The 54,533-nt window shown below is 71.5% G+C and carries 57 protein-coding genes and 2 tRNA genes (1 of these 59 only partly in view); 26 read left to right on the top strand and 33 right to left on the bottom strand.

Going from position 1 to position 54,533, the window contains the following annotated elements; genetic code table 11:
- The 3 genes from EFL26_RS12130 to EFL26_RS12120 form a co-directional block, all read right to left on the bottom strand.
- A protein-coding gene (locus tag EFL26_RS12130; protein ID WP_123223130.1) for a sensor histidine kinase crosses the window boundary here: on the bottom strand, positions 1–593 show its beginning. It extends 910 nt beyond the left edge of the window; 593 of the gene's 1,503 nt are visible here — the first part of the coding sequence; its start codon is at positions 591–593; its stop codon lies beyond the left edge, outside the window.
- 88 nt (positions 594–681) lie between these two features.
- Positions 682–1,662 (bottom strand): pirin family protein, encoded by a 981-nt coding sequence (locus EFL26_RS12125; protein WP_123223785.1) that lies wholly within the window; start codon positions 1,660–1,662, stop codon positions 682–684.
- Between the two features lie 70 nt (positions 1,663–1,732).
- A complete protein-coding gene (locus EFL26_RS12120; RefSeq protein ID WP_148046695.1) occupies positions 1,733–2,110 on the bottom strand; it encodes a hypothetical protein in 378 nt (125 codons plus the stop codon).
- Positions 2,111–2,435: 325 nt separating this feature from the next.
- Between EFL26_RS12120 and EFL26_RS12115 the strand changes: the two genes are divergently transcribed.
- Positions 2,436–4,007: a phytoene desaturase family protein gene (locus EFL26_RS12115; RefSeq protein WP_123223128.1), complete on the top strand. Its 1,572-nt coding sequence runs from the start codon at positions 2,436–2,438 to the stop codon at positions 4,005–4,007.
- Between the two features lie 72 nt (positions 4,008–4,079).
- Positions 4,080–4,152 (top strand) — tRNA-Lys (locus EFL26_RS12110).
- 60 nt (positions 4,153–4,212) lie between these two features.
- On the opposite strand, the gene vanX is transcribed toward EFL26_RS12110, so the two are convergent.
- Positions 4,213–4,830, bottom strand: coding sequence for a D-Ala-D-Ala dipeptidase VanX (gene vanX / locus EFL26_RS12105; RefSeq protein ID WP_123223127.1), 618 nt, complete (start codon positions 4,828–4,830; stop codon positions 4,213–4,215).
- A gap of 147 nt (positions 4,831–4,977) precedes the next feature.
- Between vanX and EFL26_RS12100 the strand changes: the two genes are divergently transcribed.
- Together EFL26_RS12100 and vanA are read left to right on the top strand one after the other, a co-directional pair.
- Positions 4,978–6,012 (top strand): NAD(P)-dependent oxidoreductase, encoded by a 1,035-nt coding sequence (locus EFL26_RS12100; RefSeq protein ID WP_123223126.1) that lies wholly within the window; start codon positions 4,978–4,980, stop codon positions 6,010–6,012.
- A complete protein-coding gene (gene vanA / locus EFL26_RS12095) occupies positions 6,005–7,045 on the top strand; it encodes a D-alanine--(R)-lactate ligase (protein WP_123223125.1) in 1,041 nt (346 codons plus the stop codon). The genes EFL26_RS12100 and vanA overlap by 8 nt, the downstream gene beginning before the upstream one ends.
- Positions 7,046–7,068: 23 nt before the next feature.
- Here the strand turns inward: vanA and EFL26_RS12090 are convergent, their stop codons facing one another.
- Positions 7,069–7,719, bottom strand: a complete 651-nt coding sequence (locus EFL26_RS12090; RefSeq protein WP_123223124.1) for a M15 family metallopeptidase — start codon at positions 7,717–7,719, stop codon at positions 7,069–7,071.
- Positions 7,720–7,808: 89 nt separating this feature from the next.
- Here EFL26_RS12090 and EFL26_RS12085 point away from each other — a divergent pair, with 89 nt between their 5' ends.
- Both EFL26_RS12085 and EFL26_RS12080 read left to right on the top strand, forming a co-directional pair.
- On the top strand, positions 7,809–8,513 hold the full coding sequence (locus tag EFL26_RS12085; protein ID WP_123223123.1) for a response regulator transcription factor: 705 nt from the start codon (positions 7,809–7,811) through the stop codon (positions 8,511–8,513).
- Between the two features lie 10 nt (positions 8,514–8,523).
- Complete coding sequence (locus EFL26_RS12080; protein ID WP_281273732.1) at positions 8,524–9,618, top strand: sensor histidine kinase; 1,095 nt, start codon at positions 8,524–8,526, stop codon at positions 9,616–9,618.
- Between the two features lie 47 nt (positions 9,619–9,665).
- Here EFL26_RS12080 and EFL26_RS12075 read toward each other — a convergent pair whose 3' ends face one another.
- From EFL26_RS12075 to EFL26_RS12060, 4 genes are all read right to left on the bottom strand, one after another.
- Positions 9,666–11,345: an alpha-amylase family protein gene (locus tag EFL26_RS12075; protein ID WP_123223122.1), complete on the bottom strand. Its 1,680-nt coding sequence runs from the start codon at positions 11,343–11,345 to the stop codon at positions 9,666–9,668.
- Positions 11,346–11,368: 23 nt separating this feature from the next.
- Positions 11,369–11,626: a DUF6458 family protein gene (locus tag EFL26_RS12070; protein WP_123223121.1), complete on the bottom strand. Its 258-nt coding sequence runs from the start codon at positions 11,624–11,626 to the stop codon at positions 11,369–11,371.
- Between the two features lie 90 nt (positions 11,627–11,716).
- Positions 11,717–12,247 (bottom strand): P-loop nucleotide/nucleoside kinase family protein, encoded by a 531-nt coding sequence (locus tag EFL26_RS12065; protein WP_221176937.1) that lies wholly within the window; start codon positions 12,245–12,247, stop codon positions 11,717–11,719.
- Between the two features lie 61 nt (positions 12,248–12,308).
- Positions 12,309–13,589, bottom strand: a complete 1,281-nt coding sequence (locus EFL26_RS12060; protein ID WP_123223120.1) for an exonuclease/endonuclease/phosphatase family protein — start codon at positions 13,587–13,589, stop codon at positions 12,309–12,311.
- A gap of 349 nt (positions 13,590–13,938) precedes the next feature.
- On the opposite strand from EFL26_RS12060, the gene EFL26_RS12055 reads away from it, so the two are divergent.
- The gene (locus tag EFL26_RS12055) at positions 13,939–15,231 is read left to right on the top strand and encodes a hypothetical protein (protein WP_123223119.1); all 1,293 of its coding nucleotides are present in this window, start codon (positions 13,939–13,941) and stop codon (positions 15,229–15,231) included.
- A 94-nt stretch (positions 15,232–15,325) separates the two neighbouring features.
- Positions 15,326–17,386: a sensor histidine kinase gene (locus EFL26_RS12050; RefSeq protein ID WP_123223118.1), complete on the top strand. Its 2,061-nt coding sequence runs from the start codon at positions 15,326–15,328 to the stop codon at positions 17,384–17,386.
- Between the two features lie 17 nt (positions 17,387–17,403).
- Here the strand turns inward: EFL26_RS12050 and EFL26_RS12045 are convergent, their stop codons facing one another.
- Both EFL26_RS12045 and EFL26_RS12040 read right to left on the bottom strand, forming a co-directional pair.
- Positions 17,404–17,703 carry a GroES family chaperonin gene (locus tag EFL26_RS12045; protein ID WP_123223117.1) on the bottom strand — a complete coding sequence of 100 codons (300 nt, stop codon included), beginning with the start codon at positions 17,701–17,703 and terminating at the stop codon, positions 17,404–17,406.
- A gap of 70 nt (positions 17,704–17,773) precedes the next feature.
- A complete protein-coding gene (locus tag EFL26_RS12040) occupies positions 17,774–18,022 on the bottom strand; it encodes a DUF3618 domain-containing protein (protein WP_246000164.1) in 249 nt (82 codons plus the stop codon).
- 129 nt (positions 18,023–18,151) lie between these two features.
- Here EFL26_RS12040 and bcp point away from each other — a divergent pair, with 129 nt between their 5' ends.
- Entirely contained in the window at positions 18,152–18,625 is a 474-nt protein-coding gene (bcp, locus tag EFL26_RS12035) for a thioredoxin-dependent thiol peroxidase (protein WP_123223115.1), read from the top strand.
- Between the two features lie 12 nt (positions 18,626–18,637).
- Positions 18,638–18,710 (top strand) — tRNA-Leu (locus EFL26_RS12030).
- A gap of 67 nt (positions 18,711–18,777) precedes the next feature.
- Here the strand turns inward: EFL26_RS12030 and EFL26_RS12025 are convergent.
- Entirely contained in the window at positions 18,778–19,416 is a 639-nt protein-coding gene (locus EFL26_RS12025) for a non-canonical purine NTP pyrophosphatase (protein ID WP_281273731.1), read from the bottom strand.
- Positions 19,409–20,131, bottom strand: coding sequence for a ribonuclease PH (gene rph, locus EFL26_RS12020; protein ID WP_123223114.1), 723 nt, complete (start codon positions 20,129–20,131; stop codon positions 19,409–19,411). The genes EFL26_RS12025 and rph overlap by 8 nt, the downstream gene beginning before the upstream one ends.
- A gap of 128 nt (positions 20,132–20,259) precedes the next feature.
- On the opposite strand from rph, the gene EFL26_RS12015 reads away from it, so the two are divergent.
- Positions 20,260–21,261 carry a DUF5995 family protein gene (locus EFL26_RS12015; protein WP_123223113.1) on the top strand — a complete coding sequence of 334 codons (1,002 nt, stop codon included), beginning with the start codon at positions 20,260–20,262 and terminating at the stop codon, positions 21,259–21,261.
- Positions 21,262–21,342: 81 nt separating this feature from the next.
- On the opposite strand, the gene EFL26_RS12010 is transcribed toward EFL26_RS12015, so the two are convergent.
- Entirely contained in the window at positions 21,343–22,149 is an 807-nt protein-coding gene (locus tag EFL26_RS12010) for an ABC transporter permease (protein ID WP_123223112.1), read from the bottom strand.
- Positions 22,146–23,054: an ABC transporter ATP-binding protein gene (locus EFL26_RS12005; protein ID WP_123223111.1), complete on the bottom strand. Its 909-nt coding sequence runs from the start codon at positions 23,052–23,054 to the stop codon at positions 22,146–22,148. The genes EFL26_RS12010 and EFL26_RS12005 overlap by 4 nt, the downstream gene beginning before the upstream one ends.
- Positions 23,055–23,183: 129 nt before the next feature.
- On the opposite strand from EFL26_RS12005, the gene EFL26_RS12000 reads away from it, so the two are divergent.
- Both EFL26_RS12000 and EFL26_RS11995 read left to right on the top strand, forming a co-directional pair.
- Complete coding sequence (locus tag EFL26_RS12000) at positions 23,184–24,350, top strand: sensor histidine kinase (RefSeq protein ID WP_123223110.1); 1,167 nt, start codon at positions 23,184–23,186, stop codon at positions 24,348–24,350.
- Positions 24,347–24,997: a response regulator gene (locus EFL26_RS11995; RefSeq protein ID WP_123223781.1), complete on the top strand. Its 651-nt coding sequence runs from the start codon at positions 24,347–24,349 to the stop codon at positions 24,995–24,997. Before EFL26_RS12000 ends, EFL26_RS11995 begins: the two co-directional genes overlap by 4 nt.
- Positions 24,998–25,148: 151 nt before the next feature.
- Here EFL26_RS11995 and EFL26_RS11990 read toward each other — a convergent pair whose 3' ends face one another.
- The 10 genes from EFL26_RS11990 to clpS all read right to left on the bottom strand — a co-directional run bounded on the left by EFL26_RS11990 (position 25,149) and on the right by clpS (position 31,738).
- On the bottom strand, positions 25,149–25,907 hold the full coding sequence (locus EFL26_RS11990) for an MBL fold metallo-hydrolase (protein WP_123223109.1): 759 nt from the start codon (positions 25,905–25,907) through the stop codon (positions 25,149–25,151).
- Positions 25,904–26,719 carry a glutamate racemase gene (gene murI, locus EFL26_RS11985; RefSeq protein ID WP_123223108.1) on the bottom strand — a complete coding sequence of 272 codons (816 nt, stop codon included), beginning with the start codon at positions 26,717–26,719 and terminating at the stop codon, positions 25,904–25,906. Before murI ends, EFL26_RS11990 begins: the two co-directional genes overlap by 4 nt.
- 50 nt (positions 26,720–26,769) lie before the next feature.
- Positions 26,770–28,023 (bottom strand): MFS transporter, encoded by a 1,254-nt coding sequence (locus tag EFL26_RS11980; RefSeq protein WP_246000163.1) that lies wholly within the window; start codon positions 28,021–28,023, stop codon positions 26,770–26,772.
- Between the two features lie 193 nt (positions 28,024–28,216).
- A complete protein-coding gene (locus tag EFL26_RS11975; RefSeq protein ID WP_123223106.1) occupies positions 28,217–28,624 on the bottom strand; it encodes a hypothetical protein in 408 nt (135 codons plus the stop codon).
- Positions 28,617–28,976, bottom strand: coding sequence for a hypothetical protein (locus EFL26_RS11970; RefSeq protein WP_123223105.1), 360 nt, complete (start codon positions 28,974–28,976; stop codon positions 28,617–28,619). Before EFL26_RS11970 ends, EFL26_RS11975 begins: the two co-directional genes overlap by 8 nt.
- A gap of 1 nt (position 28,977) precedes the next feature.
- Positions 28,978–29,925 (bottom strand): PLP-dependent cysteine synthase family protein, encoded by a 948-nt coding sequence (locus tag EFL26_RS11965; protein ID WP_123223104.1) that lies wholly within the window; start codon positions 29,923–29,925, stop codon positions 28,978–28,980.
- Between the two features lie 4 nt (positions 29,926–29,929).
- Positions 29,930–30,232, bottom strand: coding sequence for a MoaD family protein (locus EFL26_RS11960; protein WP_123223103.1), 303 nt, complete (start codon positions 30,230–30,232; stop codon positions 29,930–29,932).
- Positions 30,233–30,239: 7 nt separating this feature from the next.
- A complete protein-coding gene (locus EFL26_RS11955; RefSeq protein ID WP_123223780.1) occupies positions 30,240–30,683 on the bottom strand; it encodes a M67 family metallopeptidase in 444 nt (147 codons plus the stop codon).
- Between the two features lie 94 nt (positions 30,684–30,777).
- A complete protein-coding gene (locus EFL26_RS11950) occupies positions 30,778–31,359 on the bottom strand; it encodes a DUF2017 domain-containing protein (protein ID WP_123223102.1) in 582 nt (193 codons plus the stop codon).
- Between the two features lie 79 nt (positions 31,360–31,438).
- Positions 31,439–31,738 (bottom strand): ATP-dependent Clp protease adapter ClpS, encoded by a 300-nt coding sequence (gene clpS / locus EFL26_RS11945; RefSeq protein WP_123223101.1) that lies wholly within the window; start codon positions 31,736–31,738, stop codon positions 31,439–31,441.
- Between the two features lie 44 nt (positions 31,739–31,782).
- Here clpS and EFL26_RS11940 point away from each other — a divergent pair, with 44 nt between their 5' ends.
- On the top strand, positions 31,783–33,069 hold the full coding sequence (locus EFL26_RS11940; protein WP_281273730.1) for a nicotinate phosphoribosyltransferase: 1,287 nt from the start codon (positions 31,783–31,785) through the stop codon (positions 33,067–33,069).
- Positions 33,070–33,146: 77 nt separating this feature from the next.
- Here the strand turns inward: EFL26_RS11940 and EFL26_RS11935 are convergent, their stop codons facing one another.
- The gene (locus EFL26_RS11935) at positions 33,147–33,509 is read right to left on the bottom strand and encodes a nuclear transport factor 2 family protein (RefSeq protein WP_123223100.1); all 363 of its coding nucleotides are present in this window, start codon (positions 33,507–33,509) and stop codon (positions 33,147–33,149) included.
- A 44-nt stretch (positions 33,510–33,553) separates the two neighbouring features.
- Here EFL26_RS11935 and EFL26_RS11930 point away from each other — a divergent pair, with 44 nt between their 5' ends.
- Positions 33,554–34,129, top strand: a complete 576-nt coding sequence (locus tag EFL26_RS11930) for an isochorismatase family protein (RefSeq protein ID WP_123223099.1) — start codon at positions 33,554–33,556, stop codon at positions 34,127–34,129.
- Between the two features lie 121 nt (positions 34,130–34,250).
- On the opposite strand, the gene EFL26_RS11925 is transcribed toward EFL26_RS11930, so the two are convergent.
- Positions 34,251–35,039 (bottom strand): enoyl-CoA hydratase-related protein, encoded by a 789-nt coding sequence (locus tag EFL26_RS11925; RefSeq protein ID WP_123223098.1) that lies wholly within the window; start codon positions 35,037–35,039, stop codon positions 34,251–34,253.
- A gap of 67 nt (positions 35,040–35,106) precedes the next feature.
- On the opposite strand from EFL26_RS11925, the gene EFL26_RS11920 reads away from it, so the two are divergent.
- From EFL26_RS11920 to EFL26_RS11900, 5 genes are all read left to right on the top strand, one after another.
- Positions 35,107–35,643 carry a DUF1697 domain-containing protein gene (locus EFL26_RS11920; protein ID WP_123223097.1) on the top strand — a complete coding sequence of 179 codons (537 nt, stop codon included), beginning with the start codon at positions 35,107–35,109 and terminating at the stop codon, positions 35,641–35,643.
- A gap of 260 nt (positions 35,644–35,903) precedes the next feature.
- Positions 35,904–36,623, top strand: coding sequence for an SCO2322 family protein (locus EFL26_RS11915; protein ID WP_123223096.1), 720 nt, complete (start codon positions 35,904–35,906; stop codon positions 36,621–36,623).
- Between the two features lie 22 nt (positions 36,624–36,645).
- On the top strand, positions 36,646–37,794 hold the full coding sequence (locus tag EFL26_RS11910) for an energy-coupling factor transporter transmembrane component T (RefSeq protein WP_221176936.1): 1,149 nt from the start codon (positions 36,646–36,648) through the stop codon (positions 37,792–37,794).
- Positions 37,791–39,428, top strand: coding sequence for an ABC transporter ATP-binding protein (locus EFL26_RS11905; protein WP_123223095.1), 1,638 nt, complete (start codon positions 37,791–37,793; stop codon positions 39,426–39,428). The genes EFL26_RS11910 and EFL26_RS11905 overlap by 4 nt, the downstream gene beginning before the upstream one ends.
- Complete coding sequence (locus EFL26_RS11900) at positions 39,407–40,228, top strand: ECF transporter S component (protein ID WP_123223094.1); 822 nt, start codon at positions 39,407–39,409, stop codon at positions 40,226–40,228. Before EFL26_RS11905 ends, EFL26_RS11900 begins: the two co-directional genes overlap by 22 nt.
- 6 nt (positions 40,229–40,234) lie before the next feature.
- On the opposite strand, the gene EFL26_RS11895 is transcribed toward EFL26_RS11900, so the two are convergent.
- Positions 40,235–41,506, bottom strand: a complete 1,272-nt coding sequence (locus EFL26_RS11895) for a homogentisate 1,2-dioxygenase (RefSeq protein WP_123223093.1) — start codon at positions 41,504–41,506, stop codon at positions 40,235–40,237.
- 38 nt (positions 41,507–41,544) lie between these two features.
- On the opposite strand from EFL26_RS11895, the gene EFL26_RS11890 reads away from it, so the two are divergent.
- Positions 41,545–42,438: a hypothetical protein gene (locus EFL26_RS11890; RefSeq protein WP_123223777.1), complete on the top strand. Its 894-nt coding sequence runs from the start codon at positions 41,545–41,547 to the stop codon at positions 42,436–42,438.
- Positions 42,435–43,661 (top strand): fumarylacetoacetase, encoded by a 1,227-nt coding sequence (gene fahA / locus EFL26_RS11885; RefSeq protein WP_123223092.1) that lies wholly within the window; start codon positions 42,435–42,437, stop codon positions 43,659–43,661. Before EFL26_RS11890 ends, fahA begins: the two co-directional genes overlap by 4 nt.
- Before the next feature lie 199 nt (positions 43,662–43,860).
- Here the strand turns inward: fahA and EFL26_RS11880 are convergent, their stop codons facing one another.
- From EFL26_RS11880 to EFL26_RS11865, 4 genes are all read right to left on the bottom strand, one after another.
- On the bottom strand, positions 43,861–44,682 hold the full coding sequence (locus tag EFL26_RS11880; RefSeq protein WP_123223091.1) for an amino acid ABC transporter ATP-binding protein: 822 nt from the start codon (positions 44,680–44,682) through the stop codon (positions 43,861–43,863).
- The gene (locus EFL26_RS11875) at positions 44,679–45,674 is read right to left on the bottom strand and encodes an amino acid ABC transporter permease (protein WP_123223090.1); all 996 of its coding nucleotides are present in this window, start codon (positions 45,672–45,674) and stop codon (positions 44,679–44,681) included. Before EFL26_RS11875 ends, EFL26_RS11880 begins: the two co-directional genes overlap by 4 nt.
- A gap of 14 nt (positions 45,675–45,688) precedes the next feature.
- Complete coding sequence (locus tag EFL26_RS11870) at positions 45,689–46,588, bottom strand: ABC transporter substrate-binding protein (protein ID WP_123223089.1); 900 nt, start codon at positions 46,586–46,588, stop codon at positions 45,689–45,691.
- 159 nt (positions 46,589–46,747) lie between these two features.
- Positions 46,748–47,641 (bottom strand): AurF N-oxygenase family protein, encoded by an 894-nt coding sequence (locus tag EFL26_RS11865; RefSeq protein WP_123223088.1) that lies wholly within the window; start codon positions 47,639–47,641, stop codon positions 46,748–46,750.
- 66 nt (positions 47,642–47,707) lie between these two features.
- On the opposite strand from EFL26_RS11865, the gene EFL26_RS11860 reads away from it, so the two are divergent.
- Both EFL26_RS11860 and EFL26_RS11855 read left to right on the top strand, forming a co-directional pair.
- Positions 47,708–48,424 carry a TetR/AcrR family transcriptional regulator gene (locus EFL26_RS11860; RefSeq protein WP_123223087.1) on the top strand — a complete coding sequence of 239 codons (717 nt, stop codon included), beginning with the start codon at positions 47,708–47,710 and terminating at the stop codon, positions 48,422–48,424.
- Positions 48,424–48,795: a DUF4873 domain-containing protein gene (locus EFL26_RS11855; protein WP_123223086.1), complete on the top strand. Its 372-nt coding sequence runs from the start codon at positions 48,424–48,426 to the stop codon at positions 48,793–48,795. The genes EFL26_RS11860 and EFL26_RS11855 overlap by 1 nt, the downstream gene beginning before the upstream one ends.
- Here the strand turns inward: EFL26_RS11855 and EFL26_RS11850 are convergent.
- Complete coding sequence (locus EFL26_RS11850; protein ID WP_183408162.1) at positions 48,767–49,438, bottom strand: helix-turn-helix transcriptional regulator; 672 nt, start codon at positions 49,436–49,438, stop codon at positions 48,767–48,769. The genes EFL26_RS11855 and EFL26_RS11850 overlap by 29 nt on opposite strands.
- A gap of 99 nt (positions 49,439–49,537) precedes the next feature.
- Here EFL26_RS11850 and EFL26_RS11845 point away from each other — a divergent pair, with 99 nt between their 5' ends.
- Both EFL26_RS11845 and EFL26_RS11840 read left to right on the top strand, forming a co-directional pair.
- The gene (locus tag EFL26_RS11845) at positions 49,538–50,767 is read left to right on the top strand and encodes an MFS transporter (RefSeq protein ID WP_221176935.1); all 1,230 of its coding nucleotides are present in this window, start codon (positions 49,538–49,540) and stop codon (positions 50,765–50,767) included.
- A 73-nt stretch (positions 50,768–50,840) separates the two neighbouring features.
- Positions 50,841–54,527 (top strand): nitrate reductase subunit alpha, encoded by a 3,687-nt coding sequence (locus EFL26_RS11840; protein ID WP_123223775.1) that lies wholly within the window; start codon positions 50,841–50,843, stop codon positions 54,525–54,527.
- Positions 54,528–54,533 lie beyond the last annotated feature (6 nt).

Here is a 54,533-nt window from a genome sequence, read left to right as displayed (position 1 = left end):
TTCATCCGCGCGGCGTCCTCGGGGTGCACGCGCGCCATCAACGCCTCGATGGTGGGCACGAACGTCGCCGGGTCCACGCCGAAGATGCGGTAGAGCTCGCGCGACCAGGTCACCTCACCGCTCTGCACCCCCCAGGACCAGCTCCCCAGCTTGGCGAGGCTCTGGGCCTCGTCCATCGCTCGTTGCGCCTCCACGCGCGGGGTCACGTCGGTGACGAGCACGAAGAAGCCGCGGACCTCGCCGCCGACGATGTCGGGCACGTAGGAGGCCTGCGTGTGTCGTGTCCTCCCGAACGTGTCGACCAGGGTGCGGTCGAACAGCTGCTCCTCGCCGGCCAGCGCCCCGAGGATGTAGGGCAGGTTCTTGGCGTAGACCTCCTCGCCGAGCACCTTGCGGATGTGGACGCCACGCATCTGCCGGGGAGTGAAGCCGAACCACTCGATGTAGGCGTGGTTGGCGACGACGTTGCACTGGTCGGCGTCCCAGTAGGCGATCATCGCCGGCAGCCGGTCGAAGACGACGTGGAGCAACCGGGCCTCGGCCTCCCGGGCCGACTCATCGTTTCCCCCGAGCGGCCGTCGCGCCACGTCCACGGATCCACGGTAGGCCGCGCCGTCAACCCCGGGTCAGGGGCTTTGGGCCTGCGGCGCCGTTCCTTGCTCCGGAACGGCGCCGGCCCGGTCAGCCCTCCTGGAGCGTGGTCGGAGCGCCGTGCACGTTGGGGATGGTGCCGAGGCGACCCTTCTGGAAGTCCTCGTAGGCCTGCATGACCTCGGCCTTCGTGTTCATCACGAACGGGCCCGCCCAGGCCACGGGCTCGCGGATCGGGCGGCCGCCGAGGACGAGCACGTCGAAGTCCGGCGTACGGCTGTCGTGGCGCGTCGCGCCCTCGACCGTGACGAAGTCACCCGCACCGAGCACCGCGAGGTTGCCCATCCGCAGGGCCTTCTGCTCGGTGCCCACGGTGCCGTGGCCGGAGAGGACGTAGACCAGCGCGTTGTACGCCGGGTCCCACGGCAGGTCGAGCCGGGCTCCGGCCGACACGGTGGCGTGCACCATCGTCATCGGTGTGTACGTCGTCCCGGGCCCCTGCGTCTCCCCGACGCTGCCCGCGATCACGCGCACGAGCGCTCCGGCATCGTCCGACGTCGCCAGGCCGACCTGGCCCGAGCGGATGTCCTGGTAGTGGGGCGCGTTCCACTTGGCGTCCTTGGGGAGGTTCACCCAGAGCTGGATGCCGTGGAACAGGCCACCTTGCTGGACCAGCCACTCGGGCGGCGCCTCGATGTGCAGCAGGCCGCTGCCTGCGGTCATCCACTGCGTGTCGCCGTTGGTGATCGTGCCGCCACCGCCGTGGCTGTCGTGGTGGTCGAAGACGCCGTCGATGATGTAGGTGACGGTCTCGAACCCGCGGTGCGGGTGCCACGGAGTGCCCTTCGGCTCCCCCGGCGCGTACTCGACCTCACCCATCTGGTCCATGTGGATGAACGGGTCCAGGTCACGCAGGTCGACACCGGCGAACGCCCGGCGCACCGGGAAGCCCTCGCCCTCGTAGCCCGACGGCGCGTCGATCACCTGCCTGACCGGGCGGACGGTGTCGCCGAGTCCCGGCGCGCGCAGGCGCCTCAGGACGGTCAGGTCGTCAACGGTCACAGCTGGCATCGCGGCCACCTCTTTCGATCGGGTGACCGGTCCAACGGTAGTTGAAAGTTGAATATTCCGCCAGCGACCGTCAGCCGCACGCCCCGACGACCCAGACGTCGTCGACCTCGGTGTCGTCGTGGTTGACCTGCCAGGCGTCGTCGAAGGCCATCTTCTGGTCGGTGTCGTCGCGGAACCGGTGCACGACCAGGTACGACGCGATCCGTCCGGACGGCCAGTCCGCCGAGGGCACGCAACCCGGGTACGCCGCCGCGTCGGCCGCAGTCCATGCGGGGGCTGCGGAGGCGGCATCGGGCAGGGTCGCGTCCGCGGAGTGCGCCGAGCGGTCGACGACCATGGCCTGACCCAGCCCGAGGACCGCTGCCACGGCGGCGAACCCGACCACGCGGGGCACCAGTGCGCGCAGCACGAAGGACCTGAAGGTCCTCGCGCGTGGTCGCGCGGTCATGATCCCCATCCGGCACCCCCAAGCATCGGTTGCCAGGACAACGACGCACCCGCGTCCGGCGTTATGACCCCGTGACGGGCACCACGCAAGCCCCGCGGCACGGCGGCGGGCGAAGGGGACGGACACGATCGGCTCCTGGGTCGACGGGTGGGCTGGTCGAGAGCCACGCTGCCCGCCGGCCCTTGGGCCCGACCCCGGCCGGACTGGAGCGGGACTGGGGCGCGCCCCGGCCCGTCTCCGGGCGGACTGGAGCGCAGCCGCCTCGGCTCGCGGACGAGGTGCTCGAAGACCGCGAATACGGGGAAACCGGACTACGGTTCGGTGCATGGCACGCAGGGAGAGGTACGACGTGGTCGTCGCCGGCGGTGGCCACAACGGCCTCACGGCCGCGGCCTACCTGGCGCGGGCGGGCCTCTCCGTGCTCGTGCTCGAGCGACTCGACCACCTCGGCGGAGCCGCGGTCAGCGCGGAGGCCTTCCCGGGCACCGGCGTACGGCTCTCGCGCTACTCCTACCTCGTCTCGCTGCTGCCCGAGAGCATCGCGCGCGAGCTCGAGCTCGGCGTCGAGCTGCGCTCCCGGGCCACCGCGTCGTACTCCCCCGTCCTGCGCGGCGGGCGGCACACCGGGCTGCTGGTCGAGCACGACGAGGCAGCTGCCACACGGGAGTCGTTCCGCGCCCTCACCGGCGGTGACCGCGAGTACGACGCATGGAGGCACTTCTACGCGGACGTCGCCAAGGTCGCCGCGAAGGTCGCCCCCAGCCTGACCGAGCCGCTCGTCACCGGGCGGGAGATGGCCGCGGGCATCGACCCCGACGTGTGGACGGCACTGGTCCAGCGACCTCTCGGAGAGCTCGTGGAGAGCCGGTTCTCCGACGACCTCGTCCGCGGCGTGGTCGCGACCGACGCGCTGATCGGCACCTTCGCCGGCATGCACGACCCGTCGCTCGCGCAGAACCGGTGCTTCCTCTACCACCTGGTCGGCAACGGCACCGGCGAGTGGCGCGTGCCCGTGGGCGGCATGGGCGCGGTCACCGACGCGCTCGCAACGGCCGCGGCCGATGCCGGGGCGGAGCTGGTCACCTCGGCGGGGGTCAGCTCGATCGCAGCCGACGACGACGGGGCGGAGGTCACCTGGCACGACGGCGAGCGCGCGCACGGCGTACGTGCCGGGGTCGTGCTCGCGAACGTCGCGCCCTGGGTGCTGCGGATCCTGATGGGCGAGGACCCCGACGAGAGCGACAAGCCGGTCGGCTCGCAGCTGAAGATCAACTTCCTGCTGTCCCGGTTGCCGGCGCTGCGGTCCGGCGACGACCCGGCGCGGGCCTTCGCGGGCACGTTCCACGTCGCCGAGGAGTACTCCTCCCTGGAGCAAGCCTTCGCGCAGGCCTCCGCCGGCGAGCTGCCCGAGCCGCAGCCCGGCGAGCTCTACTGCCACTCCCTGACGGACCCCTCGATCCTCGGTGACCAAGCCGGTCGAGGGGTGCACACGCTGACCTACTTCGGGCTGCACCTGCCCGAGACCCTGTTCCGGACCGACACCGAGGCGCGCAAGGCCGAAGCGGTGCGCCGGGCGATCGCGGCGATCGACGTGCACCTCGCCGAGCCGCTGCTCGACTGCGTGCTCCGCGGTCCCGACGGCTCCCTCTGCGTCGAGGCGAAGATCCCCCAGGAGGTCGAGGCCGACCTGGCGATGCCGGGAGGCCACATCTTCCACGGCGACCTCTCCTGGCCCTGGGCGTCGAGCCGCGAAGCGCTCTCCACCCCGGCCCAGCAGTGGGGCGTGGCCACCGAGATCCCGTCGGTGCTGCTGTGCGGATCAGGCGCCCGGAGGGGCGGCGCGGTCAGCGGCCTCGGCGGTCACAACGCCGCCCAGGCGGTGCTCGCCGCACGCTGACGGCGGCCCCGATCCGGAGGCCCACCCTCGATTTCTGATCGACGGCAGGGGGCTGCTAATGTTCCGCATCGCGCGCCATTAGCTCAATTGGCAGAGCAGCTGACTCTTAATCAGCGGGTTCGGGGTTCGAGTCCCTGATGGCGCACCCACCACCGCAGGCCAGATGCCCCGAGGGCGTCTGGCCTTCGTCGTTCAGCGACGCGGGTCAGCCGACCGGGAAGTCGAAGTACGTGTCGGGGTAGGGCTCGTCCGCGAGCGTGTAGTGCCACCACTCGCACTCGTACGCCGCGAACCCGGCGGCCTCCATGACGGCGCGGAGGTGGGCCCGGTTCCGGGTCTCGAGCGGCGCGATCCCGTCTGCCCCGTGGTGGGAGACCGGGTCCATCAGGTCGTGGTCACCGCCCATCGGGGCCAGGGCGCCCGAGCCCAGGTGGAAGAGGGTCAGGTCGACGGTGCTCCCCCGGCTGTGGCCGGACCTCGTGGCGACGTATCCCTTCGCGAACATCTCGCTCCGCTCGAGACGGGGGTAGTGCCTCGGCTTGGTCCGGCCGTCCTCGGGCTGGACGGACCAGCGCACGAAGCTGTCGACGGCGCGCTGGGGGCGGTAGCCGTCCCACAGCAGCAGGCCGAAGCCGAGGGACGCGGCGCGGTCGCGGGCCCGCGCCAGCGCACCGCACAGCGCCCTGGTCCCGAGGATCCGGTTCGCTCGGTAGCCGTCCACCGGCTTGCCGGTGAAGTTGTCCCAGGTCGCGTACTTCGCGTCCCAGCGGATGCCGGGCACGCACTCGTCGACGAACACGAAGTCATCGGGAAAGGCGGTCATGCCGCCAGTGAAGGAAGCCGGATGTTGCCCGCCCGTATGCGGTTTTCGATAACCCGGTGATACCTCTCGGACAAGGACCGGGACCTATCGCCGACATATCCAAAACCTCATACGCGAGGGCAACGCGACCTTCCGTTGACTGAGCTCATGCCCCTCACCGGACGAGCGTCGACCGCGCCGAAGGGTTCGCCGGCGGTCGACGCCTCGGTCGTCGGCTCCGGGCCGGGCGTCACGGCGTACGGGTGCAGCGAGCACGAGGAGCGCCTCTTCCGCGAGCTCGCGCCTCGCCTCGGCGTACGGTCCACCCTCACCCGATCACCTCTCACGGCGAAGAACCTGGCGCTCGCGGCCGGCAACCGGTGCGTCAGCGTGAGCCACCGCACCCCCGTCCGCGGCTCCGTGCTGTCCGCCCTGAGCCGGGTCGGCGTCGAGTACGTCTCCACGCGGAGCATCGGCTGCAACCACGTCGACCTCGCCGTCGCCGAGAGCGTCGGCATCACCGTCGGGACGGTCTCGTACTCGCCGGGCAGCGTGGCCGACTACACGCTGATGCTGATCCTGATGCTGGTGCGGGACGCGAGATCCGTCGTCAGCCGCTCGGCCGGTCATGACTACCGGCTCAACGACGTCCCCGGCAGGGAGCTGGGCGACCTCACGGTCGGCGTGATCGGCACCGGGCGGATCGGCTCGGCGGTCGTCAGCCGGCTGCGGGGCTTCGGGTGCCGGGTCCTCACCCACGACAGCCGCCCCACCAGGCACGGCCACCCGGTGCCGCTGGAGGAGCTCCTCGAGGGGAGCGACGTGGTCACCCTGCACGCACCGCTCGCCCCCGACACCCACCACCTCCTCGACCGTCGTCGCATCGCGCGGATGAAGCCCGGCGCGTGCGTGGTCAACACCGGGCGCGGCGCGCTCCTGGACACCCACGCGCTCGTCCGGGCTCTCGAGGACGGACACCTCGGCGGGGCCGCCCTGGACGTCCTCGAGCACGAGGACGAGATCTTCTACGAGGACCACCGCGGCACACGCATCGAGAACGAGGTGGTGCGGCGCCTCCAGGCCCACCCGAACGTGCTGCTGAGCCCGCACACGGCGTACTTCACCGACCGCGCCGTGCGCGACATGGTCACGAACTCGCTTCTCAGCTGTCTCGACTTCGAAAGCAGGAACCCACGTGGATAAGGTCCGCATCGCGATCGTCTTCGGCGGGCGCTCCGAGGAGCACCCGATCTCGGTCAAGTCCGCGCAACAGGTGGCGCAGCACCTCGACCCGGAGCGCTACGAGCCCTTCTGGATCGGCATCACGCGCGCCGGCGCCTGGCGCCTGTGCGGTGGTCCGAGTGCGGGCTGGGAGCAGAGCGCCGGTGCCTCCGTCGTGCTCTCGCCGGACACCACCGCTCCCGGGCTGCTGGTCCTGGAGAACGGACGGTGCCGGACCATCGAGGTGGACGTCGTCCTCCCGGTGCTGCACGGCAGGCTCGGGGAGGACGGCGCGATGCAGGGCCTGCTCGAGCTCTCGGGCCTTCCGTACGTCGGCTGCGACGTGCCGAGCTCGGCGCTGTGCATGGACAAGTCCCTGACCTACCTCGTCGTCCGCGCCGCCGGCATCGCCACGCCGCGCTTCTGGACGGTCGCCGCCGAGGAGGACCTCGACGCCGACGGGTTGCCCTACCCGGTGTTCGTGAAGCCGGCCCGCTCGGGCTCGTCCTTCGGGGTCAGCAAGGTGATCGCGAAGCAGGACCTTGCCGACGCGTTGCGCACCGCACGGGAGTACGACGACAAGGTGCTCGTCGAGGAGGCGGTCGTGGGCAGCGAGATCGGCTGCGCGGTGCTCGGCAACCGGAGCGACCTGACCACCGGCGAGCTCGACCGGATCGCCCTGACCCACGGGTTCTTCCAGATCCACCAGGAGAGCGAGCCGGAGAGCGGCTCGGACAACTCCGTCGCGGTCGTCCCGGCGGACATCCCACCGGACCACCGCGACCTCGTACGCCGCACCGCCGAGGCGGTCTACCGCGCCCTCGGGTGCACGGGGCTCGCCCGGGTCGACCTCTTCCTCACCCCGGACGGGACCGTGGTGCTCAACGAGGTGAACACGTTCCCCGGACTGACGTCCTACAGCAGGTATCCCCGGATGATGGCGGCCGCCGGGATGTCGTTCGGCGACATCATCGACCGGGTGGTGTCCCTGGCGCTGACCGGCCGGCGGGCCTGACCGTCACCGGATCCACCGACACGTCAGCGGTACATCCGCGGGTCGTGCGTCGGGTCGGCGTACGTCTCCGGGCACCCGTCGTGCACGGCGTCGGGCCGCAGCTCGAAGTGCCACGGCTCGTTCGCGTAGACCCGGCACAGCCCGTACCGCGCGCCGTGCTCGGCCAGCCACGCCGCCGCGTCGTGCCCCAGGTCCACCGCGTCGCCCGACACGTGGGCCGAGCGTGCCGGGGTCGCGACCCACCGGGCGGCCTCCTCGCGCGAGCCGTACTTCCGGATCGGCTCGTCGAGCAGATGCGTCTGGTACGCCGCGCTCCGCCACCCGCTGTTCACGTCGAGGGCGACGTGCTCCGCCGCGGCGTCCCGCCCCGCCCGGCGCAGGGCGGCGAGCAGCGCCGGGTCGAGCCTTGCGACCGCCGGGACCGCGTCGAACACGGTCGTGCCGTCCGGGACGAACCCGTCGCCGACGCCGATCCGGCCGTGCCGGGACGCCGTCGGACTCCCGAGGCGGTGCACCACCGGGGCTGCCGTGACGGCCGTGATGGTCTTGGCGGAGGGGATCACCGAACCGCCGCGGACGAGCCCGCCCAGCACGACGGCAGCGAGGACCACCAGCACGGCGACCGCCGAGCGGGCCCTGCGGGCGGTGGCACGGGACGGCGTGATCGAGCTCATGACCGCAGTCAACGGCGCCCCGCGTTGCCGGCACGTATCCGGCTTTCGATACGCCGGCGATAGGTTCCGGCTCGTAGCATCAGGGTCGTATGCGAGTGCTGATCGTCGAGGACGAACCCCTTCTGGCCGATGCCGTCCGCGATGGGTTGCGTCTCGAGGCGATCGCCGCGGACGTCGCCGGCGACGGTGACACCGCCCTGGAGCTGCTCAGCATCAACGCCTACGACATCGCCGTCCTCGACCGCGACATCCCGGGCCCCTCGGGCGACGAGGTCGCCCAGCGCATCGTCGCGTCGGGCAGCGGCATGCCGATCCTCATGCTCACCGCGGCCGACCGGCTCGACGACAAGGCCTCAGGGTTCGGGCTCGGCGCGGACGACTACCTGACCAAGCCGTTCGAGCTGCAGGAGCTGGTGCTGCGCCTCCGCGCCCTCGACCGCAGGCGCGCCCACAACCGGCCCCCGGTCCGCGAGATCGCCGGCCTCCGGGTCGACCCGTTCCGGCGCGAGGTCTTCCGTGACGGCCGGTACGTCGCCCTCACCCGCAAGCAGTTCGCGGTGCTCGAGGTGCTGGTGGCCGCCGAGGGCGGTGTGGTCAGTGCCGAGGAGCTCCTGCAGCGCGCGTGGGACGAGAACGCCGACCCGTTCACCAACGCCGTGCGCATCACCGTCTCCGCGCTGCGCAAGCGGTTGGGCGAGCCGTGGGTGATCGCGACGGTGCCGGGCGTCGGCTACCGGATCGACGCCCCGTCCCCCGACCCACGTCGCGAGGACGCGGATGCCGACCGTGCCTAGGCGCCCCGGGATGAGCGTCCGGCTCAAGCTCACCCTCAGCTACGCCGGCTTCCTCATGGTCGCCGGCGCCCTGATGCTCGCGGCGGCGTGGCTGACCGGCCAGGACCGCCAGTCGGTGCTGGTGCGGTACATCCCCGAGAGGGTGATCAGCATGTTCGGCGCGCTCGTGCCGGGGAACCATGCGTTCCTGCTCCGTGCCTTCGCTCCCGCGGCGGCGGTCGCCCAGGTCTGCCTGCTGGCCTTCGGCCTCGTCGGCGGGTGGTTCCTCGCCGGGCGCATGCTCGCGCCGCTCACCCGGATCACCGAGGCCACCCGCATCGCCGGGACCGGGTCGCTCTCGCACCGGATCGACCTGCCCGGGCGCCGCGACGAGTTCCGCGAGCTGGCGGACGCCTTCGACGCGATGCTCGCGCGTCTGGAGGCCCATGTCGCCGAGCAGCAGCGGTTCGCGGCCAACGCGTCGCACGAGCTGCGCACTCCCCTGGCCATCACCCAGGCGCTCCTCGAGGTCGCGCGCAAGGACCCCGACCGAGACGCCGGCGAGCTCGTGGACCGGCTCCACGCGGTGAACGTGCGGGCGATCGACCTGACCGAGGCACTGCTCCTGCTCAGCCGTACCGACCAGCGCTCCTTCGTGCCCGAGCAGGTCGACCTCTCCCTGATGGTGGAGGAGGCCACCGAGACGCTGCTGCCGCTCGCCGAGAAGCAGGGAGTCACCCTGGAGACGTCCTGCGAGGCGGCCCCGGCGGTCGGGTCACCCGCCCTGCTGCTGCAGCTGACCACGAACCTCGTGCACAACGCGATCATCCACAACCTGCGCGAGCACGGCAGGGTGTGGGTGACGACCCGCGTCCGGCCGACCGACGTCGTGCTCATGGTCGAGAACACCGGTGAGCGGCTCGACCCCGCGCTGGTCTCGACGCTGACCGAGCCGTTCCTGCGGGGCACCGAGCGGACCCGCACGGACCACGCCGGCGTCGGCCTCGGGCTGGCGATCGTCGAGCGGATCGCCGAGGCACACGACGGGACCCTCACGCTCGCGCCCCGCGAGGACGGGGGCCTCCGGGTGGCGGTGCGCCTCCCCCGCGCCCGCCCGGTCGGGTGACCCACGGCGTCCGCCAGTCACCGGTCAGCGCGTCCGGCAGCGTTCCCTCAGCGCAGGCGACGGCTGTCGCGCGACATCAACCGCAGCCAGCGGTAGCCGTACCCGTCGAGCGTGACCTCCGCCCTGCCGCGGTCGTCCAGAGAGACCGCGAAGTCGTCGTGGAGCAGGTCGACGAGCTGGTGCGAGCTGTCGCAGCCGTCGAGGGCGAGGGGGACGGTGCAGCCGGTGGGCGCCAGGTTGTGCAGCGCGACCAGCCGGCGGTCGTCGTGGGCGCACTCGTGGGCGAGCACCTGCCGGTGGGGCTGGTCGAGCACCTGGAACTCCGCCCAACCGAGCTCGGGTGACTCCCGGTAGCGCTTGGTCAGCAGCGACATGAAGGTCAGCAGCGAGTCCGGGTCCTTGCGCTGGTCGGCCACGTTGACGTGCTCGGGCCCGAAGGCGCCGTCGCTCATCGGCCGGCGCAGCCGGGACGGTCGCGCGCGCGAGAAGCCACCGTTGCGGTCGGAGGTCCACTGCATCGGCGTACGGACCGCGAGCCGGCCGGGTACGTCGAGGTTCTCACCCATGCCGATCTCCTCGCCGTAGAACAGCACCGGCGTGCCCGGCAGCGAGAAGAGCAGGCTGTAGACCATCCGCACCCGCCGCGGGTCGCCGTCGAGCATGGGTGGGAGCCGACGGCGCAGTCCGCGTCCGTAGAGCTGCATCTCGGGCTCGGGCCCGAACGCGGCGAAGACCTCGTCGCGCTCGGCGGGCTTGAGCTTGTCGAGGGTGAGCTCGTCGTGGTTGCGCACGAAGGTGGCCCACTGCGCCCCCTCGGTCACCTTCGGCCTGGTCCTGAGCGCGCGGGCGAGCGGCCGCGCGTCCTCCCGGGCGAGGGAGAGGTAGAGGTTCTGCATCCCGATGAAGTCGAACTGCATGGTGAGCTCGTCGCCGTCGCTGCCGCCGAAGAAGGTCTTCTGGTCCTTGTGCGGCAGGTTGCACTCGCCGAGGAGGATGCCGTCACCGGTGCGCCGGCCGACGAACTCGCGGAGCTCGCGCAGGTAGGCGTGCGGGTCGTGGAAGCGGGCCAGCTCCTGGGCGTCCACCCCGGTGGTCTCGATCACGAACGGGACCGCGTCGACCCGGAACCCGGAGATCCCCAGCTCCAGCCAGTAGCCCATCGCCTTGACGATCTCGTCGCGCACGAGCTCGTTGGTGATGTTGAGGTCCGGCTGGGTCCGGTAGAACCGGTGGAAGTACCACGCGCCGGCCTTGTCGTCGTACTGCCAGAGGCTGTCCTCCTTGTCGGGGAAGACGACGTCCTTGGAGGTGTCGGGCGGCTTGTCGTCACGCCAGACGTAGAAGTCCCGGTACGCCGAGCCGCGCGACCGGGCCGAGCGGAACCACGGGTGCCGGTCCGAGGTGTGGTTGACGACGAGGTCGACGATCACCCGCATGCCGCGGTCGCGCGCGGTCCGGACGAACTCGACGAAGTCGCCCGCGCTGCCCAGGCGCGGGTCGACGCCGTAGTAGTCGGTGATGTCGTAGCCGTCGTCCCGGTCGGCCGTGGGGTAGAACGGCATCAGCCACAGGCACGTCACCCCGAGCTCGTGCAGGTAGTCGAGCCGCTCGGTCAGGCCGACGAAGTCGCCCATGCCGTCGTCGTTCCAGTCCATGAAGGTCTGGACGTCGAGGCAGTAGACGACCGCGGTCTTCCACCAGAGGTCGCTCGTGTCGGTGATGCGCATCGGGTGGCGCGGCTACCGGCGCATCAGAGCGGGGGATCCTCGACGTGACGCTCCTCGACGACCCGCCGGGTCCGCACGGGCCGGTCGTCGACCACCGTGGTGGCCGTCCGGCGCGTGTGCATCTGCTCGATCACGAGCGGAAGCACGATCGCGAGGATGCCGCCCAGCACGAGGATCCAGCCGAGCGCCTGCCCGTCCACCGCAGAGGTGTCGGCGTTGATCACGTCGAAGGCGAAGATCAGCCCCACGACGATGAGCAGAATGCCCAGTCCGATGGTCATCGAGTCTCCCTACCTGGTGCCGCGCTCGGACTCGGGGAGTCCGGCCTGGTCGCCTTGCTGTGCCCACTCGGGGCCCCGTCAAACCTCGACTCAGCGCCGCTCAGCGGCCGCGCGGACCGCGCGGGCGAGGGCCGGGACGTCGACCTCGGCGCCCGTGTCCACCTCGATCAGCGGTCCGAGCCCGAGCGGATCGACCTCGACGCCCCAGAGCTCGTCCTCGCTGCGGAGGTCGTCGAGGTGCCGCGAGTCGCGGACGCGGCCGGCGAACCGGGCCTGCGCCACGGCCCGCTCGATCCGGCACCGGACCTCGACGATCGGGCCGGGCAGGCGGCGGGCGAGCGGCGCGGCGTACGGGTACCAGGTGCTGTCGACGACCGCGCCGCGACAGCCCTCGGCCACCCGGAGCACGGCCGCCACCGCGGCGGCGCCGAGACGACGCGACTCGGCAACGGTGGCCGGCGCCCCGAGACGGTCCATGAGGGCTTCCTTGACCTCGTCCTTCGAGAGGTACGACGTGCCGAGCTCCCGCGCCAGGGCCCGGGACAGCGTGGTCTTGCCCGACGCGGGCCAGCCCCCGACGAGCACGAACAGCGCGTCGCCCGCACCCGATTCCGGCACCACCCGCTCACCGTAGCCCGCGCGACCGGCCCGCCGGTCGCGCCGCCCGCGGGCGGGCTCGGGGCTACTTGAAGGGCACCGTCAGGTCGGCGTACACCAGGTTGTGGTCCGACGGGGTGAGGCCGTTCCACGACCAGTTCGCGACGTTCACGTAGGCGTTGCTGCCCCGGAAGCCCTTCAGCATGATGTAGTCCGCGCGCGCCGCGACACCCGACTGGAGGGGCGTCTGGGCCGGTGCGGTCCTGCCGTTGCCGCCGTTGAACGTCGGGTAGGCGATGTAGTTCTTCGACAGCGCGGCCATCGCGTCGTAGTAGCCGCCCCGGACCAGCGTCGGCGGTGCCTCCACGTAGCCCGGCACATCGCTCCACGGCTCGCGCAGGTAGTGCAGGTCGCCGGCGATGATGGCCGGCTCGCCCCACGGGTCGACGCTGTTGACGCCGGACATCATGTTCTGCGCCTCGATCCCCGCCTCGCGCTTGCGGTCCATGATGCCCTTCGAGGCGTCCTCGGTGACGTGCGCCGAGACCACGAAGACCCCACGGCTGCTCGCCGAGGCGTTCACCCGCTGCAGCCGGACCCAGGGCGTGGCCAGCGGCGTACCCGGCGTCTTGGCGTCGTAGACGCCGAAGGTGCCGTACGACCCGGGCTGCGGCGCCTGGAAGACCGACCTGCGGTAGAGGATCTGCTCCGGCGAGCCCCGGTAGGGCACGGCCGCCCAGTCCGAGCCGAGCGCGGCCACGATCGCCTGCGCCGCGAGCTCCGTGGACTCCTGGAGGGTGACCACGTCGAGCCCGTGGCTGCTGATGTTGGCGGCGACCGCCTGCACGCGGTCCGCGGGGTGGTCGGTCGCCATCATGACGTTGTAGGTGCCGAGCCGCATCGCGTCACCCGAGCCGGGGTCCGGTGCGGCCGGGAACACCGGCACCCAGCCGGTCGAGTGCCGCACCCTGCCCTTCGCGTTGCGGGCGTCGAGCTGGCCGAAGACCGGGTTCGCGTAGGCGACACCGAGCATGTGGTCCCCCGACTGCGGGACCGTGGGCACGGCGAACGTCGAGCTGCGCGCGCTCCTGGGCAGCCAGCGGGACACGTAGGTGCGCTTGGCCGGCCACTTCCCGAAGGGTGCGGCGGACCACGCCACGCGGTAGCGCTTGGCGCCGCGCACCGTGCCCCAGCTGAACTCCGCGCCGCCGGGGACGCCGTGGCCGGACAGGACCGGTCGCCCGAACCGGTGGCCGGCCGGGCTCTCCCGGACCAGGGTGCCGGCGTCGGCGGCGACCTGCAGGCCGCCGAGGACGAGCAGGGTGGACGCACTGGTGATGGCCAGGCGGCGTACGGAGCGCAACATCGGATCGTCCCTCGCGATTCGGTGATGTGACCCTCAGCATACGTCCTATATGTCCGTTTTCCTACCTCTTGCCGAAGTCGGGGCGCGAAGGCATGAGGCCCCGGGGGTCACCTCGACCCCGGCGCGCCAGGACCGGAACAGTGCCGGGACGCCGTCGTGAACGCACGTGGATTGGTCCAGATTGTGCCCAAAATCAACCTTTTGGGACGACTTGGACTAGACCGATTCGGTTGATTCGGCTTTATCCCATAACTACCCGGATTGTCGTGACGTTCTCTAGGTGCGAGCCACTCCGGACGACCTCCGGAGAGCCCCCAGACCGATCTCGGACGACCCGAAGGCATCCACGATGACCACGCAGACCCGTTTCCTCACCGGCAGCCTCGCCTCGCTCGCCATCGCCTCGGCGGTGACGCTCGCCGCGCCCTCGGCGTACGCCGCCGACGCGCCGGCCCGGCCCTGCGGCCAGCCGGCCGTGCCCGCGGTGTACGTGACCGTGACCAGCGACCCGGAGGTCCGGATCATCCCCGCGATCACCCATGACGAGTGGCGCTGGGAGCGGCAGGTGCCCGTGCTCGCGCACGAGTACGTGAAGGTGCTGCACGCGGCGTACACCGAGACCGACTGGAGCCGCGACGTCGCCGGGACCACGGAGTACCGGTGGACGCGGACGGTGATCGACCGGGCAGCCGTGCCTGCCGTCCCCGGCACGCCGGAGGTCGGCCACTGGGAGACCGTGGTGGTCACCCCGGCCGTGACCCGGACGCTGGTGGAGTACCAGCAGCAGCAGACCGGCGCGCTCCGCTGGGAGCCGGAGGGCTGGAACGGCGAGAAGGGCGACGACGACAAGGGGCAGGGCTGGGTCCGCACCGGCCGCACCACCGAGGAGGTCGTGACCCCGGCGGTCACCGACCAGCACTGGGTCGTCGACCAGGCCGCCACCGACGGCACTCCGGCGGTCACCGAGCTCTCGCACGTGGAGTACACCTGGGCCGCGGCGTCGCCGGGTACCGGATGGACGGCGACCGGCGACTCGCACACCGTCGGCGGCGGCACCGAGACCACCACGACCACCGACGACGCGCAGCCGTCCGGTGCCGGCTGGACCGTCGTGGCGACCCGGTCGTTCCCCGCGGTCGTCGACACGCAGTGGGCCCTCGAGGCTCCGGACGGCTACACCGACACCGGCAACGTCCAGGTCGACCACCTCACCACCGAGGAGACCGACGGCACCGCGGCGACGCCGCCGGCCGGCGACGGGTGGTCACAGGTCCCCGACTCCCTCGTGGTCGTCGTCGACCAGCCCGCGACCACGGAGCTCGTCGGCAGCGGCTCGACCGAGGAAGTGCTGGTGAGCCCGGCGCTCGACGCCACTCCCCCGTGCCCGCAGGCCGCACCCGCAGACGGTGGCTCGAGCAGCGCGGACGCGCCGCAGATCCAGGTCGCGGCCGCCGTCTCCGGCGCGCACTCCGGCACCGCACACCACGCCGCGCACGCGAGCACGTCTGCCTCCGCGGCGAGCGCGACGGTGCTGCCCGAGACCGGGAACCCGGTCTCACCGTGGCTGCTGACCACCGGCCTGGGTGCCCTGCTCACCGGTGGCGTGCTGGTCCGCGCAGGCCGTCGGCGCCACGCCCGCTGAGCTGTCTCGGGGGCGTGCGTCTCCGACGTCCGCTGTCGGGTCCGCGCGTCCGGCACTACTCTGGCTCCGGGGAAAGCGTTTGTTTGGGGGGCCGATGAACCGGAAGGCGGTGCTGCGCCTCGGCGGCACACTCCTGCTGGTCCTCCTCTTCGGCACGACCTCGACGGCCACCGCCCCCGACTCGGTGCACTTCGGGGGGATGTGGCCCGCCGGCCTCGCCTCGGGCGCCCTGCTGATCACCCCGCGGATGCTCGCGCCGTACGTCGCCGGGCTGATCGCCGTCCTGGCATCGATCTCCTTCGCCGTCGGCGGCTACCCGGTCGACGTCGCGCTCGGCTACGGGGTCGGAGCGGCGGTGGAGTCCGTGCTGGTCCAGCAGGTGCTCACCGCGGGCTGGACGCGGCGGGCCCACCTGCGCAGCAACAGCGACTTCGGCCGGTTCGTGCTGGCCTGCTCGGCGGGTGCCGCGGCCGGTGCCGTGGTGTTCACCGTGGTCTCGGAAATCACGTCGTTCGGGACTCCCTGGAAGGTCGGGCTCGCCACGCTGCTCACCCACGCCGCGGCCCAGGTGGTGCTGCTCGGCCTGTTCAAGGAGCGCAGCCACCATGCCGGTGAGTACGCCGGGTTCGAACGCTGGGCCGCCTGGCTGAACACCGTCGTGATCACGACGATCGCGTTCGTCCCGACCGGGATGCCCAGCATCGCGTTCCTGGTCGTCCCCGGTCTCGGCTGGATCGCGCTGCGGGCACCCATGCGCGAGGCGATGTTCCAGCTGGTCGTCGTCGCCGTCATCTCGAGCACGCTCACCAGCGCCGGTCACGGACCGTTCGCCGACCCGATCCTCAACCGCAACCTGGACCCCGAGTTCCGGCTGCTGCCGCTCCAGGCGTTCCTGATCGCGTGCGCGATGATGACGATCCCGTTCTCGATGGCCGTGGGCGCCCAGCGCCAGAGCCGGACCGAGGTGCTGGTCGAGCGAGCCCGGAGCGAGCGGCTGGTCCAGAGCGCGCGCGGCATCGCCATCATCGGCACCGACGTCCTCGGCCGGATCGACCTCTTCAGCCCGGGAGCCGAGCTGATCCTGGGCTACCGCCCCGAGGAGGTCTTCGGCCACTCGACGCGGCTGTTCCACACCCAGGCGGAGATCGCCCGCCAGGCCGCGGAGCTCGGCTGCCCGCCGACGTACCTCGAGGTCGTGCGCGCGACGGTGAGCCTCCCCCCGGGCTCGGCCCGCGACTGGGAGTTCATCCGCAAGGACGGCAGCGCCCGGTGGCTGTCGACGATCCTGAGCCCGATCACCGACGAGAACGGCGCGCTCACCGGGTACGTCGCCACCGCGGACGACATCACCGACCGCCTCGAGACCCAGTCCGCGCTCGAGGCCGCGCTGATGAGCGAGCGCGAGGCGGTCGAGCGGCTGATGGAGATCGACCAGGTCAAGGACCGCTTCGTGTCCTCGGTGAGCCACGAGCTGCGTACGCCGATCACGAACATCGTCGGCTACCTCGAGCTGCTCATGGACGGCGTGTACGGCGCGCCGAACCAGGAGCAGACCCGGGCGATGTCGCGCATCGACCTGAACAGCCGCCGGCTCCTGACCCTGATCGACGACCTGCTCACGCTCTCGAGCATGGAGAGCCTGAACCAGCCGCGCGAGCTGGCCCCGGTCGACCTCGTGGCGGTGCTGCGGAGGGCCGAGGAGATCGTCACGCCCAGCCTGATGCGCCGCGACCTCCGCCTGGACGTCGCGGTGCCCGCGCAGCCGGTCGTGATCCCGGGCGACAGCGGCCAGCTCGAGCGGCTGGTGATCAACCTGGCCACCAACGCGGTGAAGTTCACGCTCGACGGAGGGCGGGTCACGCTCCGACTGATCGCGCCGCACGACGGCGCCGGCCCGGTCATCGAGGTCGAGGACACCGGCATCGGCATCCCGGAGGCGGACCAGGAGATGCTGTTCAACCGCTTCTACCGGGCGACCCAGGCGCGCGAGGCTGCGGTCCCGGGCAGCGGCCTCGGACTGTCCATCGCGAAGTCGATCGCCGAGCTCCACGGCGGTCAGATCAGCGCGACCTCCGTCTACGGCAAGGGATCCACCTTCCGGGTGGAGTTCCCGCCCGCGACCGTCTCGGTGCCGGCGCAGTCCGATCCCCGGTGACCGGGGTGGTGACCGGGTCAGAGGTACAGCCCGGTCGGGCTGTCACCGAGGCGGTCGGCCGCGACGGCGTGGATGTCACGCTCGCGGATCACGACGTACAGCTCGCCGCTGACCTCGACCTCGGCCTTGTCCTCGGGGTCGAACAGGACCCGGTCGTCCGGCTGCACCGAGCGGACCAGCGAGCCGACGGCGACCACGCGGCACCAGGCCAGCCGCTTGCCGCCGAGCGCCGCCGTCGCGGGGATCAGGATCCCGCCGCTGGACTTCCGTTCGCCCGGTTCGCGGTCGAGCGCGACCAGGACCCGGTCGTGGAGCATCCTGATCGGAGTCTTCTCGCCCCCTGCGCCCGGGGCCGAGGCCGTGCCGCGCCTGCTCACGACGCGTGCGTCACTTCACGATCTTGCGGATCAGCCCGAAGACCACGACCACGGCCACCACGCCGCCGACGACCTTGACGATGTTGTCGGTCCGCGGGCTGCCGTCCGCGGCGACGAAGTAGCCCTTGACCTGGTTGACCTCGCGCCGCGCGATCGTCTTCGGGCTCGTCCGGTAGACGAGCTGGTCGATCGTCGAGGCCAGCCGCTCTCGCGTCACCTCGATGTCGCCCTCGATCGAGCTCAGGTTCCTGTCACCCACGCGCACTCCTCGTCTCGGCCTGCTCCGAGGGAACGTTACCGTGTCGGCCATGAGCGAGCGGAGCGAGCGAATCATTCAAGACAGTCCCCCTTGTGCCTCATGCGCGCCCGGAGCGAAGCGAGGACGTGCATGAGCAACCGACTCGAGCCCGGCGACCCCGCCCCCGACTTCTCCCTGCCCACCGACGACGGCGGCACCGTCTCGTTGAAGGACCTCCGCGGACGCAAGGTGATCGTGTACTTCTACCCCGCCGCGATGACGCCCGGGTGCACCAAGCAGGCCTGCGACTTCACCGACTCGCTCTCCTCGCTGGAGGCGGCCGGCTACACCGTGGTCGGGATCTCGCCCGACAAGCCGGAGAAGCTCGCGAAGTTCCGTGAGCGCGACGGGCTGACGATCACGCTGGCCTCGGACGCGGACCGCTCGGTGCTCTCGGCGTACGGCGCGTTCGGCGAGAAGAAGCTCTACGGCAAGGTCGTGGAGGGCGTGATCCGCTCGACCTTCGTGATCGACGAGGACGGCCGGATCGAGCTCGCCCAGTACAACGTCAAGGCGACCGGCCACGTGGCGAAGCTGCGCAAGGACCTCGGTCTCGCCGCCTAGACTCGGCCGGGCGCGCCCGTAGCCCAACGGCAGAGGCAACGGCTTTAGGTGCCGTCCAGTGTGAGTTCGAATCTCACCGGGCGCACGTCGACCGGTTAGTCCGGCACGTTCGGCACCCCTTGCGGGGCCGACTCGCGTCCGAACGTGCCGGACTAACCGCCCAGGACCTCCACCACGATCGGCGCGACGTGGCGCAGCGCCTTGCCGCGGTGCGAGATCGCGTCCTTGTCCTCCCGGGGCAGCTCGGCGGTCGTGACCCCGGGGCGGTCGTCGGCCTCGAAGACGACGTCGTAGCCGAAGCCGCCCTCGCCGCGACGCTCCCGGATCACCCGACCGCGCATCGCGCCCTCCACGACGTGCTCGACGTCGATGCCGTCGGCACCGCGGTGCACGAAGGCGACCGCGCAGCGGAACTCCGCGCCCCTGCGCTCGTCGGGTACGTCGGCCAGCTGGTCGAGCAGCAGGAGGTTGTTCCGGTCGTCCGAGCGCGGCTGCCCGGACCAGCGTGCCGACAGCACCCCGGGCATGCCGTTGAGCGCGTCGACGCAGAGCCCGCTGTCGTCGGCCAGGGTCGGCAGACCGGTCGCCCGATGTCCCGCCCACGCCTTGACCAGGGCGTTGCCCTCGAAGTCGGGCTGGTCCTCCACCGGCTCGGCGTACTCCACGACGTCGTCGAGCCCCAGGACGGTGATACCGGGCAGCGCCTCGGACAGGATCCGTTGCATCTCGTCGAGCTTCTTCGCGTTGCGCGACGCCAGGAAGACCGTCGGCGTCCCCGGGTGCTCAGTCACCGAGCAGGGCCTCCTGCTGGAGCCGGGTCAGGTCCGCACAACCCTTCTCGGCGAGGGACAGCAGCGCGTCGAGCTCGGCACGGTCGAAGGCCGCACCCTCGGCGGTGCCTTGGACCTCGACGAACGTGCCGGCGCCGGTCATCACGACGTTCATGTCGGTCTCGGCGCGCACGTCCTCCTCGTAGGGCAGGTCGAGACGCGGTACGCCGTCGACGATGCCGACCGAGACCGCCGCCACCGAGTGCACGAGCGGATCACCCGCGAGTGCGCCCTTCTCACGCAGGGTCGCCACCGCGTCGGCCAGCGCGACGTACGCACCGGTGATCGCGGCGGTGCGAGTGCCGCCGTCGGCCTGGAGCACGTCGCAGTCGAGCACGATGGTGTTCTCGCCGAGGGCCTTGTAGTCGATCGCCGCGCGCAGGGACCGGCCGATCAGCCGCGAGATCTCGTGGGTGCGCCCACCGATGCGGCCCTTGACCGACTCGCGGTCGGAGCGGGTGTTCGTCGCCGAGGGCAGCATCGCGTACTCCGCGGTGACCCAGCCCAGGCCGGAGTCGCGGCGCCAGCGCGGGACGCCGACCGACGCCGACGCGGCGCACAGCACCTTGGTGCGGCCGAACTCGACCAGCACGGAACCGGCCGGGTGGTCCTGCCAGTGGCGGGTGAACTTGATGGGTCGGAGCTCGTCGTCGGCCCGGCCGTCAGCGCGTGTCATGACGGTGAGCCTAGACACTGCCCAACCTGACTGGACCAGTAGGCACCCTGAAGTAGACCAGTGCAGACAAGGCTTACCTCACCGGTCCAAGATGACCTACGTCGAACGCTGCCTGGGGAGGGAGCCAGATGTTCGTACAGTCCTTTGCACATCGTGCCCGGACGGTCGCCGGAGTCGTCTCCGCCATCGTCGTCGCGTCACTCCTGACGGTCGGGGCCACCAGCACGCCGGCGCACGCCGACCTGCTGCCCTACGTGCCGTGGTCGTCGTACCTGGCCGGCTGGACCGACCAGTACGTCCCGACCAGCGACAACGACTGCGTCGCCGGCCGGTCGACCTGTCTCAAGGCGACGCTCAAGGAGGAGAGCCGGATCGCCGACGACACCGCGAAGAGCTGCAGCCACAACGCGGTGTTCGCGCGTGCTTACGTCCGGATGACGCAGCTGTACGGGTTCACGCGTGACATCCCCGGCTACTACCAGGACGTGCCGTACTTCAACCACGTCGACGCGGTCTTCGCGAGGTACTACACCGACGCCTACTACAACTGGACCAGCGGCAACCGCGCCGCCGTCCCGCAGGCCTGGCTGACCGCGTTCGACGCGGCGAAGAACAAGAAGGTCAGCGGCTCGGGCGACCTCCTGCTCGGCATGAACGCGCACATCAACCGTGACCTGCCCTACGTGATGGCGGCCTCCGGGCTCGTGGCCCCCGACGGTACGTCGCGCAAGGCCGACTACGACGTCGTGGAGAGGTGGCTCTACGACGCCACCGCGCCGCTGATCGCCGAGTTCGCACAGCGGTTCGACCCGACGATGGACGACAGCCAGGACCCGTTCGGACTGGCCAACTGGACGCTGTTCCAGATGGTCTCGGACTGGCGGGAGAACGCCTGGCGCAACGCCGAGGCGCTGGTGTCGGCGCCGACCGACGCGGCGCGCGCGCTCGTGTCCGCCAACATCGAGGCCGACGCGAACACGATCGCGCAGAGCATCCTCAACAGCGAGTCGTACGTGCCGTTGCTGTCCTCGACCGTGCCGCGTGACAACTACTGCGCCCTCCACAACGGGGACGCTCCGCCGATGCGCTACGACTTCGGCTACGCGACGCCCTGGGGCTACAGCTACTGAGCTCACCACCCGCGCGGACGGGTGGCACCGAGACTGCCCGGCACCACCCGTCCGTAGCCTGCGCCGTCGTAGGTGGACCCGTCACTTCACCTCGGCGCGCAGCACGCGGCGCAGGCCGACGGCGAGCGGGACGACCAGCCAGATCAGACCCCCGACCGCCAGGTGCGCCCAGTCCTTGCCGGTCATGCTGGCGTCGGCCAACGGCGCCTGCGCGAAGTTGAAGTCGAACCACGGGCGGGCGTCGTGGAACCAGCCGATCGTCTGGGCGCCCCACTCGAACAGACCCGGCAGCACGAACGAGTACACGAAGTAGAGGACGATCGCCGCGGCGGTGTTGATCAGCACCATGCCGAAGGTGAACCCGGTCAGCAGCCCGAGGAGCTGCAGGAGGAAGAAGCCGAGCACCTCGGTCACCGGCACTCCCCAGACGGGGGCGCCGCCGTTGACGGCCGCGAACAGCAGGTTGCCCAGCAGCCCGAGGAGCAGGCCGAGCACGACCGCGCCGGTGGCGAGCAGAACCGAGCAGGCCAGCTTGGCCATGATCGTGCGCGAGCGGTGCGGCTCGAGGGTGAAGGTCACCAGGGCCGTGCGCTGCCCCCACTCGCTGGTCACCGACATGATCCCGAGCACTGGCAGGAGGATTCCCATCGGGATGCTCATCGAGGTCAGGAAGGAGTGGAAGGTCAGGTGCAGGTCCTGCGCCGCACCGACCCAGATCTGGATCAGCAGCACCAGGGCGGTGATCGCGCCGATGGCGATCAGCAGCCAGAGGCCCGCCCGGGTGTCCCACATCTTGCGGAGCTCGACCCGGACCAGCCGCGACATCGGGGTGCGCGGGGTCTGCGAGATGTCCAGCGTGTCGTCGGGCGCGAAGGTCGTGGCGGTCATGACAGGGCTCCCTGGTTGATGTCTTCACGGGCGTCGTCGGCGGTCAGCTGCAGGAACAGCTCCTCGAGGCCGGCGCCCTCGGCCGGCCGCAGCTCGGCGAGGACGACCCCGGCAGCTGCGGCGGCGCGGCCCACCTCGACCGGCTCGGACTCGGTGCGCAGGCCGTCGCCGGAGGCGGCCGCGGTGATGCCGGCCTCGGCGAGCGCGGCGGCCAGCTTCTGCGGGTGCTCGGCGCGGACGAAGGTGCCCTGCGTCTGCAGGAGCTCGGCCTTCGTGCCCTGGGCGACGATCCGACCGCGGCCGATCAGGACCATGTCGTCGGCGATCATCTCGACCTCGTGGAGCAGGTGCGAGGAGAGCAGCACGGTGCCTCCACGCTCGGCGTACGACCGGAGCAGTCCGCGCATCCAGTGGATGCCCGCGGGGTCGAGGCCGTTGGCCGGCTCGTCGAGGATGAGGACGGACGGGTCGGCCATGAACGCGCTCGCGATGCCGAGGCGCTGCCGCATCCCGAGGGAGTAGTTGCGCACCCGCCGCTTCGACTCGGTCTCGGTGAGCCCGACCAGCTCGAGCATCTCGTCGACCCGTGAGTCCGGCAGCCCCATGGTCAGGGCCGTCACGGCGAGCACCTCGCGGCCGGTGCGACCCGCGTGCTGGGCGGAGGCGTCCAGGAGCACACCCACGTGGCGGCCGGGGTTGGGGATGTCGACGTACTTGTGGCCGCCGATGGTCGCGGAGCCACGGTCGGGATGCGTGAGCCCGACCATGATCCGCATGCTGGTCGACTTGCCGGCACCGTTGGGCCCGAGAAAGCCGGTGACCCGGCCGGGTTGCGCGGTGAAGGACACGTCGTCGACGGCGGTGAACCCACCGTAGGACTTCGTCACACCTTCGAGTTTGATCATGGGTCGATCCTCCCGGAGGGGCACCGGTGCGCACATCGGCCGCCGGGATCGAACCGCCCAGACCAAAGTAGGGGCCGCGCAGACCGTGGTCACTGGCTCCCGGGGTCGCCGGGTCCCTAGCCTTGGGTCGTGCTCGAGCCCGACCCGGAGACCTACAACCCTCCCCTGACCCGCTGGGACCACGTCTGGCGGTACGCGCTCGCACTCGCGATCTCCGGTCTCGTGTGGGCCGACGTCGGCATCCACGAGTGGCAGAGCGGCTCGCCCTGGTTCTGGATCGACCTCGCCGGTGGGGTGGTGTCGTTCGGGATCACGCACTTCCGGCGGCGCTGGCCGTTCGGCACCGCGCTGGTGCTGACCCTGTTCGGGCTGTTCTCGCTGTCGTCGGCCGGCCCGGGCGTGCTGGCGGTGGTGTCGCTGTTCACCCGGCGCAACCTCCGGCAGATCGTCCCGATCGCGCTGCTCAACATCGTGTGCTCGCAGATCTACACGAGCTACCAGCCGGCCGGCTCCAAGGACCCGGCGTGGGTCACCTTCACCTTCACCGTCGTCGTCACGGTCGCGATCGTGGCCTTCGGCATGTACGTCGGCTCGCGGCGCGAGCTGATCTGGACGCTGCGCGAGCGTGCCCGCCAGGCAGAGGCCGAGCAAGAGCTACGCGTCGGGCAGGCGCAGTCCGCGGAGCGCGAGCGGATCGCCCGCGAGATGCACGACGTGCTCGCGCACCGGATCTCCCTGGTCACGATGCACGCCGGCGCGCTCGCCTACCGCACCGACCTGCCGCCCGAGCAGGTGCGGGAGACCGCCCAGCTGATCCAGGCGAAGGCACACGAGGCGATGACCGACCTCCGGCAGGTGCTCGGGATGCTGCGCGGCGAGGACGGCGTACCGGACCGGCCGCAGCCGACCCTCGACGACCTCGACACGCTGATGGACGAGGCCCGCACCAGCGGCATGGTCGTCGAGTACGCCGAGCGCCTGCCGTCCGGCGGCCGACCCGCCGAGCAGGTGGGCCGCACGATCTACCGGATCGTGCAGGAGGCCCTCACCAACGCCCGCAAGCACGCCGCCGGCACGCACGTGTCGGTCTCCGTCGCCGGCGACGCCGACCGCGGCATCACCGTCGTGGTCGGCAACGCGAAGCCGGTCGGCCGGATCAGCCGTGGTCGGGCGCCCGGCTCCGGTCTGGGCCTGGTCGGCCTGCGCGAGCGGGCGGCACTCACCGGCGGCACCCTGACCGTCGACGAGAGCGACCGGGCGTTCACGCTGCGAGGATGGCTCCCGTGGGCGACCTGATCCGGATCCTCGTCGTCGACGACGACCCGCTCGTGCGCAGCGGTCTCGCGCTGATCCTCGGCGGCGGCGAGCAGCTCGAGGTGGTCGGTCAGGCCGCCAACGGGCGCGACGGCCTCGCGGCGGTCGCCAGGCACCGGCCCGACGTCGTGCTCATGGACATCCGGATGCCCGTGATGGACGGCATCGAGGCCACCGCCGCGATGTCGGCCCTGCCCGACCCACCGAAGGTGATCGTGCTGACCACCTTCGACGCCGACGACTACGTCATGCGGGCGCTGGCCGCCGGTGCCAGCGGCTTCCTGCTGAAGGACACGGCGCCCGAGGACATCGTCGCGGCGGTGCACAGAGTCGCCGAGGGCGATCCGATGCTCTCCCCCAGCGTGACCACCACGCTGATCCAGCAGGTCACCGCGCACCGCTCGCCCGAACGGAACCGGACCGCGCTCACCCGCATCGGGCGGCTCACCGAGCGCGAGCGCGACGTGGCCCTCGCCGTCGGCCGCGGGCTGAGCAACGCCGAGATCGCCCAGCAGCTCTACCTCAGCGTCCCGACGGTCAAGGCGCACATCGGCCGGTTGTTCGCCAAGCTCGAGGTCGACAACCGGGTCCAGATCGCGTTGTGCGTGCACGACGCGGGGTTGGGCTGATCAAGGACGCGTCAGCGGCCTTGATCAGGTTTCGGCAGGCTCGACCACCGCGATCAGGTCTCGGCCCGCCGTCGCGGCTTCGCAGGCTCAGCCGCGGGCTCGCTCGACCTCTTCGCGTCGCGACCCTGCTCGTGCCTCGCAGGGTCGCGGCTCAGACCTCGTAGGTCTTGCCGGGCTCGGCGAGCTCGAGCGGACCGTCGTACGACGTGGCCGCCTCGGCGAGGATCACCTGGGCGTCGTGCCACGGCGGGATGTGGGTGAGCACCAGGCTGCGGACCGACGCCTCCGTGGCCATCTGACCGGCCTGGAGACCGGTCAGGTGGAGGTCCGGCGGGTTGTCGCCGCCCTCGACGAAGGACGCCTCGCACAGGAAGAGGTCGGCTGCCCGCGCCACGTCGACGAGGCTGGGGCACACCCCCGTGTCGCCGGAGTAGGTCAGGGTGCGGCCGTCCGCCTCGATCCGCATCGCGTACGCCGGCACGGGGTGGGCCACCTCCGGCGCGGTGATCGTGAACGGCCCGATGGTGAACGAGCCGGCCGGGTAGTAGTGGAAGGTGAACTCCTCGGTCATGCCCGGGGACTTCGGCAGGTCGTAGGCGCGGGCCAGCCGGCCCGGCGTGCCGTCGGGACCGTAGACCGGGATTGGCGGTCGGGCGCCGGTCGGGTGGTACTTGCGCAGCACGTAGTAGCTGGTCAGGTCGATGCAGTGGTCGGCGTGCAGGTGCGAGAGCAGCACGGCGTCGATCGTGAGCGGGTCGGCGTACCGGTGCAGCGCGCCGAGCGCGCCGTTGCCGAGGTCGAGCACGATCCGCCAGGTCCGGTCGTCGTGCTCGGCCTCCACGAGGTAGCAGCTCGCCGGCGAGTCGGGGCCCGGGTAGGAGCCGGAGCAGCCGACCACGGTCAGCCTCATGGGGCCATCACCCACCCGCCGCCCGCGAACTGCGCGACGCTCTGCAGCTCGGGCCCGAGGAAGCGCTGGCCGATCCGGCCGAACTCCTCCGGCTGGCCCGTGGTGAGGAAACGGTGCACGGGCACGACCTCCGCGTCCTGCTGGAGCTCGCGCTGGGTGAGCACCCGGTAGACGTCCTTCGCGCACTCCTCGGCGCTGCTGACCAGCGTGACGTCGTCACCCATGACGTAGGAGATCACCCCGGTGAGCAGCGGGTAGTGGGTGCAGCCGAGCACGAGCGTGTCGACGCCCGCGGCCGCGAGCGGGTCGAGGTACTCGTGGGCTGCGGCCAGCAGCTCGTCCCCGCCGGTCACTCCGCGCTCGACGAACTCCACGAACCTCGGGCAGGCCCGGGTCGTCAGCGTGATCTGCGGGGCCGCGGCGAAGGCGTCGTCGTAGGCCTGCGACTCGGCGGTGGCGCGGGTGCAGATCACCCCGATGTGGCCGTTGCGGGTGGCGGCGACCGCACGCCGCGTGGCCGGCAGGATCACCTCGACGACCGGTACGTCGTACCGCTCGCGCGCGTCGCGCAGCACGGCGGCGCTCGCTGAGTTGCACGCGATGACCAGCATCTTCACGCCCTGGTCGACCAGGTGGTCGAGGCACTCCAGTGCGTACTCGCGGACCTCGCCGATCGGCTTCTGGCCGTAGGGCTGCCGGGCGGTGTCACCGAGGTAGAGGACCGACTCGTGCGGCAGCTGGTCGATCACGGCCCGGGCCACGGTGAGCCCACCGAAGCCGGAGTCGAAGATGCCGATCGGTGCGTCCGTCACGGGGCAAGGCTAGTTGTCCGGAGCCGCCGACGGTGGGATCGCGACCGAGATCACGTCGAGGCGACGACCTCGACCTCGGCCGGCGTTGCGTCGGCGGACACGTCCGCGCGGCGCTGCACGCGCAGCGCGAGCAGGAACACGAGCAGACCGGCGAGCGCGAGCCCGGCCCCGACCAGGCTCGGGGCGCGGTACCCGTGGCCCTGCTCGATCACCAGGGCGCCGAGCCAGGCGCCCAGCCCGTTGGCGATGTTCAGCGAGGAGTGGTTGAGCGAGGCGCCGAGCATCTCCGCGTCGCCGGCGACGTGCATGAGCCGCAGCTGCAGGTTGATGGCGAGCACGGACCCGAGCAGGCCGACGAGGAGCACGAGCACCCACAGCGCCACCGGTACGCCGGCGAGCAGCCAGACCGCGACGAGCACCGCGATCCCGGCGACGAAGCCACCGACGATCGAGCGCTCCACGTCCCAGTCGGCCAGGCGCCCCGCGAGCCACGAGCCGGCCACCGAGCCGATCCCGAAGGCGAGCAGGAACCACGGGATCGCCCCGCGGCCGAGGTCGGCCTCCCGGGTGACCAGCGGCGCGACGTAGCTGTACATCGCGAAGATGCCGCCGAAGCCGACCATGCCCGCGGTGACCGCGAACAGCACCTGCGGGCGCTTGAGCGCGCGCAGCTCCGCCGTCACGGTGGCGTCCCGGTTGCCACGGGTGTGCGGCACGGCTGCGAGCAGGAGCCCAGCGGTGACGATCACGATCGCGACGACGGCCCAGTACGCGCTGCGCCAGCCCAGCTGCTGGCCGAGCCAGGTGCTGGCCGGCACGCCCACCACGGTGGCGACGGACAGCCCGAGCATCACGCCGCTCACGGCCCGACCCTTGCGGTCGGCGCTGACCAGGGACGCGGCGATCAGCGAGGCGACCCCGAAGTAGGCGCCGTGCGGCAGCCCCGCGAGGAAGCGCGCGGCCATCACCGGCCAGTACCCGTGTGCCATCGCGGTCGCGGCGTTGCCCAGACCGAGGGCGAGCACGAGACCGACCGCGAGCTCGCGACGCGGCAACCGGGCACCGAGTGCGACGATCACCGGGGCGCCGACCACCACACCGAGCGCGTACGCCGTGATGACGTGGCCGGTCCGCGGGATCGACTGGCCGATGCCGTGGGCGATCTCCGGCAGCAGGCCCATCGTGACGAACTCGGTCGTGCCGATCGCGAAGCCGCCGAGCGCGAGGGCCGTGATCGCCAGCGCTACGTGCCGGGTCGACGCGTCGTACCCCTGCGTCTCACGCTCGTCCCCGGCATCGCTCACGTGAGGACAAGCAGACCGGTCCGTCCGGCATTCCCCCGGGAGCCGGCCGATCGCCGGCAGCGCCGGCCGGGCGCTCCGGCGTGTGACTGATCGCACATCACGGGACCCGGTAACCGATCCGAGGTTTCGGCAGGCTCAACCACCGGGTCGGGTGGTTGAGCCTGACCGCCGGGTGGTTGAGCCTGCCGAAACCTCAGCGCGAACCGCGCAGGATCCACCAGAGGCCGACGAGCGGCAGCACGAGCGGCACGCAGCCGTAGCCGATCCCGAAGTCCGACCAGACGCTGGCCTCGGGGAACTTGCTGGTCCACAGCAGGCTGCCGAAGCCGACGGCGAGCACACCGACGAGCTCGAAGCAGACCGCGAGCAGGGCCACCCGGCGACGGTTGGTCGCCAGCGCCCACGTGGCCACGACGTAGACCACGGCGGCCAGCACCGAGAGGCCGTAGGGGACGGGGGCGTCGGAGAACTTCGCGAGCAGCTCGAACGACGCGCGACCGCTGGCGGCGAAGGCGAGCACGCCGTACACGAACACCAGCACGCGGCCGAACCCGCGACCGGTCTCGTGGGCGTACCCCTCGACGGGCGCGGGCTCAGACATGGGTCGCCCAGATGTCGTGGAGCCGGAGGAAGAGCACGGGGATCACCAGGACCGCGACGAGCAGCACCGCGGTGCCGTTGCGGCTGCGCTCGGCCCAGGCCCAGCCGGTGGCGAGCGGCAGGATGAAGAGCGCACCGACCAGGTAGGCGACGTAGGTGGCCACGCTGACGCCTTCGTGGTCGCCGAAGACCCGCCTCAGCCCGAGCACCAGCACGCCGACCAGGCCGAGCTCGAGCAGGCCGAGCAGCACGTAGGTGACGCGACCGGGCCGCAGGTCGCGCACGATCAGCACCGCGAGCTGGAGAACGACGACGCCGCAGAGGATCGACAGGCCGATCTGGAGGGGTCCCATCTCAGGCCCAGAGCTGGCCCTCGAGGCGGTCCTCGGCCTCGTCGATGGTGCCCTCGTAGGCCCCGGTGGAGAGGTACTTCCAGCCGCCGTCGGCGACGATGAACACGATGTCCGCCCGCTCCCCCGCCTTGACCGACTTGGCCGCCTGGGCGAGCGCGGCGTGCAGGATCGCGCCGGTCGAGATGCCGGCGAAGATCCCCTCGTTCTCGAGCAGCTCACGGACGCGGCGTACGGCGTCACGCGGGCCGACCGAGAACCGCGCGTCGATCAGCGTCTCGTCGTACAGCTCCGGGACGAAGCCCTCGTCGAGGTTGCGCAGGCCGTAGACCAGCTCGCCGTACCGCGGCTCGGCGGCGACGATCCGCACGTGCGGGGCGTGCTCGCGGAACCAGCGCCCGGCCCCCATCAGCGTGCCCGTGGTGCCGAGGCCGGCCACGAAGTGCGTGACCGAGGGCAGGTCGGCGTGGATCTCCGGCGCGGTGCCCTCGTAGTGGGCGAGCGCGTTGGCCGGGTTGCCGTACTGGTAGAGCATCACCCAGTCGGGGTGCTCGGTCGCGATCTGCTTGGCGACGCGCACGGCTTCGTTCGAGCCGCCCGCCGCCGGGCTGGAGACGATCTCGGCGCCCCACATGCGCAGCAGCAGCCGGCGCTCCTCCGAGGTGTTCTCCGGCATCACGCACACGAGGCGGTAGCCGCGCAGCTTGGCGGCCATCGCCAGCGAGATGCCGGTGTTGCCGGAGGTCGGCTCGAGGATCGTGCAGCCGGGACGCAGGGTGCCGTCCTTCTCCGCCTCCTCGATCATCCGGAGCGCGGCGCGGTCCTTGATCGAGCCGGTCGGGTTCTGGTCCTCGAGCTTGGCCCACAGCCGGACGTCGGCCGACGGCGAGAGCCGCGGCAGCCCGACCAGCGGGGTGCCGCCGACGGTGTCGATCAGGCTGTCGAAGAGCATGCCGTCAGCGCGCGATCGCGGACGATCCGCCGGCCACGGCGGGCAGGACGACGACCTGGTCGCCGTCGCTCAGGGTGGTCTCCAGGCCGCCGGTGAAGCGGACGTCCTCGTCGTTGACGTAGACGTTCACGAACCGGCGCAGGTCGCCCTGGCCGTCCTTGTCCTCGATCAGGCGCTCCTTGAGGCCGGGGTGGTTGGCCTCCAGGTCGTCGATGAGCGCGGCGAGGGTCGCCCCGTTCGCGTCGACGGCCTTCTCGCCTCCGGTGTACGTGCGCAGGATCGTGGGGATCCGGACCTCGATGGCCATGGTGCTCCTAAGCGCTTGCGATCTGATGCGGCTCGTCGGTGATCTCGACCGGCTCCTCGGTGACCTCGCCGTCGACGATCCTGTAGGACCTGAACTCCACCGGTCCCTCACTATTCCCGTGCTCACGTGTGGAGACGAGCACGTAGTGGGCGCCGGGCTCGTTGGCCAGTCCGATGTCGGTGCGGCTCGGGTAGGCCTCGGTCGCGGTGTGCGAGTGGTAGATCACCACCGGCTCCTCGTCGTTGGCCCACATCTGCTTGTAGAGCGCGAGCAGCTCGGTGGAGTCGAACTCGTAGAACGTCGGCGAACCCGCGGCGTTGACCATCGGCACGTGCCGGCTGGGGACGTCCGAGCCCTCGGCGCCCGCGACGATGCCGCACGCCTCGTCGGGGTGGTCCCGCTTGGCGTGCGCGACGATCGCGTCGTACAGCGTCCGGTCGAGTCTCAGCACGTGGACAAGGGTAGAGGCTGCGGCACCGTCGACCTGCGTCGGGACCAGCCCCCGGACGTCGAGCGGGTCGGGACGCCGCACGGTCTCGACAGGCTCATCCTCCGACGGCCCGGACCAGCGTCTCCTGGAGGTAGCCGACCCAGTCGTAGATGTCGTGGACCTGCGCGCGCGGGTCGTCGTCCGGCAGGGAGTACCAGAACTCCTCGTCGCCCTCCTCGATGCCCAGGCGGGTCGCGATCGCGAGGCGCATGTCCGTGAAGGACCGCAGCCAGGTCAGGGCGGTGGCCGGGTCGAGCTCCACGTCGATGAACAGGCCGTCCTGGGGCTCGGCAGGGAGCCCGGCGTCCTCGAGGGTGTCGATGACCGTCGCCGCACCAGCGGCCTTGCCGTTGCGCAGGTCGGCCTCGGTGTAGCGCCGGAACTCGGCGGCGGCGTCCTCGTCCTCCGGGTACGCCGTCGGGAACAGGCGGGCCAGCACCGGGTCCTCCGGCTCGCGGGTGGGCCCGCTGAAGTCGAGCAGGTCCTCGAGGTCGTCCGAGGCGATCTCCTCGGTCGCCGACTCGTTGCGGAGCAGCTCGATCAGCTGCCCGGCCAGCGAGCGCAGCAGGTCGGCCTCGAACGCCGTGAACGTCGTGACCGCCGCCCCCGACTTCCGGTGCCTGGTGAAACCGCTCATGGCCGCCCTCGCTCCGCATCGGGCGCCCACGACCGGTTTCCGAACCGGCTCCGTTGGATTGCTCGCTCGCTGCGCTCGCTCATGGTGCGTCGGCCTTCTGCATGGTGGCCCAGAGGCCGTACTCGTGCATCGCCTGCACGTCGCGCTCCATCTCCTCGCGCGAGCCGGTGGACACCACCGACCTGCCGTCGTTGTGCACCTCGAGCATCAGCTTCTCCGCCTTCTTCCGCGAGTAGCCGAAGTACGTCGTGAACACGAAGGTCACGTAGGACATGAGGTTCACCGGGTCGTTCCACACGATCGTCACCCACGGTGTCGCCAGCTGCGTGAGGTCGTCGGTCACCGGCTCGTCGAGCTCGACAGGGCTGGGAGCAGACATGTCACCAACCCTAGCCCGGGAGCAGCCTCACCTAGTCTCGTGCCGTGACGTCGACCGCGCTGCTGACCGACCACTACGAGCTCACCATGCTCCAGGCCGCCCTCGCCGGCGGCACGGCGTCGCGGCGCGCGGTGTTCGAGCTCTTCCCGCGACGGCTGCCGGAGGGCCGGCGCTACGGCGTCGTCGCCGGCGTGGGACGGATGCTCGACGCGCTCGACGACTTCCGGTTCGGCGACGCCGAGGTGGACTTCCTGCGGCGCGAGCAGGTGGTCGACGAGGCCACGCTGGAGTGGCTCGCGGCGTACCGGTTCGGCGGTGACGTCTTCGGCTACCCCGAGGGCGAGGTCTACTTCCCCTACTCCCCCTTGCTGATCGTCGAGGCGAGCTTCGCCGAGGCGGTGCTGCTGGAGACCCTGCTGCTCTCGATCTACAACCACGACTCGGCGATCGCCTCCGCCGCCTCGCGGATGACCTGGGCGGCGGGCGACCGGCCCTGCATCGAGATGGGCTCGCGTCGCACGCACGAGGAGGCGGCGGTCGCGTGCGCCCGGGCGGCGTACGTGGCCGGATTCGCGAGCACCTCGAACCTGGAGGCCCGCCGCCGGCACGGCGTCCCCAGCGCGGGCACGAGCGCGCACTCGTTCACGCTGCTGCACGACACCGAGCGCGACGCGTTCCGGGCGCAGGTGAGCTCGCTGGGCCGGGGCACCACCCTGCTGGTCGACACCTACGACATCGCCGAGGCGGTCCGAGCCGCGGTCGAGGTGGCCGGCCCGGAGCTCGGCGCGGTGCGGCTCGACTCCGGTGACCTGGGGCTCGTCGCCAGCCAGGTGCGCGAGCAGCTGGACGCGCTCGGCGCGACCCGGACCCGGATCGTCGCGACCTCCGACCTCGACGAGCACGCGATCGCCGCGCTCCGTGCGGCCCCGGTCGACGGGTACGGCGTGGGCACGGAGCTGGTCACCGGCAGCGGCCACCCGACCTGCGGGTTCGTCTACAAGCTGGTCGCCCGTGCGGGCGCGGACGGCACGATGGTGGACGTCGCGAAGAAGAGCAAGGACAAGATCTCGGTCGGCGGCCGCAAGCACGCGCTGCGCCGCCTCGACGAGGCCGGCGTCGCGGAGGCCGAGGTGATCGGCATCGGCACCCCGCCGGAGGGAGACGCCAACGACCGGCCGCTCCTGGTGCCGCTGGTCGCGGCAGGGGAGATCGTCGGGCGCGAGCCGCTCACGCAGGCCCGGGAACGGCACCTGCGGTCACGCGAGGAGCTGCCGATCAAGGCCCGCCGGCTGCAGCGGGGCGGGCCGGCGATCCCGACCGTGCACCAGTAGGTCCACCGAAAGGTGGTTGAGCCTGCCGAAACCAGCGCGTGGTGGTTGAGCCTGCCGAAACCACCCGAGGCGCAGGCTCAACCAGCGTCGACGACGGCGCGCAGGTCGGCGATGAGGCCGTCCTCGTCGACCCGGATCAGGTCGATCACCCGGACGACCATCGGCTCGGCACGACCGGTGTCCACCTCGATCGTGAAGTGCACCGCCGCGTGGTCGCCGGTGACCAGCAGCGGCCCGGTCAGCGTGGTCGTGAACGGCACCCCGTTGGCGCGCGTGAAGAAGGCACGGATGGCCTCGCGGCCGACGTTGGGCGGGGTGCCGACGGGGTCCTCCTGACGCGCCAGCTCGGCGAAGAGCGCGACGGTGGCGTCGAGGTCCTGGCGGCCGACCGCGTCGACGTACTGGCGGACGGTGGCTTCGACCTGGTCACGGGTGGGCATGGCACCACCCTGACAGAACCACGCCGCGTCGTTAGGGTCATGGCATGGCGCGGGCTCTCATCGTGGTCGACGTGCAGAACGACTTCTGCGAGGGCGGGTCGCTACCGGTCGAGGGCGGGGCGCGTGTGGCCAGCGAGATCAGCGTCCTGCTGCACCACTGGACGCGGCAGGACCCGAAGGCGCCGGCGTACGACGTCGTGGTGGCCACCAAGGACCACCACGTCGACCCCGGTGACCACTGGTCGAGGGAGCCCGACTACGCCGACTCCTGGCCGGTGCACTGCCAGGTCGGCACCGAGGGCGAGGCGTTCCACCCGAACCTCGACCCGCAGCCGTTCGCCGCGATCTTCCTCAAGGGCGAGCGGGCCGCCGCCTACTCAGGCTTCGAGGGGCACACGGCCGACGGCACCGACCTGCTCACCTGGCTGCGCGCCCACGAGGTCGACGCCGTCGACGTGTGCGGGATCGCGACCGACCACTGCGTGCGGGCGACGGCGCTGGACGCGGCCGGCAACGGCCTCGCGACCCGCGTGCTCACCGAGCTCTGCGCGGGCGTCGCGCCCGAGACCACCGAGGCCGCGCTGGCGGAGATGCGCGACGCCGGAGTCGCCGTCGTCTGAGCACTCGGGTGGTTTCGGCAGGCTTCGAGGCGGTTGCTGCGCAACCACACCTCAACCCCCAGGTGGTTGAGGTGCGAGCGCCAGCGAGCCTCGAAACCACACCGGCACGGCGTCCCCACCGTCAGTGCCCGGTGAACTCCGCCCGGCGCTTCTCCGCGAAGGCCCGCATCCCTTCGGCCGCGTCCGCCGTGCGGAGCAGGACCGACTGGCCCGCCCGCTCGCGCTCGAACGCGCCGGGCAGCTCGCCCAGCGTGGCGGCATTGACCGCCTTCTTGGTCGCGGCCTGGGCCAGGGGCGGGCCGGACGCGAGCCGGCGGACCACCTTCCCGAGACCCTCGTCGTAGGACTCGTCGGCGAAGACGTGCGAGACGAGCCCCGCGTCGTACGCCTCCTGCGCGCCGAGGAGGTCGGAGAGCAGCGCCAGCCGCATCGCGCGCGCCCGACCGACCGCGGCTGCCACCGTGGCGGTCGCCCCGCCGTCCGGCATCAGGCCGATCTTCGTGAAGCCCAGGGTCAGCGCGGCCGAGGCGGTCGCGACGACCAGGTCGCAGGCCAGCGCGAGGCTCATCCCGACGCCCGCGGCCACCCCGTTGAGCCCGCACACCACCGGCCGGTCGCAGTCGAGGACGGCGCGGATCAACTGGTTCGCGGCGTCCACCGCTGACGCGTCGTACTTCTCCTGGGGCGCGTCGCCGGTGAGGTCGGCACCGGCCGAGAACGCCGCGCCGGTGCCGGTGATCACCACCACGCGGACGTCGTCGCGGGCGACCACGCCGCGCAGCTCCTCGATCAGGCCGAGCACCATCTCCCCGGTGAGGGCGTTGAAGGTCTCGGGTTGGTCGAGCGTGAGCCAGAGGGCGCCGTCCCTGTGGTCGACGAGAAGGCCGGCGTACTGGCTCGTCGGAGGCATGGCGCCATCCAAGACCGTGACAGCATCACTGTCAACGTCGCCGCACCGGGCGCACTAGCCTGACGGCATGCCCACGCACATCGGCTTCCTGCGCGCGGTGAACATCGGCAAGCGGCAGTACAAGACCGCCGACCTGCGTGCCGCACTCGTCTCTGCCGGCTACGCCGACGTGGAGACGCACATCCAGACCGGCAACATCAAGGTGACCACCACGGTGCGGTCCCGGGCCCGCATGGAGAAGGAGCTCGAGGAGCTCTTCCTCGCCGACCGCGGCTTCGAGGTCGTGACGATGGTGTTCAGCCCGACGGAGCTGAGCCGGCTCGCCGCCGAGGCCGACACCATCGCCGCCGATCACTCCTTCCGGCACGGCCACTACCTCAGCCTGCTCAAGAAGGAGCCGTCCGCGGCTGCGGCGAAGGCGCTCGAGGCACTGTCCGGCAACGGCGAGACCCTGCTCGTGCGCGGCCGGGCGGTGCACCTGCTCTACGACGTCCCGTACGGCGAGGCCAAGAACTCCAACGCCCAGGTCGAGAAGCACCTGGGTCCGGCGACGAACCGGAACGCGAAGGTCATCCGCGCGCTCGCCGAGAAGTGGGGCAGCTGACTCCCCTGGTGAGCGAGACCACTTTGACACCCGGGCACGCGAGTGGGAGCGTTCGAGCCGTCGAACACCCACGCCCTGGGGGAAGCCGGTCGAAGTCCGGCGCTGTCCCGCAACCGTAGGCCGATCGCCGGACTCGTCCGGCACGGCGAGCCGGAGCACCCACCGTGGGATCGGCTCCATCAATGTCCGTCGTGGAATGCGGACCGGAGTCCGAGGGGTGAACCATGGTTCTCCACTCGCCGGTCGCGAGGAGGAGAAGAATGTCTCGCACCACCCTGCCCATCCGTCGTCTCGGCGCCCTCGCCGTGCTGCTCGGCCTCGTCCTGGCCGTGCTGCTCCCGGCCGGCGCCGCCCAGGCCGCGGCGTACCGGTACTGGGGCTACTACCAGCTCAACGGGACCACCTGGAGCTTCGCCACCAAGGGCCCCGACCAGACCACGCCGGCCGACGGGTCCGTCGAGGGCTGGCGGTTCGCCGTCGGCACCGCGAGCTCGACCCGGTACCCCCGGGCGACGCCCACCTTCGACGACCTCTGCAGCCACACGAAGGCCGCGACCGGCGAGAAGCGCGTCGCCGTGGTGATCGACTACGGCCGCCCGGCCGACACCGCCGACAACAGCGAGCCGCCGAAGCCCGTCGGCAAGTGCGCCGTCGTGGCCACCGCGGCGACCGGCCTCGAGGTGCTCTCGAAGGTCGCCGAGGTGCGCTCCGCCAAGGGCCTCATCTGCGGCATCGACGGCTTCCCGGCGACTGGCTGCGGCGACGCGGTCAAGACCGTGCCCGCCGCCGCGAAGGCGCCGGACACGCCGATCACGCTGCAGGTCGCCGACCACAGCGAGAAGACCTCGGGGTCCTTCAAGACGACCGCCACCACCAAGGACGCCGGCTCGCACACCGGCACCTGGGTCGGCATCGGAGTCGCGATCGTCGCCGCGCTCGCCGTCGCCCTGGTCGCGCTGCGGCGCCGACGCACCGCCTGAGCGCGAGGACCGGCTCCAACCCGTGGCCCTGACGCCCCACTCCCGCCTCCCTCGGCTGCTGCACCCTGCGGCCTGGTGGGTGTGGGGCGTCGGTCTGGCCGTGGCCGCGTCGCGCACGACGAACCCGTTCCTGCTGCTGCTCGTGGTCGCGGTCGCGGCCTGGGTCGTGCTCGAGCGTCGCGAGGCCGGTACGACGAACGCGCTGGCCGCCTTCCTGGTCGTCGGCCTCGTGGCGATCGGCCTGCGGGTCGTGATGGTCAGCCTGCTCGGCGGAGGCGTGACCGGACGGGTCGTGCTGGTCCGGCTCCCGGAGGTGCCGCTGCCGGACTGGACGAGCGGCGTGCGCATCGGTGGCCCGGTCACGCTCGAGGGGCTGCTCTTCGCCGTCTACCAGGGGATGCAGCTCGCCGCGATCCTCGCCTGCCTGGGCGCCGTGAACGCGCTGGCCAGCCCGCGGCGGCTGCTGCGCTACGTGCCGGCCACGCTCTACGAGATCGGCACCGCGGTCGTGGTCGCGCTGACGTTCGCGCCCCAGCTCGTCGAGGACGCCCAGCGGGTGCGGATGGCTCGGCGGCTGCGGGGACACTCCCCGCGCAACCCGGCCGAGGTCGGCCGGATCGCGATCCCCGTGCTCGTCGGAGCGCTGGAGCGCTCGCTGGACCTGGCGGCCTCGATGGAGTCGCGGGGGTACGGTCGCGCCGTGCACCGCACCGCCCGCTCGATCCGGCTCGCCGGCCTGCTCACGCTGGTCGGTGTGGGCGGCGTGGTCGTCGGGCTCTACGGGCTGCTGGACGGCACCAGTCCGCTGGTGCTCGGCCTGCCCACCCTGCTGCTCGGCGTGACCTGCGCGGCGGCAGCACTGCTGGTCGGTGCCCGCCGCGACCCGCGCACGCACTACCGGCGCGACCACTGGGCGCTGCCCGAGTGGCTCGTGGCCGCGAGCGGCACGGTCCCGGCGCTCGTGATGATCCTCGCCGGCGCCCGGCACTGGGACGGTGTCGTGCCCCGCCAGGTGCCGGCCGAGCTGCCCGCCGTACCGCTCCTGCTGGTCGCCGCGATCGCGGTCGCCGCCACTGCCGCCGTCCTCGCACCGGTGCCACCGCTGCTCGCCCGCTCACGGGCCACCGCCCGCACACCGAGCGAGCCGTCCCGGGAGCTGGTGCGGCGATGATCGAGTTCGACGGCGTCTCGTTCTCCTACGACGACCGCGGGAGGTCCAGCGACGGCCACCTGGTCCTCTCCGGAGCCGACTTCGTGCTCGACGAGGGTGAGCTCACCCTCGTGGTCGGGCCCACCGGCTCCGGGAAGTCGACGCTGCTGCGCTGCATCAACGGCCTCGTGCCGCACTTCTCCGGCGGCACGCTGCACGGGCGCGTCGTGGTCGACGGGCGCGACACCCGCACCCACCGGCCCCGCGACCTCGCCGACGTGGTCGGCGTCGTCCTCCAGGACCCGGTCTCCTCGTTCGTGACCGACACGGTGGAGGAGGAGCTGGCCTACGGGATGGAGGCCCTCGGCGTGGACGCCGTCGCGATGCGGCGTCGGGTCGAGGAGACGCTCGACCTGCTCGGCCTCGCCGACGTGCGCAGCCGTCCCTTGCGCTCGCTGTCCGGCGGGCAGCAGCAGCGCGTGGCGATCGGGGCCGTCCTCGCCTCCGGCCCCCGCATCCTCGTGCTCGACGAGCCGACGTCTGCCCTCGACCCCGTCGCCGCAGAGGACGTGCTCGCCAGCCTGCACCGCCTCGTGCACGACCTCGGCCTGACCGTGGTCGTCGCCGAGCACCGGCTGGAGCGGGTCATCCACCACGCCGACCGGATCCTGCTCATCGACGAGGGCCGCGTCTCTCCCCTGCTCGACCCGGCCGAGGCGATGGTCACCTCCCCGATCCACCCGCCGGTGATCGCCCTCGGTCGCCATCTGGGCTGGAGTCCGCTGCCGCTGTCGGTACGCGACGCCCGCCGCCGCGCCCGAGACCTGCGCGCCACTCTCCCGGACCGGGCACCGGCCCCTCCCCCGTCCGCACCCACCGGCGAGGTCGTGTGCGCCGTCGACCGCCTCGTCGTACGCCGGGGCGGCGAGCCGGTCCTCCGCGGCGTCGACCTCGACATCCACGACGGCGACGTCGTGGCGGTGATGGGCCGCAACGGCGCCGGCAAGTCGACCCTGCTGGCCACGCTGGTCGGCCAGCTCGTCCCCATGTCCGGCAGCGTCCGGCTCGGCCCGCCCGCGGACTCGATCGACCCGGCGCGTGCCCGGCCGGCGGAGATCGTGGTCCGCGCGGGCATGGTTCCCCAGGACCCGGCCACGATCCTGTACGCCGACTCGGTCGCCGAGGAGTGCCGCGCCGCCGACCGCGACTTCCACCTCCCGACCGGCACCGCCCGGGCCGTCCTGGACCGGATCGCGCCGGGCATCGACGACGTCCAGCACCCGCGGGAGCTCTCGGAGGGGCAGCGGCTGTCCCTCGCGCTCTCGCTGATCCTCGCCTCCGAACCCCGGCTGGTGCTGCTCGACGAGCCGACCCGCGGGCTCGACTACCAGGCGAAGCGCAGGCTGGTCGAGCTGCTGCGCGAGCTGGCCGCCGCCGGACACGGCATCGTGCTCGCGACCCACGACGTCGAGCTGGCGGCCGAGGTCGCGACCCGCGTCGTCGTGCTGGCGGAGGGCGAGGTCGTCGCCGACGGCCCGGCGGCCGGCGTGCTGGCGGGCTCGCCGGCGTTCGCGCCGCAGGTCGCCAAGATCCTGCACCCGCTGCACCTGCTCACCGTCGAGGAGGTGGTCGCATGCACGGGGGCGGCGTCGTGACCGGCGTCGGCGGGTCGTGGCGCACCCCGCTGCTGATGGCGCTGGTCGTGCTGGTCGGCGTCGCCGCGTTCGGCTGGCCGTTCCTCGCGTCGCCGGGGTCCGAGCTCGGGCAGATGGGGCACACCAACGACGCGTCGTTCCTGTTCGTCGGCCTGATGACCCTGATGGCGCTCGTCCTGCTCGCCGAGATGTCCTCGGGCGGCGTCGACGCCAAGACGGTCGCCGTGCTGGGTGTGCTGGCGGCGGCCGGCGGGGCACTGCGCGTGCTCTCGGCGGGGACCGCCGGGCTCGAGCCGATGTTCTTCCTGCTCGTCGTCGCCGGCCGGGCGCTCGGCGCGCGGCTGGGCTTCATGCTCGGGGCGCTCGCCCTGCTCGCCTCGGCCTTCCTGACCGCGGGCATCGGCCCGTGGACGCCGTTCCAGATGATCGCCGCCGGTTGGGTCTGCATGGGCGCCGGGATGCTGCCGCGCGCGTCGGGCCGGGCGGAGCGGTGGCTGCTGGCGGCGTACGGGCTGTTCTGCGGGCTCGCCTACGGCGTGGTGATGAACCTGTGGTTCTGGCCCTTCATGGGCGATTCCGCACCCGCCGGCGCCGGCTACCTTCCGGACGCCGGCGCGGCGACCAACCTCGGTCACTACGCGGTCTTCTACGTCACCACGTCGCTCGCCTGGGACCTGCCGCGCGGGCTGCTCACGGCGGTGCTCACGCTGCTCGCCAGCGGGAGCCTGCTCCGGGCCCTGCGCCGGAGTCTGCGGCGGGCTCGCTTCGACGCGGTCGGCGAGTTCGCCGACGCCAGGTGAGCGGACCTAGGAGTTCGAGAACACCGCGGGTCCGTCGCCCTCCGGACCCCGCCCGGCCCAGGTCCAGGCGTACGCCGGGTCCTCGACCGCCAGCCCGGCCTCACCGATCTCGAGCGGCCGGAACGTGTCCACCATGACCGCGGACTCGTCGAAGAACTCCACGCCGATCGAGGCCTCGACCGCCGACGGCTGGGGCCCGTGGGCGTATCCCCCGGGGTGCAGCGAGATCGAGCCGACGTTGATGCCGCTGCCCTTGCGGGCCTCGTAGTCGCCGCCGACGTAGAACATCACCTCGTCGGAGTCGACGTTCGAGTGGTAGTAGGGCACCGGGATCGACTGCGGGTGGTAGTCGACCTTGCGCGGCAGGAAGTTGCAGACCACGAAGTTGTGGCCCTCGAAGACCTGGTGCACCGGCGGCGGCTGGTGGACCTTGCCGGTGATCGGCATGAAGTCCTCGACGTTGAACGTGTAGGGATACAGGCAGCCGTCCCACCCGACCACGTCGAACGGGTGGGTGGCGTAGGTCATCCGGCTGCCCACGATGCCGCTCGGACCGTTGCCGCGGTGCTTGACCAGGACCTCGACGTCCTCGGTCCTGTCGGTGGTTGAGCCTGCCGAAACCAGCGGAGCTTCCGGACCGTGCAGGTCGCGCTCGCAGTACGGCGCGTGCTCGAGGAGCTGCCCGTAGCGCGAGAGGTACCGCTTCGGCGGGGCGATGTGGCTGCTCGCCTCGATCGGGTAGAGCCGCGACTCCTCGGACGGGAGCCACCGGTGGGTGGTGGCGCGCGGGATGACGACGTAGTCGCCCTGGCGGTAGGACAGCACGCCGAAGACCGTCTCGACGGTGCCGGCACCCGCCTCGACGTACACGCACTCATCGCCGATCGCGTTGCGGTACAGCGGCGAGGCCGCGGTTGCGACGACGTAGGAGATCCGGACGTCGCCGTTGCCGAGCACCAGACGGCGCCCCTGCACGGCGTCGGCGCCGGGGGTTTCGAGGCTCGCCGGCGCTCGCTCCTCAACCACCTGGAAGGTCAGGTCGTGCAGCTTGAGGTGGCGGGGCTTGAGCGGGTGGTTCGGCGTCGTCGACAGGTCGGGGAGCTCCCAGACCTGGCTGTCGACGATCGCCGAGGGCACGCCGGAGTGGTAGAGCAGGGACGAGTCCGAGGAGAAGCCCTCCTCGCCCATCAGCTCCTCGTACCTCAGCCGCCCCTGGTCGTCACGGAACGCCGTGTGACGGGTGCGGGGCACGTCTCCGACTGATCTGTAATACGCCACGTGCTCACACTCTCAACTCGTGCAATAGCGTGGCAACCGTGCCACCCACCGACAGCCTCGTCCCTGCCTGGCTCACCGGACTCGTCGACGACGCAGCCCTCTTCCCGCCGGGCAACCTGCCGCTGGACCGTGCGGTCGCCGAGCACCGCGGTCACCGAGCCAGCGAGTACGCCGCCCTGGTCGGCGGCTTCGTCATCGGCGACGTCCGGATCCCCGACCTCCTCGACGTCCTGGACGAGCGCGACGACGACGAAGCGTTGGCCGTCAACCTGGTCGTGACCGGGGGCGCCGGCGCGGTCGAGCCGGCCGTCCGGTGGGCGACCCGGGCGCCGACCGTCGAGCTGCGGGCCCTGGAGGTGGCCCTGCGCGACGAGGACGACCTCGCCCGCAACGCCCAGCGCTTCCTCGCCGCGCTCGACCCGCTCTGGACCGAGCTCGAGGGTGTCCGCGTGTTCGTCGAGCTGCCGCGCGTCGTGGGCGACCCGACGCCCGGCTGGTTCGCGGCCGCGGACGAGCTGGCCGCCCGCGAGATCCCGCTCAAGCTCCGCACGGGTGGGGTGACGGCCGATGCCTTTCCCTCCTCCGCCGAGCTGGTGACGAGCATCGACGCGGCGCTCGATCGGGAGCTCCCGTTCAAGTGCACCGCCGGGCTGCACCACGCGCTCCGGCACCGCGACGCGGAGACGGGCTTCGAGCACCACGGCTTCCTCAACGTGCTGCTCGCCACGCGGCTGCTGCTCGACGGCGACCGCGACGGCGCCTGGGTGGTGCTGGAGGACCACGACCCCGAGAGCGTCGTCACGCGGCTGCGCGGGTGCTCGACCGACGACCTCGAGTCGGCGCGGCGCTGGTTCACCTCGTTCGGCAGCTGCAGCATCCTGGAGCCGCACGACGACCTGGTCGAGCTCGGAATCGTGGAGGTGGGTCGATGAGGTGCTGGGTCGAGGGCGCCGCCGGGTCGGCGTACGACGTCGACAACCTGCCGTACGGCGTCTTCACGGTCACCTCGTCGGGCGACGACGAGCGACCGCGGGTCGGCGTGCGGATCGGCGACCGGGTGCTGGACGTGGCGCCGGTCGCCGCTGCCGAGATGCTCGACGTGCACGACGTCTTCGCCCGCGACTCGCTCAACCCGCTGATGGCGGAGGGCCCGGCCACCTGGGCGTCGGTGCGCACCTGGCTGACGGGGCTGCTCACGGACGAGCACGAGCGCGACCTGGTCGAGCCGCACCTGCTTCCTCTCGACGAGGTCACGCTCCGGCTGCCCTTCGAGGTCGCCGACTACGTGGACTTCTACTGCTCGCTCCAGCACGCCACCAACGTCGGCCGGATCTTCCGCCCCGACGGGGAGGCGCTGCTGCCGAACTGGCGGCACCTGCCGGTCGGCTACCACGGCCGCGCCGGGACCGTCGTGGTGTCCGGGACGCCGATCCGGCGACCGACCGGGCAGGGGCGCCCCTCCGGGGTTTCGGCAGGCTCAACCAGCGGCAGGCCCGCCTTCGGACCCAGCCGCCGGCTCGACATCGAGGCCGAGCTGGGGTTCGTGGTGGGCACGCCCACCGCACTCGGCGAGAGCGTCCCGACCGGCGCGTTCGCCGACCACGTCTTCGGCGTGACGCCGCTCAACGACTGGTCCGCGCGCGACATCCAGGCCTGGGAGTACGTCCCGCTCGGCCCGTTCCTCGGCAAGTCGTTCGCCACCTCGGTCTCGGCCTGGGTCACACCGCTCGCCGCACTCGAGGCGGCGCGCGTGCCGCTGCCCGGCCAGGACCCCGAACCCCTCGACTACCTGCGCGTCGACGAGCCGGCCGGCTACGACATCGCGTTCGAGGTGCTGCTCAACGGCGAGGTCGTCAGCCGACCGCCGTACGCCGCGATGTACTGGTCCCCCGCGCAGATGCTGGCCCACATGACGGTCAACGGCGCGTCGCTGCGCACCGGCGACCTCTTCGCCAGCGGCACGGTCAGCGGTGACGAGCGGGAGCAGCGCGGGTCGTTCCTGGAGCTGTCCTGGGGCGGCACGGAGCCGTTCGGGGACGGCCGCACGTTCCTCGAGGACGGCGACGAGGTCACCCTGCGCGCGACCGCCCCGGGCGCGCTGGGCGGTCGGCTCGCACTGGGTGAGGTGACCGGTCGCGTCGAGCCGGCCGGCTGACGGCTCAGGGTCTCGGCTCAGGGTTTCGACCCGCCGTCGCGCGTTCCCTTCGAGGCTCGCTGCGCTCGCACCTCAGGACAAGCGCCAGCTCACGCGCGCGCTGCTCCGTGGATTGAGCCTGCCGAAATCAACCTCTTCGCGTCGTGACCCTGCTCGTGCACTTCGGCAAGCTCAGCACATCGCCTCACAGGGTCACGGCTCAGATCTGCTCGGCGTCCAGCCGTGCCTGCAGCGCTGCCGCGTGCTCCTCGGTCTCCTCCCGGATCCGGCTGAGGAACGTCTTGGTGCGCTCGTGCTGCGGGTTGTCGATCACGTCGGTGGGGGCGCCCTGCTCCACCACGACGCCCGCGTCCATGAAGACGACCCGGTCCGCGACGTCGCGGGCGAAGCCCATCTCGTGGGTGACCACGATCATCGTCATCCCCTGCTGGGCGAGCTCGCGCATGACCGTGAGCACCTCGCCGACCAGCTCGGGGTCGAGCGCGGAGGTCGGCTCGTCGAAGAGCATCAGCTTGGGGTCCATCGCCAGGGCCCGGGCGATCGCGACGCGCTGCTGCTGACCGCCCGACAGCTGCGCCGGGTAGTGGTCGCACCGGTCGCTCAGCCCGACCCGGTCGAGCAGCTCGAGCCCGCGCTTGTTGGCCTCGGCCTTCGACCTGCCGCCCACGTGCACGGGTGCCTCGACGACGTTCTCGAGCGCGGTCTTGTGCGGGAACAGGTTGAACCGCTGGAACACCATCCCGATCTGGCGGCGCTGCCGGGCGATGTCCTTGTTGGTACGCCGGTGCAGCCGGCCGTTCCGGTCCTCGTAGCCGGTCAGCTCGCCGTCGACCCAGATCCGGCCGCCGTTGATGGTCTCGAGCTGGTTGATGCAGCGCAGGAACGTGGTCTTGCCCGAGCCGGACGGCCCGAGCAGGCACACCACCTCGCGCTGTTCGACGTCGAGGTCGATGCCCTTGAGCACCTCGTTGCCGTGGAAGTTCTTGGTGACGTTGATCGCCTGAACCAGTGCGGTGCTCACATTCCTCCCCCTCCTCCGCCGCCGCGGAAGCTCAGCATCTTGGCGAGGAACGCCTGGTCCCGAGGACCGGGCGCCCTGGTCCCGAACCCGCGCCCGAAGTACCGCTCCAGCCGGCTCTGGATCACCATCAGCACACTGCAGATCAGCAGGTACCAGATCACCGCGGCCACCAGGACCGGGAAGGTCTGGTAGGTCCGCGAGCCGATGCTGGAGAGCTGGAAGAACAGCTCGTTGCTCACCGGGATGCCGATCAGCAGCGAGGTGTCCTTGACCATCGCGATGGTCTCGTTGCCGGTCGGGGGCACGATCACGCGCATCGCCTGCGGCAGCACGATCCGGCGCATCGCCAGGCCGTCGGACATCCCCAGCGCCGCGGCCGCCTCGTTCTGGCCGGGATCGACCGACAGGATGCCTGCCCGCGCGATCTCGGCCATGTACGCCGCCTCCGACAGCCCCAGCCCGATGATGCCGCCGAGGATGCCGGTGAAGACCTGGTTGGCGTCCAGCGTCGCGAACGTCCAGGTGCCGTGCATGCCGAGCAGGTCCTGGATCTGCCGGTCGAACGGGATCGCGATCCGCATGCCGGCCGGGTAGAGCACCCCGAGCGCACCCATGATCGTCAGCAGCACGAGCCGCGGGATCGCCCGGAAGAACCAGGTGTAGGCCCACGCGGTCCACGCCAGCACGGGGTTGTCCGAGAGCCGCATCACCGCGACGATCACCCCGAGCACGACGCCGATCACCATCGAGCCGGCGGTGCCGAGCAGCGTGCCACCGATCAGGCCGTTGATCACCGGCGTCTGGATCATCGCCTTCCAGACGAAGCTCCAGTTGAAGGCCTTGTTGGTGAGCATGAACTGCACCAGCATCGCGATGCCCAGGGCGATGAACGCGACCGCCACCCACCGTCCGAGGTGCCGGACGGGGACGGCGTCGATGGCGCCGGGTCGCTCGTCGGCCGCCGTGGCGGCCGACGAGCCACTCTCAGTCATGGTCGGTCCGGCGATCAGACGGACGGGTTGACGGCGAAGTCACTGATCGCGCCCGCGTCGACGCCCCAGCTCTGGAGCACCTTCTTGTAGTCGCCGGACTGGTCGAGCGACTTCAGCGCTGCCACGATCGCCTTGGCGAGGTCGGTCTGGTCCTTCGGCACCACGTAGCCGTAGGGCGCGGCGTCGTAGATGTCACCGGCCGCCTCGATCTTGCCGCCGGACTGCTTCACGGCGTACGCCACGACCGGGGAGTCGGCGAGCATCGCGTCGGCCTTGCCGCTGGCGACGGCCGCGGTGGCCTGGTCCTGGCCCTCGTAGACGAGCACCTTGATCGGCTTGCCCTGGGCCTTGCAGGCCTTCTCCTTCGGCGGGAGGTCCTCCTCCTGCTGCACGGTGCCCTTCTGGACCGCGACGGTCAGGCCGCACGGCTTCGTCGGGTCGACGTTCTTCGGGTTGCCGGGGGCCGCGGCCCACTGGGTGCCGGCGTTGAAGTAGCTGACCATGTTGACCTGCTTCATGCGGTCGGCGTTCACGGTGAAGCTCGAGACGCCCATGTCGTACTTCTTGCCCTCGACACCGGTGATGATCGCGTCGAACTTCGCCGGCTGCCACTCGGTCTTGAGGCCGAGCTTCTTCGCGACCGCGTTGAACAGGTCGACGTCGAAGCCCTGCACGGTCTTGCCGTCGGCGGCGAGGAACTCGCTGGGTGCGTAGCTGGCGTCGGTGCCGATCACCAGCGTGCCCTTGTCCTTGATCGCCTTGGGCACCATCGCTGCGGCCGCCTTGTCGACCCCGGTGTCGACGGTGGTCTTCTTGGTGTTCCCGTTGTCGAGCGAGTTGGACCCGCAACCGACCAGTGCGAGGGCTGCGACCACCGCAGCCGCGGACACCAGCGATGCACGACGTAGCTTCATGAGTTTCGATCCTCCCTAGGGCTGTGCGGGCGATCCTGCCACCCACGTCGCCGCCACGTCAGGCCCTCCCCGCAACGATTGGGTCTCGGCTCCGAGACAGGGTGGCCCGGAGACCCCCTGGACTCGACCCTGGGTGCGGACGCCGGGCGCCGGAGGGCCCTACGGCAGCAGGAAGGACGCGCGCCAGACCTTCCGGTTGTAGCCCCCGCCGACCATGCCCTGCTCCTCGAGGTAGGGCATCACCTTCTCGCCCATCCACGCGATCGTGGCCCGGTAGTTCGGGTTCGCCAGCGCCGCACGCCGACCCTCGGCGGGGTCGATGCCGACCGCGGCGTACACGCCCGGGTGCACGAGCGAGCGCATCATCACGAACGCCGCCTGCGCGGTCACCGTCTGCTGCACCAGCCGCTCCGTGCGACCCATCCGGGCCACGGACTTCTCCAGCTCGTCTCGGGCGAACGCGACGTGCCGCGCCTCCTCCAGCACGTGGATCCGCGACACCATCCGCACCATCGGCTGGATCCGCTCGTCGCTCATCTGCTCGCGCTGCCAGCGGTCCACCGGCTCCTCGCCGATCAGGATCGAGGCGTAGGCACCGGCGCCGCGGGCGATGAGCGGGAAGATCTTGGCCAGCCTGCGGACCTGCGGTCGCGGCCCGTACGCCGGCACGCCGAAGTGCCCGATCGCCCGGCCGAACATCGTCGTGTGCCGGCACTCGTCGGCGATCTCGGTGAGCGCGAAGTGTGTGCGGGGGTCCCTCGGGTCGCTGCGGTAGACGTCCTTGAGCAGCAGCTGCATCAGCAGGATCTCGAACCACAGCCCGACGCTGGCGACGGAGGCCACCTCGTGCTTGCTCAGCTCGACGCGCTGCTCCTCGGAGAGCCGGTCCCAGACCGGCGTGCCGTACAGCGACATCCGCTCGGGCTGCATCGCCCACAGGCCGGGGACCTCGGGTGCGTCCCAGTCGAGGTCGACGTCGGGGTCGTAGGACTGGCGCGCGGACGACTTCAGGAGCCGCTCCACCCGGCCGCGGTCCGGCATCGTGGCGGTCATCGTTCCTCCCGGAGGGCGAGGCTTGGTGTTACCCGTAGTAACAGTTATTCCGCTACTCTGACCCACATGACACCGCCCGTCAAGACTCCGCGCTCCTCCGGGGGCGACGGCCGCAGCACCCGCTGGAGCGACCACCGTGAGGCGCGCCGTGCCGAGCTCGTGGCCGCCGCCGTGGCTGCGATCGACGACCACGGCCCGTCGGCGTCGATCGCCGAGATCGCCGCCTCCGCAGGCGTGAGCAAGCCGGTGCTCTACCGGTACTTCGCCGACAAGGACGACCTCTACCGTGCGGTCGGCCAGTGGGGCGCCGAGCAGGTCATGCAGCGCCTGGTCCCGGCGCTCCTCGCCGAGGGGCCGATGCGCGACAAGGTCTACCGCGCCTGCGCGGAGTACTTCGGTCTGCTCGCCGACCACCCGCAGGTGTTCCTGCTCCTGATCGAGCACCGCACCGCCGGCGACCCGATCGCCGACGGCAAGGAGCAGATCGCCACCAGCCTGGCCAAGCTGATGGGCGACACCCTGCGCCGGCTCGGCGTCGACGCTGCCGGGGCCGAGCCCTGGGCCCACGGCGTGGTCGGGATGGGGCTGGCCGTCGGCGAGTGGTGGCTGCGCCGCGACATCATGACCCGCGAGTCCGCGGCGGACTACCTGGCCGCCTTCCTCTGGAACGCCTTCAGCGGCTTCGCCGCCGACCACGGCGTCGGCCTCGACGGGGCCGGACAGCTGCACCTGGTGGACGGTGCGACCGGCCCGAAAGCCGCCCGCCGTCGGAAGGACGCCTGATGGAGGAGCAGCTGCCCGCCGAGGAGTACGCCGGCCCGGCCGTGGTCTCGCCGGCCGAAGGCGACGTGGTTTCGAGGCTCGCTGGCGCTCGCACCTCAACCACCCAGGAGGACGTACTACCTCCGGCGACGAGCCTCGAGACCACCGGGGTCGCGGTCACCGTCGACGTCACGCTGCGGGGACACTTCGAGCCGATCGACGGCCGCTACCACTGGTACGGCCGGCTCGCCGCCGACGAGGCGCTGGGCCGGTGGCAACCCGGCACGACGGTCGTGCTGACCACCCCCCACGGCAGCGCGGCCGGGCGCCTCTCCGACCTCGACCCGTGGGGGCGGTACCGGATCAGCGGGACGGGTCGACCGCCGTTCTGACCTCTGCAGTCGGGGCCAGCAGCCGGAGCGCACAGCTGCCGGGGTCGGCGAACGGCTTCAGCGATGCACGGTGCGGGTCGGCGCCCGAGGCGTCGAGCAGCTCCTCGACCAGGCCGAGGTGCACGTTGCAGACCACCTCGGGCACGTCGCTGGCCACCTGGAGCAGGGGGCAGCGCGTCAGGGCCACCCGGTCGAAGCGGTCGTCGGGCACCGGGGCGTAGCCGAGGTCGTCGAGCACCTCCACGACCTGCGCCCGGCCGGCCCGGGCCGTGCGCAGGCGCAACAGACCGCGGCGCGCGATGATCTGCTGCGCCCAGTGCCGGCTCACGTCGCGCGCGGCGGCCAGCGGGTTGCGCTCGCGGTGCGCCAGCCGCCACGCGAGCGCGGCGGCGAGCTCGGCGTTCTCGTCGACCACGGGCTCGGCCGCCGCGGCATACAGCCAGCGGGGGCGGCCACGGCCGTCGACCGGCGCCTGGTGGCGCACGACGAGACCGGCGTCGAGCAGCGCCGTGAGGTGGTCGCGGAGCGTGTTCGGGTGGCGCCCGAGGTGACGGGCGAGCGCCTCCATCTCGACCAGGTCCGGCTGGTCGCGGAGCGCGGCGAGAACCGCCTGCTGCGACCGCGTCAGCCGATTGTTTTTCACGGTTTTCATCGTACTAGCGTCGTTCGTGAAGCGCGTCAAGAGTCTTCAAGGGGTGTATCTCGTGCGCGCGTTCCGACAAGGTGAGACCGGGAGGACACGATGGCAACACAGGTCCAGGAGCAGGTGGCCGGAGTGGAGCGCTCGCCCCGCGTCCTCATGCTGGCGATGGCCACCCTCGGCTTCGCGGTGAACTTCTGGGCCTGGGCTCTGATCAGCCCGCTCGGCCCTCTCTTCCGCAAGAACGGCACCCTCGGGACGCTCAGCGAGTCGGACGTGGCCCTGATGGTCGCCGTCCCGGTGATCGTGGGATCCCTCGGCCGGATCCCCGTGGGCTCGCTGACCGACCGGTTCGGTGGCCGGGTGATGCTCCCGCTGATCACCGGCATCACGATCATCCCGGTGCTCTTCCTGGGCTTCTTCGCGCTCGACTCCTACGCCCTGATCCTGGTCGGCGGCTTCTTCCTCGGCATCGCCGGCACCTCCTTCGCCGTCGGCGTGCCCTTCGTGAACGCGTGGTTCCCGCCCGAGCGCCGCGGCTTCGCGGTCGGCGTGTTCGGGGCCGGCATGGGTGGCACCGCGATCAGCGCGCTCACGACCGTGAAGCTGTTCGCCCACCTCGACGGCAAGGCGCCGTTCCTCCTCGTCGCCGGGGTGCTCGCGCTCTACACCGTCGCGGCCTGGCTGGTCCTGCGCGACGCGCCCGGCCGCGTCGTCCTGACCACGAGCCTGCTCACCCGCCTGCGTACCAACGCCGCCCTCCCGATCACCTGGCAGGCGTGCCTCCTGTACGCCGTCGCCTTCGGCGGCTACGTCGCGTTCTCCGTCTACCTCCCGGCCTACCTGAAGACCGAGTACGGCCTCAGCCCGGCCGGCGCCGCCAACCGGATGGCCGGCTTCGTCGTGGTCGCGGTGATCATGCGACCGATCGGTGGCTGGCTCTCGGACCGGTTCGGTCCGGTGCCGGTGCTCGCGACCGGCTACGCCGTCGTCGTGGTGATGGCCGGCGTCGCCTCGAGCCACCCGCCGGTGGACTCCCTGGGAGCCGTCGCGTTCCTGACGATGGCTGCAGCACTCGGGTCCGGTGCCGGCGCGACGTTCGCGTTGGTCGCCCGGGTCACCGAGCCGGCCCGCGTCGGCGGCGTGACGGGACTGGTGGGAGCCGCAGGCGGCTTCGGCGGCTTCGTGCCACCGCTGCTGATGGGCTACATCTACGGCCGCACCGACTCCTACGCCCTCGGCCTCTGGCTGCTCTCCGTGACCGCGGCGCTCACCCTCGTCCTCACCGTCACCATCGTCCGCCGTACGGCAGGAGAACACGTTGACGCTTAGCACGCCCTCCACCTCGGGAAAGGGGCGCCGGCCGGAGACCGAGCCCGGTCTCGACACGCCGCTCGTCGACGCGCTGGTCCGCACCCGGCGCTTCTTCACCAAGGGCACGGTGTCCCCGGACCTCCGGACGCTCGAGAAGGAGGGCGGGCGGCAGGCCGACGACTTCTACCGGGACCGGTGGAGCCACGACAAGGTGGTGCGCTCCACGCACGGCGTGAACTGCACGGGCTCCTGCTCCTGGAAGGTCTACGTCAAGGACGGGATCATCACCTGGGAGTCCCAGCAGACCGACTACCCGTCGACCGGACCCGACCGGCCGGAGTACGAGCCCCGCGGATGCCCCCGAGGCGCGGCGTTCTCCTGGTACACCTACTCCCCCACCCGGATCCGCTACCCGTACGTGCGTGGCGCCCTCGTGCAGATGTACCGCGAGGGCAAGTCCCAGCACGACGGTGACCCGGTGAAGGCCTGGGCCCACGTCGTCGACAACCCCGCCCGGGCCCAGCGCTACAAGTCGGCCCGTGGCAAGGGCGGCCTCGTCCGGGCCTCGTGGGACGAAGCGGTGGAGATGATCGCGGCGGCGTACGTCCACACGATCCAGAAATGGGGACCCGACCGGGTCGCCGGCTTCTCGCCGATCCCGGCCATGTCGATGGTCTCCCACGCCTCGGGCGCTCGGTTCACCCATCTCGTCGGCGGCTCGATGCTGAGCTTCTACGACTGGTACGCCGACCTGCCGGTCGCCTCCCCGCAGGTGTTCGGCGACCAGACCGACGTGCCGGAGTCGGGCGACTGGTGGGACGCGGGCTACCTGGTCATGTGGGGCTCGAACGTCCCGGTCACGCGCACCCCCGACGCGCACTGGATGACCGAGGCCCGCTACCGCGGCCAGAAGGTCGTCGTCGTCGCCCCCGACTACGCCGACAACGTGAAGTTCGCCGACGAGTGGCTGGCGGCGCGGCCCGGCACCGACGGTGCCCTCGCGCTCGCCATGGGCCACGTGATCCTCGAGGAGTTCTTCGTCAGGCGGACGACGCCCTACTTCGACGACTACGTGAAGCAGTACACCGACCTCCCCTTCCTGGTGAAGATCGACGAGCGCGGCGTGCCGGGAAAGCTGCTCACCGAGGAGGACCTGGTTTCGGCAGGCTCAACCAACGACGGCGGCTCAATCAACGACGGCGGCTCAACCAACGACGGCGGCTCAACCAACGACGGCGGCTCGACCAACGACGGCTCGACCGGGGAGGCGACCGAGAACGCCGCCTTCAAGGGCGTGCTGATCGACGCGCGGACCGACGAGCCGGTGGTCCCCAACGGCGCGCTCGGTCACCGCTTCGGCGACGCCGGCGTGGGCCGGTGGAACCTCGACCTCCAGGGCGTCGAGCCGCGCCTGTCGCTGGGAGGCGGCGAGACCGTGGAGGTCACGCTCCCCCTGTTCGACGACCTCGACGGCGCGCCCCGCGAGGTCACCCGGCCGGTGCCGGTACGCCGCGTCGGCGGCCACCTGGTCACCACGGTCTACGAGCTGATGCTCGCCCGCTACGCGTCGTACACCCCGGAGTGGCAGGAGGCGATCACCGGCGTCCCGGCCCACCAGGCGGCCCGGATCGCCCGTGAGTTCGCCCGGAACGCCGAGGAGTCGCGCGGCCGCTCGATGATCCTCATGGGCGCCGGCACGAACCATTGGTTCCACTCCGACACGATCTACCGCTCCTTCCTGGCGCTCACGACGCTGACGGGATGCCAGGGCGTCAACGGCGGCGGCTGGGCCCACTACGTCGGGCAGGAGAAGGTGCGACCGGTGACCGGTCACGCCCACCTGGCCAACGCCCTCGACTGGAGCCGGCCGCCGCGCAACATGATCCAGGCGGCGTACTGGTACCTGCACACCGACCAGTACCGCTACGACCACTTCTCCGCCGACACCCTCAGCGCGGCCACCTCGACGGGGCAGCTCGCGGGGCTGAGCACGGCCGACGTGCTGGCGAAGAGCGCCCGGATGGGGTGGATGCCGTCGTACCCGACGTTCGACCGCAACCCGCTCGACCTCTGCGACGAGGCCGCGGCCGCCGGTCGGCCGGTCGGCGAGCACGTCGTCGCGGGCCTGAAGGACGGCAGCCTCCGCTTCGCCGGTGAGCACCCCGACGACCCCGAGAACTTCCCGCGGGTGCTCGCGATCTGGCGGGCGAACCTGCTCGGCTCGTCGGCGAAGGGCAACGAGTACTTCCTCAAGCACCTGCTCGGCACCACGTCGGCGGTCCGGGCGACGGAGGCTCCGGAGGGCAAGCGACCCAAGGACGTCGACTGGGCCGAGCAAGCGCCCGAGGGCAAGCTCGACCTGCTCCTCACGCTCGACTTCCGCCAGACCAGCACCACGATCTTCTCCGACGTGGTGCTGCCGGCCGCGACCTGGTACGAGAAGCACGACCTGTCCACGACCGACATGCACCCGTTCGTGCACTCGTTCAACCCGGCGATCGCGCCGCCCTGGCAGACCCGTACCGACTGGGACGCCTTCCGCGAGATCGCCAAGAAGTTCTCCGAGCTCGCGGGCCCCCGGCTCGGCGTGCGCAAGGACGTCGTCGCCGTGCCCCTGACCCACGACACCCCGGACGCGATGGCCAACCCGCACGGCGTGGTCCGCGACTGGGCGCTCGGCGAGTGCGAGCCGGTGCCGGGCCGGACCATGCCCAAGCTGGTCGAGGTCGAGCGCGACTACGGCGCGGTCGCGGACAAGATGGACACCGTCGGCCCGCTGCTGGACACCCTGGGCACCACCACCAAGGGCGTCACGTACGACGTGAGCGGCCCGATCGACTACCTCAAGCACAAGAACGGCACCGTGCGCGGCGGCGTCGGCGACGGGCGACCCACCCTCGTGCGCGACGTGCACGTGTGCGAGGCGATCCTGGCGCTCTCCGGCACCACCAACGGCCACCTCGCGGTCCAGGGCTTCAAGACGCTGGAGCGACGCACCGGCACGCTGCTGCACGACCTGGCCGCCGAGCACGAGGGCAAGCAGATCACCTTCGCCGACACGCAGGCCGCGCCGACGCCGGTGATCACGTCCCCGGAGTGGTCGGGCTCGGAGAGCGGAGGGCGGCGCTACTCGCCGTTCACGATCAACGTCGAGCGGCTCAAGCCGTGGCACACGCTGACCGGCCGGCAGACCTTCTACCTCGACCACGACTGGATGATCGAGCTCGGCGAGTCGCTCCCGGTCTTCCGTCCACCGCTGAACATGGGCGCGCTGTTCGCCGAGCCGGCGCCCGGCGACCTGGGCGAGGTGGACGGCCACCGGACCGTGACGGTGCGCTACCTGACCCCGCACAACAAGTGGTCGATCCACTCCGAGTACCAGGACAACCTCTTCATGCTCTCTCTGTCGCGAGGCGGCCAGACGATCTGGATGAGCGACGTCGACGCGGCGAAGGTCGGGGTCGAGGACAACGACTGGATCGAGGCGGTCAACCGCAACGGCGTCGTCGTCGCCCGGGCGATTGTGTCGCACCGGATGCCCGAGGGCACGGTGTTCATGCACCACGCCCAGGACCGGCTGATCGACGTACCGCTCACGGAGACGTCCGGACAGCGCGGCGGCATCCACAACTCGCTGACCCGCCTGCTGATCAAGCCGAGCCACCTGATCGGCGGCTACGCGCAGCTCTCCTTCGCCTTCAACTACCTCGGTCCCACCGGCAACCAGCGCGACGAGGTGACCGTGATCCGCCGCCGCTCCCAGGAGGTCACGTACTGATGCGCA

Origin of the sequence: Nocardioides pocheonensis, assembly GCF_003725535.1 — a bacterium.
GTDB lineage: Bacteria > Actinomycetota > Actinomycetes > Propionibacteriales > Nocardioidaceae > Marmoricola > Marmoricola pocheonensis.
This window is presented reverse-complemented; position numbering and strand designations above follow the sequence as displayed.

What these genes read in the sequence shown, in the direction of transcription:
- EFL26_RS12125 (WP_123223785.1), bottom strand. Translation starts at nt 1,662, where the DNA reads ATGCCAGCTGTGACCGTTGACGACCTGACCGTCCTGAGGCGCCTGCGC.
- EFL26_RS12120 (WP_148046695.1), bottom strand. Translation starts at nt 2,110, where the DNA reads ATGACCGCGCGACCACGCGCGAGGACCTTCAGGTCCTTCGTGCTGCGC.
- EFL26_RS12115 (WP_123223128.1), top strand. Translation starts at nt 2,436, where the DNA reads ATGGCACGCAGGGAGAGGTACGACGTGGTCGTCGCCGGCGGTGGCCAC.
- vanX (WP_123223127.1), bottom strand. Translation starts at nt 4,830, where the DNA reads ATGACCGCCTTTCCCGATGACTTCGTGTTCGTCGACGAGTGCGTGCCC.
- EFL26_RS12100 (WP_123223126.1), top strand. Translation starts at nt 4,978, where the DNA reads ATGCCCCTCACCGGACGAGCGTCGACCGCGCCGAAGGGTTCGCCGGCG.
- EFL26_RS12090 (WP_123223124.1), bottom strand. Translation starts at nt 7,719, where the DNA reads ATGAGCTCGATCACGCCGTCCCGTGCCACCGCCCGCAGGGCCCGCTCG.
- EFL26_RS12085 (WP_123223123.1), top strand. Translation starts at nt 7,809, where the DNA reads ATGCGAGTGCTGATCGTCGAGGACGAACCCCTTCTGGCCGATGCCGTC.
- EFL26_RS12080 (WP_281273732.1), top strand. Translation starts at nt 8,524, where the DNA reads ATGAGCGTCCGGCTCAAGCTCACCCTCAGCTACGCCGGCTTCCTCATG.
- EFL26_RS12075 (WP_123223122.1), bottom strand. Translation starts at nt 11,345, where the DNA reads ATGCGCATCACCGACACGAGCGACCTCTGGTGGAAGACCGCGGTCGTC.
- EFL26_RS12070 (WP_123223121.1), bottom strand. Translation starts at nt 11,626, where the DNA reads ATGACCATCGGACTGGGCATTCTGCTCATCGTCGTGGGGCTGATCTTC.
- EFL26_RS12060 (WP_123223120.1), bottom strand. Translation starts at nt 13,589, where the DNA reads ATGTTGCGCTCCGTACGCCGCCTGGCCATCACCAGTGCGTCCACCCTG.
- EFL26_RS12055 (WP_123223119.1), top strand. Translation starts at nt 13,939, where the DNA reads ATGACCACGCAGACCCGTTTCCTCACCGGCAGCCTCGCCTCGCTCGCC.
- EFL26_RS12050 (WP_123223118.1), top strand. Translation starts at nt 15,326, where the DNA reads ATGAACCGGAAGGCGGTGCTGCGCCTCGGCGGCACACTCCTGCTGGTC.
- EFL26_RS12045 (WP_123223117.1), bottom strand. Translation starts at nt 17,703, where the DNA reads ATGCTCCACGACCGGGTCCTGGTCGCGCTCGACCGCGAACCGGGCGAA.
- bcp (WP_123223115.1), top strand. Translation starts at nt 18,152, where the DNA reads ATGAGCAACCGACTCGAGCCCGGCGACCCCGCCCCCGACTTCTCCCTG.
- rph (WP_123223114.1), bottom strand. Translation starts at nt 20,131, where the DNA reads ATGACACGCGCTGACGGCCGGGCCGACGACGAGCTCCGACCCATCAAG.
- EFL26_RS12015 (WP_123223113.1), top strand. Translation starts at nt 20,260, where the DNA reads ATGTTCGTACAGTCCTTTGCACATCGTGCCCGGACGGTCGCCGGAGTC.
- EFL26_RS12010 (WP_123223112.1), bottom strand. Translation starts at nt 22,149, where the DNA reads ATGACCGCCACGACCTTCGCGCCCGACGACACGCTGGACATCTCGCAG.
- EFL26_RS12005 (WP_123223111.1), bottom strand. Translation starts at nt 23,054, where the DNA reads ATGATCAAACTCGAAGGTGTGACGAAGTCCTACGGTGGGTTCACCGCC.
- EFL26_RS11990 (WP_123223109.1), bottom strand. Translation starts at nt 25,907, where the DNA reads ATGAGGCTGACCGTGGTCGGCTGCTCCGGCTCCTACCCGGGCCCCGAC.
- EFL26_RS11975 (WP_123223106.1), bottom strand. Translation starts at nt 28,624, where the DNA reads ATGTCTGAGCCCGCGCCCGTCGAGGGGTACGCCCACGAGACCGGTCGC.
- EFL26_RS11970 (WP_123223105.1), bottom strand. Translation starts at nt 28,976, where the DNA reads ATGGGACCCCTCCAGATCGGCCTGTCGATCCTCTGCGGCGTCGTCGTT.
- EFL26_RS11965 (WP_123223104.1), bottom strand. Translation starts at nt 29,925, where the DNA reads ATGCTCTTCGACAGCCTGATCGACACCGTCGGCGGCACCCCGCTGGTC.
- EFL26_RS11960 (WP_123223103.1), bottom strand. Translation starts at nt 30,232, where the DNA reads ATGGCCATCGAGGTCCGGATCCCCACGATCCTGCGCACGTACACCGGA.
- EFL26_RS11950 (WP_123223102.1), bottom strand. Translation starts at nt 31,359, where the DNA reads ATGAGCGGTTTCACCAGGCACCGGAAGTCGGGGGCGGCGGTCACGACG.
- clpS (WP_123223101.1), bottom strand. Translation starts at nt 31,738, where the DNA reads ATGTCTGCTCCCAGCCCTGTCGAGCTCGACGAGCCGGTGACCGACGAC.
- EFL26_RS11935 (WP_123223100.1), bottom strand. Translation starts at nt 33,509, where the DNA reads ATGCCCACCCGTGACCAGGTCGAAGCCACCGTCCGCCAGTACGTCGAC.
- EFL26_RS11930 (WP_123223099.1), top strand. Translation starts at nt 33,554, where the DNA reads ATGGCGCGGGCTCTCATCGTGGTCGACGTGCAGAACGACTTCTGCGAG.
- EFL26_RS11925 (WP_123223098.1), bottom strand. Translation starts at nt 35,039, where the DNA reads ATGCCTCCGACGAGCCAGTACGCCGGCCTTCTCGTCGACCACAGGGAC.
- EFL26_RS11920 (WP_123223097.1), top strand. Translation starts at nt 35,107, where the DNA reads ATGCCCACGCACATCGGCTTCCTGCGCGCGGTGAACATCGGCAAGCGG.
- EFL26_RS11915 (WP_123223096.1), top strand. Translation starts at nt 35,904, where the DNA reads ATGTCTCGCACCACCCTGCCCATCCGTCGTCTCGGCGCCCTCGCCGTG.
- EFL26_RS11905 (WP_123223095.1), top strand. Translation starts at nt 37,791, where the DNA reads ATGATCGAGTTCGACGGCGTCTCGTTCTCCTACGACGACCGCGGGAGG.
- EFL26_RS11900 (WP_123223094.1), top strand. Translation starts at nt 39,407, where the DNA reads ATGCACGGGGGCGGCGTCGTGACCGGCGTCGGCGGGTCGTGGCGCACC.
- fahA (WP_123223092.1), top strand. Translation starts at nt 42,435, where the DNA reads ATGAGGTGCTGGGTCGAGGGCGCCGCCGGGTCGGCGTACGACGTCGAC.
- EFL26_RS11875 (WP_123223090.1), bottom strand. Translation starts at nt 45,674, where the DNA reads ATGACTGAGAGTGGCTCGTCGGCCGCCACGGCGGCCGACGAGCGACCC.
- EFL26_RS11870 (WP_123223089.1), bottom strand. Translation starts at nt 46,588, where the DNA reads ATGAAGCTACGTCGTGCATCGCTGGTGTCCGCGGCTGCGGTGGTCGCA.
- EFL26_RS11865 (WP_123223088.1), bottom strand. Translation starts at nt 47,641, where the DNA reads ATGACCGCCACGATGCCGGACCGCGGCCGGGTGGAGCGGCTCCTGAAG.
- EFL26_RS11860 (WP_123223087.1), top strand. Translation starts at nt 47,708, where the DNA reads ATGACACCGCCCGTCAAGACTCCGCGCTCCTCCGGGGGCGACGGCCGC.
- EFL26_RS11855 (WP_123223086.1), top strand. Translation starts at nt 48,424, where the DNA reads ATGGAGGAGCAGCTGCCCGCCGAGGAGTACGCCGGCCCGGCCGTGGTC.
- EFL26_RS11845 (WP_221176935.1), top strand. Translation starts at nt 49,538, where the DNA reads ATGGCAACACAGGTCCAGGAGCAGGTGGCCGGAGTGGAGCGCTCGCCC.